The organism is Ureibacillus sp. FSL W8-0352, assembly GCF_038004345.1.
GTDB lineage: Bacteria > Bacillota > Bacilli > Bacillales_A > Planococcaceae > Ureibacillus > Ureibacillus thermosphaericus.
Genome location: NZ_JBBOQT010000001.1, coordinates 288,357 through 346,027, shown reverse-complemented (window position 1 = coordinate 346,027; position 57,671 = coordinate 288,357). Strand labels below are relative to the sequence as shown.

The following is a 57,671-nucleotide window of genomic DNA, read 5'->3' as shown; positions in this document are numbered from 1 at the left end:
CCAATGGTAGAATTGATTTATCTTTTATTAATATTATAATATGTAAAAAGAGCAGTCATCATATTCATGACGACTGCTCTATGTAATTTTAAAGAAGCTATTATTTTACAGCTTCTTTAAGTGCTTTTCCTGGTTTAAATGCTGGCACTTTGCTTGCAGCAATTTCAATTTCTTCCCCAGTTTGAGGGTTACGACCTTTACGTGCAGCACGTTCACGAACTTCGAAGTTTCCAAAACCGATTAATTGCACTTTGTCACCCTTTGCAAGAGTGTTTTGAATTGTATCAAATACTGCATCTACTGCTTTAGAAGCATCTTTCTTAGAAAGACCTGCAGCTTCAGCAACAGAGTTTACTAATTCTGTTTTGTTCACACTGTTCACCTCCTCTCAAAGGGTTAAAAAAGCTAAATCATGTAAAAAGAGTAACATATAGAAATAAGCGGTGCAACTGTATTTATTCATGTTTGTCCAAGAAAAATTGAGTTTTTGGCACTTTGGATAATGAAAAGGACTTTTCGTCTATATGACAAAAAGTCCTTCTAATAAAATTCCATTATTTTTATTATCTCACTTTTTTTAAATAATAAACGTAATGAGTCCTTTTTCTCCTTCATTCACCATTCTTTCAATTGTTTGACGCATTCTTTTCTTTGCACTTGGCGGCACAGCATTCATTTTGAATCGAATTCCTTCCGTCAACACTTCATGCAGTGGCGTTCCAAACAATTGTGTTTGCCATAACGCTTCTCGATCATGTTTATATGCATACTGCAAGTCTTTCAATAACTGTTGGCTGTGGAACTCTGACCCAATTAATGGCGAGAACTCAGATTCCATATCGACACGTATGATATGGTAAGATGGAGCTTTCGCCTTCATGCGAACACCGTAGAAATTATTTTGTTTAATTATTTCTGGCTCACTTGGCTCAAACTCTTCCATCGTCGGAAGCGTTACACCATAGCCATTGATTGTCGCTTCTTCAATCGCATCTCGGAAGCGTTTTTGTGCTTTTTTCGCTTCTTGTGCCTCTTTAATGAAGAGCAGCCAATCTTTTTTCGTGTCTATCGGCGCATCTAAAAATTCATTGCAAACCGCCTTATAAATTTCCGGTTTTAATGTGATACGCACCGTTGCCACACCAAGTCCTGCATCAACTCTTTCAATCTCGCAGCTTTCAATAAAATCAATTTCTCTTAAATCTTCTACTGCATTATGGACATCGCGAATTTTCGTTACAGAATTCAGCACATTTCCAACTGCTTCTGAAAGCGTTGCATTGACGTGGTGAGTCGGTTCTAATACATCAAGCCAATCAGGTTTTTCCACTTCAATATCTTCCACAGGGAATTCATACAGAGCTTCTTCTAAAATAAACTCCATATCATTTAACGTCATTTGATCAATAGCTATTGCAATGACAGGAACGTTATAACGGGAGAGCAATTCATTACGCAACTTTTGCGTATTTTGATTGTTTGGATATTGGCTGTTTAAAATGATGACGAATGGCTTACCGATTTCCTGCAATTGTTCAACAATTTGTTCTTCCGCCACTTGTGCAGCTTCTCGTGAAATCCCATTAACAGTGCCGTCTGTCGTTACAACTACACCGATGTTTGCATGGTCGCGGATCACCTTATCTGTTCCGATTCGAGCTGCTTCTTGGAATGGAATAGCTTCAGTGTTCCATGGTGTGTGCACATACTTTGGTCCATTTTCATCTTCATACCCTTTTACCCCATCAATGACATAACCAACACAATCAGCAAAACGAATCCGGAAAGGTATTTCACTTTCCCCAATACAAATTTCTGTACCATGAGCAGGAACAAATTTTGGTTCTGCAGTCATAATGACTGGGCCAGGTGAACTTTGTGGTAGCTCGTCCAGTGCTCTTTTCCGTTCTTCTTCATCCACGATGTTTGGTAGGACGATTGACTCCATCATTTTTTTCACAAAAGTGGACTTACCAACCCTCACAGGCCCTACAACCCCAATATATACATCACCATTTGTTCTTTCTGCTATTTGTTGAAAGATTTGTTCGCCTATTGTAGTTCCTCCTTTACGTACTTCAATCTATGAATTATATACTTAAAATATGAAAAACCTTGCACGAAAAGTCGTACAAGGCTTAAATTCTTTTATTTTTTTATTGGATCAAACATAAATACCGGTTCATTATTCTCGTTCACAGTATATGGCAGTGAATAGGCCGGTACTACTGGATAAGCTTCCACAAGCAACATACGAATATCTTCTCCTGGCTCAGGTTTCAAATGATTTTCTCTTATAAACTGAGCTAAATCGATGGAGTAGTCTACATAGGCTTGTCCTTCTGTTGAAGCAACTAATGGTAAATGATTATTCGAATATGGACTTGGCACAGTTAGTTCTTTAGCAAAGCCTAATTTCTTAAAATCTATTGAATATACATAATCCGCAATCCTGTCTTTATAAGGCATGTATTTTGTTGAGAGAAGACGAATATTTAAATCTCGAATCGTTTCTGCTGAACGTAAGTCTACTAATTTTACAGTTGGATTGTTTTCCGGGTCCCAAATAATATATTGGAATATGCCACCTTTTTCGTAGGAATTCCCTGGGATATTCGCTAAATATTTTGGAACCAATTTCGAGAAATCGATGGGATATTTAATAAATATATCTGTATCCATATCTTTATTTTTTATCGGCAGCACACCTGTTTCCGCTCGATATTGATCGATGGCATTTTGCACAGCAATCAGTTGAGCTTCATCAGGTATTTGATTCTCAACACGTTCTTCCTGTGGAAACAAACATCCAGATAGTAAAAGGGATGTCGAGAGTAATAGTATGAAAAAAATGAATTTCCGTTTCTGTTTCATGATTTTCACCCCTTTGTTTATGATGGCCACGTAAAGATTACTAAAACCATTAATAATGTGCCAAATATAAAAATAATAAATGCAATCAGTCTAATGAAAAAGGATAATATAGCATTATTCACCCATTTGCGAGCTGCTGTTATCATAAGAATTGATAAAATCATTGCAGCTATCGAGTAAAAGGAAACCCACATGACATCCATCGGGTGCATGTTCGCTAATGGACCACGTGCAGCACCAAGTACGAATTTATCTATATCCATTAATAATGGATGACTCATTGCAATTCCTCCTTTCAAGAAGCGGTATGTATACATATTTGCCTATATTAGGGCACAAAACACACTTCCGCACATGCGTTCGTTTTCATTGCACATGAACGGGTATTATTTGTAGTTCCCGATACTCAACTCGACTTTGAATTTTTTCATACCCGCTCATTGATGCAACGAAAATGCTTGTCCTTTTATTGTAAATAATCGATTTCTCTTTTCTTTAAGCGATTCATTAACTCATCAACAGCATCTTTCGGTTCTTTTTCATTAAATAATACTTCAAACAATGCAGTTGTAATTGGCATCGGAACATCGTATTTTTTGGCAAGCTGGTAAGCAGCTTTTGTCGTGCGAACTCCTTCAACGACCATACCCATGCTCTCTAATACTTCAGCCAGCTTCATGCCCTTTCCAAGCATGTTCCCCGCTTTCCAGTTACGCGAATGAACGCTCGTACAAGTAACGATCAAATCGCCCATACCAGTTAATCCTGCAAAGGTGAAGGGATTGCCTCCCATTCGCACACCTAAACGAGCAATTTCCGCAAGTCCTCGGGTAATTAATGCTGCCTTTGCATTGTCCCCATAGTTTAGGCCATCGGAAATCCCTGCTGCTAAGGCAATTACATTTTTCAATGCACCGCCTAGTTCAACGCCGATTACATCGGTATTTGTATAGACACGGAAATACTGGTTCATAAATAAATCTTGTATTTTTTCAGCGGAACGGAGATTTGTACAAGCAGCAGTAATCGTTGTTGGATGATGCAACACCACTTCCTCCGCATGGCTAGGACCTGATAATACGACGATATCTTCAATCACATGCGGGGATAGAGACTCCTCTAAAATTTCTGAGATGCGTTTTAAAGAATCTGGTTCTATCCCTTTTGATACGTGCACAATTAATACTTTTCTATTTAAATAATTCATAATGTTTTCTGCTACTTCACGAATCGCTTTTGTCGGAACCGCAAAAATGATGATATCTCCATGTTCTGCCGCTTCTTTCAAATCACTTGTTGCCCTTAAATTTTCAGGTAGTTGTATATTCGGAACATATTTTTCATTCGTATGTTGTTCATTTATTTCTTTCGCTTGCTCATGTCGGTGGCTCCAAATTAATGTATCGTGTCCATTTTCAGCCAACACCATTGCTAAGGCAGTTCCCCATGAACCTGCTCCTAACACTGTTACCTTTTTCATTTTTATTTATCCCTCACTCTTTTACTCACGTGCCCGTGGTATGATACGTATCGGCGTTCCCTCAAAATCAAAGGTTTCACGAATGCGGTTTTCCAAAAATCGAAGATAAGAGAAATGCATGAGTTCTGGATCGTTTACGAAAGTGATAAATGTAGGTGGCTTAACCGATACTTGTGTCGTGTAATAAATGCGTAAACGTTTTCCTTTATCTGTAGGGGCTGGGTTTCTTGCAATCGCATCTTCAATTACATCATTTAATAAAGAAGATTGAATGCGCATTGCATGGTTCTCACTTACCCGCTTTACTAATGGTAAAATTTGACTCAACCTTTGTTTCGTTTTAGCAGAAACAAACACAATCGGAGCATAATCCAAAAATAAAAATTGATTGCGAATCGTTTGGGTAAATTCATTCATTGTTCGTTCATTTTTTTCAATGGCATCCCATTTGTTCACGACAATGATGATACCTTTACCCGCTTCATGAGCATACCCTGCAATTTTTTTATCCTGCTCTTGTATTCCCTCTTCTGCATTTAATACGACAAGCACCACATCTGAACGTTCAATCGCTCTTAATGCTCTTAATACGGAATATTTTTCTGTGCTTTCATATATTTTTCCTTTTTTCCGCATTCCAGCTGTATCGATAATGACATAATCTTGTCCGTCATACGTATAAGGAGAGTCGATTGCATCTCGAGTAGTTCCAGCGATATCACTAACGATTACCCGCTCTTCTCCGAGAATTGCATTTACTAATGAAGATTTTCCTACATTTGGTCTACCAATTAATGAAAACTTAATGACATCGTCTGAATATTCATCTTCATATTCTTTAGGGAAATATTTTGCACATTCATCCAATAAATCCCCAATCCCTAATCCATGCGAACCGGAAATTGGAATCGGCTCCCCAAAGCCTAAAGAATAAAAATCATATATTAATTCACGCATGTCTGGGTTATCAATTTTATTGACTGCCAGTACAACTGGTTTTTTTGTTTTATAAAGCATTTTTGCGATTTGCTCATCTTGAAGAGTTACTCCTTCTCGACCGTTCGTCATAAAAATAATCACATCGGCCTCTTCCATGGCAATTTGTGCTTGGGCACGAATTTGTTCTAAAAATGGTTCATCTCCAAGATCAATTCCACCGGTATCAATAATATTAAATTCATGGTTTAACCAATCTGCCGAACTGTAGATGCGATCTCGGGTCACCCCAGGTATATCTTCCACAATGGAAATGCGTTCACCAACAATTCGGTTGAAAATTGTTGATTTTCCTACATTCGGACGACCTACGATGGCGATTACTGGTTTTGTCATCTGTCCTTCATCCTTCCAAATTCTTATCCTTTGTATTATACACGATATCCAATTATATATCATTTTTTGACATAAATGGACATAAAAAAAGCGTACTCCTTAAAGCACGCAATTTTTATTCAAAATAAAATTTATTGATCTGTAAATTTTTTCAATTGTTCCCCTATTACATCACTAATGGAGAATCCTGTTGTCTCTTCTGGTAATTGATAATCAAATTCTTCTTGATGCTTTGGGTTTTCTTCAAGTTCTTTCATGCTTAGTGATAAGCGCTTTTCTTGCTCATTAACATCAAGCACTTTCACTTGAACCTCTTGACCTTCTTTCAACACTTCGTGAGGGGTATTGATATGTTTATGAGAAATTTGTGAAATATGAACTAACCCTTCAACACCTGGGAACACTTCAACAAAGGCACCGAAGGACACTAAACGCTTCACCGTACCAGTCAATACTTGACCTTTTGAAACACGTTCTGCAATGTTTGCCCATGGACCAGGTAATGTCTCTTTTATAGATAAGGAAATTCTTTCATTTCCTGGATCAACTGATAAAACTTTTACTTTCACTTCTTGCCCTTCTTGAAGAACTGTGTTAATATCATCTACATGTTCGTGGGCTACTTGTGAAATGTGCACAAGCCCGTCAACGCCACCTATATCAACGAAGGCACCAAATGGAGCTAATCGTTGAACTTTGCCATTTAATACGTCTCCTGGCTTTAGGTTCTCTAGCAATTCTTTCTTTTTATTTGCTTTTTCTTCTTCTACAACTGCACGGTGAGATAAAATTAATCTTCCTTTTTCTTTATCTAACTCTGTAATTTTAAATGTTAGTGTTTTACCTTTGTAATCTTCAAAGTCTTCCACGAAATAATCTTCTACTAAAGATGCTGGTACAAATCCTCGTACTCCTAAATCAACTACTAAACCGCCTTTTACAACATCTTTTACTTCTGCTTCAAAAACTTCTCCCTTTTTGTATAGCTCTTCTAATTTATCCCAAGCTTTTAAAGCATCTACTTTACGTTTCGATAATACAAGGTTTTCTTCTTCTACTTTCGTGATCATTAATTCTAGCTCATCGCCAACAGACACCACATCGGATGCTTTTTCAATGTGCAAGCTAGAAAGTTCACTAATTGGTACAATCCCATCAAATGGTGCACCTTCTATTGTAACGGTTACTGCTTTGTCTTCAACTTTTGCAGCAGTCCCTTTTACAATGTCTCCTTCACGAAATTCTTGGCCAACTCCTAAGTTCATTTCCTCGGACATATGTAACCCTCCTTCGCATCTTACAATATCTATTTTATTAGAAATTGCATTTAAACACAAAATTTTTTCCTTATAGTTTAAATATTTCCTTTATTATGAATAAAATACGCGAAAAGAAACGATTATTATTCCATCTTTTCTTTCGCTAAATGTAAAATTTTTTCTGCAACTTCTTCAATCGATAAGTGAGTAGTGTCTAAATAAATGGCATCTTCTGCTTGAACTAATGGCGATATTTTACGTTCCATATCTTGCTGATCGCGAAGCGCTATTTCCTCTTTTAGCTGTTCATAGTCAGAAGGAATGCCTCGTTTTTTATTATCAAGCAATCTTCGTTTTGCTCGTTCTTCAACGGAGGCAGACATAAAAATTTTTAATTCTGCTTCTTTTAATACATGAGTTCCTATATCTCGTCCATCCATGACAACTGCGCCGTCTTTTGCCAACTGTTTTTGTTTAGCAACGAGGATTTCACGAACCTTTGCAAGAGATGCAACTCGCGAAACGTTCGCTGTTACTTCATTGGAACGAATTTTTTTTGTCACATCCTCTCCATCTACGAAAACAAGTTGTCCATTTGGAGATGGCTTTAAGTCGATATTTGTCTTTAGCAGCATTTCTTCTAGTTTTTTTTCATCATTTAATTGTATGTTTTCTTTTAACGCTTTATACGTAACAGCTCGATACATCGCTCCAGTATCAATGTAAGTGAATCCTAATTGTTCTGCCACGATTTTTGCAATTGTACTTTTTCCTGCACCAGCAGGCCCATCGATGGCTATTTGTATGTTTTTTCCCATGACAATCCCTACTTTCCTTCAACATTGTAACATAAACAAAGTTTTTTACTTTTACTATTTTCATAGTTTATGTAAATAAAAACAACTAGTTTGTATTACATATTGTTGTCGAATCCTTATTTTTTATCCATAAAAAAGCCTCCAATAATCGTTTATTGGAGGTCCTTTGTCTCCTTACGCAGCATCACTTGGCGTTCAAAACAGAATCGAAGGATGAATTGTTTATCTAGTTCGTCCGTATCGATAAATCGAAGAGATGCAAGCATTTGGCCATTCTTTTCAAATATTCGAATCACTTCTGCATCCGTTTGAATGTATTGAATTTCTCCAGATTTATAAGGCAATACAATCGTTAGTTTGACCTTATCTCCCACTGAAAATGGTGGGGATATAGGCAACTTGATAGCGGCTCCGCCAGCGCTAATATCTTCCGTTACGAATTGATAAAATTGATTTAAATGCTCCACTGCAACATCTACAGGTGTTTTTACTCGAACAAATTCCCGCCTTTGGATTTTGATGAATTCATCATCTGGAGGACAAGAAAGCATTATCATAGGAATTCGATCCATTTTACGACCGACAACTTCCGTTTGAAATGCATAGTTGATATCGTCATCATTTCGAAAAATTGCACGAAACTGGGAACCGTCAACTAGATAAACTGTCCTATCCGTTTTCGTATCTACGGGATAAGTAATAAAAATGATATTGTCTTTCTTTTCCACTACTTTACATTTAAATCTTTCAACTTTTTCCGATGTCGTTGGTTCCAATGTGAGAACTGTCCCAATCTTAATATCCATACTTATTCGCCTCGCACAATAATTGTAATTTTATTATTGCACGAATTAAGGCGAATTTCTAGAGCATTTTGATAATTATGGTAATTGTTCCACTTTTATGACATCATGATTTTCCGTATCCACAACAACTCGATATGTTTGATTGATATTGTCTGAAAAACGAGCAATTACTTCATAACATAATCTTAGTTCATATGCTTCATTTTCTGTGTAGATAAAGCGCTCTTCTTCCACTACTGTATTTGGTCGGAAGAATTGTTTCCAATCGATTGGCACCACTGGCTGGTTTTCATTAATGTTTTCTCTTTGTACATATTCCATTGCATTTAGCCCTAATAACTCACCGCTATCTTTAGAAACTTTCATTTGTACTCCATCAGGATACACAAACGCATTATGTTTGCCAGCCACTCGAGCAAGATGAATATGCCAAGCTTCATGGTTTTCTCGCATTTCAACTAACGCTAAATCATCATATCCAGCTCGGTCTATAAATTGTTGTACTAACTCCTTCACTTTTTCTTGTGTAATATTTTTGTCTGGCTGTACCGGACGTTCAGATAAGAAGGAAATTAAATGTCCACCTTTTACAGTAATGTCCGCATATCCGACCCGACTGCCTTTAACAAATTGAATGTGATAAAACGGATAAGGTGCATCATCTTTACTTTTCGATACAGTATACGTAGCGTCTTTAATTCCAGGTACTAATTTTTCTAATACTTGAATTGCTTCGTCCTTCGTAATTTCACGATCTCTTATATGTTTTAAGTCTCTTTTCTTTAGCCAATCAGATTCACTCGTTGTTAATGGGAAATCCTTCTCCGTGTAAGTTTTTAAGTTTGATGAGAGGTTTTTAAATGGTGATTCTTCAAGCTCTTTTTTTGCAACTTGTTGCCATTTATCAAAGTTCCCATCATTCTCATAAAATTGAGCCGTTGCAACAGCCCATTCATCTGTTAGTTGCTCTAAATTTTTGTTTACAACTTTCATTTTGGATTGCCAAGTTTCATAATCCCCTTCTGTCGAAGCTCTTTTCGCTTCATCTCCTATCTTCCCAATATATCGCAGCCATTGATTCGCTACATCAGGATTCAATGGTAAGTTACTGATAGATGAACGCAATTCATTGCTTGTTCGCCAAATGTTATCAAGTTCATTTTGCAGCGCCTTCTCATCCTGGAACAATAAGGATTGTGCTACAGACCGCTGCAAGTAGGTCAATTTTTCACTGGCATTGGATAATGAGTTTGTATATTGGGCATGCATGGCTTGTTGCAACTGTTTATTGTCGGCTCTAACATCAAAAGCATATAGTCCTAATGCAATAACAGCAATGGAAAGTAAGTATACCGCACTTTTCATAATGTCGCTCCTTTAATAGCAAAAGATATGTTGACCAATTTGTTTAATTTGAGGTCTTGACCAAATCCATTTGCTTGTAGCTGTATTAGGATTGAAATAATAAAGAGCATTTTCAGATGGATCCCATCCGCTCATTGCATCAAGTACTGCCTGTTTTGCTCTTTCATTTGGCGTTAACCAAATTTGTCCGTCAGCTACTGCTGTAAATGCACCTGGTTGGAAAATGATCTCTGAGATGGTATTCGGGAAATCTGGAGATTCAAGTCGATTTAGAATTACTGCTGCCACTGCAACTTGCCCTTCGTACGGTTCTCCTCTTGCCTCACCATAAACTGCATTCGCCATTAGTTGTAAATCTTGTTCTGTAAATTTCGGAGGTAGTTGATAACTTGTACTTCCTGATGATCCTTTGTTGCCTTTTACTTGTTGGTTCAGAGGAATTCCACCATAATAAGTAAAATCTCTACCTGCATTGATTTGAGCATGAACCCATTCACGATCAAAATCACTGTTGTTAACAAGTACTCTTTTTGTTTGTGCTCCTGCAATGCCGTCCACTTTCAAGCCATAACTTTCTTGGAAGTTTCGTAAAGCCCAATAAGTACCATAGCCAAATTTCCCATCAATTTTTCCATGATAGAATCCTAAGTATTGCAATCTTGCTTGTAACTCAATCACATCATCACCGAAGGCTCCCCGTTCTAAAACTTGGTTAGAAAAAGCGAATGATTCTTCAGGCTTCATGACAGTAAATGTACCGATTGTGGTCATTAATATGAGCATTGAGATCAGAAGTTTTCTTACCATATATTTCACTCCTTTTTCATAGCATGTTAAATTTAGCATCATTTATGCACATTCGAATGAAAAAATGGTCGAATCAACAATCGAAACGACCATTCAGGAGTTATTATGTACAGTGAATGAAATTTTATTGTTATTTTCAAATAAAATAAAAAATGACCTAAAAAGCAATCTCATTCCTTTTAGGTCATGCTAAATTTTATTTTGTTCTATTAAATGCTTAATTAAATGCTCGTGAGCTAACTTCACTTTCCTTAACGCAAACCACCATAAAAATAACATAAATGGTGCGATTAAATAAACCCAATAATCTTCAAACATCAAAATAGAGTTATAGGCAAAATGCAATAGAAGCGGCGCTCCAATAGAAAGAACTAAGTATTCCATTGAACGATTATTCTTTGTGAATTTACTTTTCCCAAAATAATAGCCCATCACCACACCAAATAATGCGTGACTTGATACAGGTAGTAACGCACGCATAAATGCCGTATCTATTCCAAATGTCAACAAATAAAGGAGATTTTCCATTGTGGCAAACCCAAGCGAAGCAGCTGCTCCATACAAAATTCCATCATATGGATCGTCAAATTCAACATGGCGATAAATAAATGCAAAAATAATGAACCATTTAAAAAATTCTTCCATAGTACTTGAGAAAACAACATTGAGGAGAAATGGATTTGTAATTAATTCTTCTTCCTGCAAGACATATTGAATGAACATAATAGGGAAAGTAATTAATAGTCCAAAAATAAATGTTCGAAAAAGTGTTTTTCGAGGTTCAGTCGCCATTTGATTTCGCAAATAAAAGTAGCTAAATAATGCTAATCCTGGAGCAATCGCTGCAGAGAGTAAAATAAACAATATCGACGCTCCCTTCCTTATACATAATATTTTATAGTATTACCTACCTTTTTTAAAGTTTAGGACCATAAAATTTCTAACAATAAATAAAGCGACGATTATCCGTCGCGAAAACCTCACGAAATTAAAAATTTTTTCTAAAACCCCTTTATTATGCTGCAACACTAAATTGTACTGTAGATCGTTGCATTCCCAATACGAATCTCTTTCTTTTTCAAAGTGCACATCATCATATCCTATATATTACCTCATATCAGAAATTTTTCTATAATGTAAAATTTGTTAAATCCATATCGAAGTAAACTTGATAAAGTGCGACTTATCGAAATATGCATTGTAATTATTGCATATAAAAGTATTCAATCCATTTTTCATAAAAAAGCACTACCCATTCATTTAATGCGGGGGTAATGCTTAAAATGACACTTTTTAATAAACATAGAATGTCTTGCCCGTATGAGCACCTAGAATACTCTTTTTATAGGCAAGAGCAACTCTTTTTACGGGAACTGGCTCAAATCCTTCAAACATAGACCCGTAATCTTCAAATGATTCTTCAAGAATTGTTGGGCTAACGCTATTAATTCGAATTCCTCTTGGCATATCAATAGCTGCGGCTTTGACAAATGCATGTACGCCACCATTTGCCATGGCTGCAGAAGCTCCAGTTTTGATCGGATCATCCATTAGAACTCCAGTTATTAAAGTAATTGAACCATTGTCCTTAATATAAGGTAAACCTAGTAATACTAAATTGATTTGTCCTAAAAGTTTACTTTGTACTGCAATTTGATTTAGTTCAGGCGTCAATGTTTCAAGTGACGTATAGTGGACTCCTCCCGCTGCACTCACTAAAGCATCGATTTCTCCTACTTCTTTAAACATCTGTTTTATACTTTCAACTGATGTAATATCGACTTTTATGTCAGCTTTACTGCGACTTGCACATATAATTTCTGCTCTATCTTTCATTTCTTCAACTACTGCTTTTCCAATTGTACCAGTAGCTCCTACAACTAAAATTCTCAAACCAATTCCTCCTCTATCCAAAAAACCGTTTATGAAAAAACATTACTTGATTTCATGCTATTAATATAAAATCTGTTTTATGAAAATGTAAAGCTTGTGCGTAAAGACTCGTTTACTTTAGAAATGTTTTTTGAAATGTCCATTTAAGTGAAGGCGGCTTGTCCCGTCATTCCTCTTCCGTAGCAAAGCAAGACTTTCTATAGGAAAAGCGTAACAACCCACAGAAGTGAAGAACGAGCTCCTGCGAGGCTAAGAATCCCCCCGCAGAAAGCCCGCAGAAACGAAAATCGATAAAACAATTTGAAGGCGATAGTTGATTAACCCCTTACTTTTTCGCATTTTTTTCTTGAATTGCTTTTGCAATAAAGGCTCCATGGAATTTACCGTTTTCGATGAAAATTTCATTGGCATTGTTGCCGGCAGCGAGAACTCCAGCTATGAACAAGTTTTCAATATTTGATTCCATCGTTTCAGGATGATATGTAGGTCGACCTGTTTCCTCATCAATCGTTACACCCATTTTTCGAATAAAAGAGTGATCTGGATGATATCCAGTCATTGCAAAAACAAAATCGTTTTTAATTACTTCTTCTTTCCCATGAATATTTAAAACAACTTCATGTTCACGAATTTCTTTAACGGTCGTTTTAAAGTGCATGACCACTTCACCATTTCGGATAAGCGATTGAAATTCTGGTAATATCCAAGGTTTAATGCTAGGAGAGAAGTCGCTGCCTCGGTAAGCAACCGTAACACGTGCTCCTGCCTTATGCAATTCTAAAGTTGCATCAACCGCAGAGTTTTTCCCACCAACAACTAACACATCTGTATCAAAGAATGGATGGGCTTCTTTAAAATAGTGGAATACTTTTGGTAAGTCTTCTCCAGGGACATTCATATAATTTGGATGATCGTAATAACCTGTCGCCAAAATAACGTAAGGTGTTTCATATTGTGCTTTATCTGATGTTACAGTAAATAATCCATCTTGTCTTTTTTCCACAGAAAGTACTTTCTCAAATCGGTTCACATGAATATTTTTTAATTTCACGACTTCACGATAATAGACAAGAGCTTGATTTCTGCTTGGTTTTCGTTGTTCAACAATAAACGGAACATCGCCAATGGCTAATTTCTCACTTGTTGAAAAGAATGTTTGATGGGTTGGGTAATGATAAAGCGCATTTACGATGTTCCCCTTCTCAATCACGATGGGTTTAAGCCCAATATTTTGTAGTTCAATTGCTGCCGATAAACCACAAGGGCCTCCTCCAACTATAATTGCATCTACTTTTTGCATTGAAATACATCTCCTTAATTCGACAAACTACTTCTTATTATAACGCGAATTGTCAATCCTTTGTTTAAAGTTCACTATGGAAGTTTATATCAATAATGTGGCATTCCGGTTTGGCACCAAAACGTAAGGGTACCATCGATGTTCCATAACCATTACTAATGAGTGTGTACTTGCCATCTTTAGCGCTAAACGAGCCAACAGGATAAATACCAAAAGGCCCTAATCGAATTTGGCCTCCGTGGAAATGTCCGCCCAACCATAGATCAGCATGATAATCTTTTAATTTTGAAAATAGATTTGGATTATGAGAAACGAAAATAACGATATCCTCAGGATGACATTTACTAAATGCTTTTTCAGGTTGAGCTTTGCGTGATGATAGATCATCGACCGCACTCAACCAACATCGATTTATCGTATTCGGGAGTAACACTGCATCGTTTTCTACGATTTGTACACCCGTTTCTTGAAAGATTTCTCTTAATCGCTCCTCTCCCACTTCCCGATCATTATTTCCCCAAACGAAATAAACAGGACCTAATGTTTTTAGAAGATGAAGATTGCGGTAAATGGTCGATATTTTTGTTCTCCTATCTGCTAAATCTCCTCCAATAATAACAGCATTGATTGGAGCGTTTATGTCTTGAATCAATTTGTCGCTAATTAATCGGGTATGAATATCAGAAATGAAAAATATCGTGTATTTTTCCTTTTTACCTTTTAATGATATTTCATGATGAATGACGTTATTTTCAAAAGCTTCCTTTACCATAAAGGAAAGAATTGAACCGAAGATGAGGACCGTTGCGAAAACAATCATGTAAGTTGTACCCCTCCTGATAAAACAAAAAGACGTGGTGAATATACCATCGTCTTTTCAATCCACTAGCCTACAGTAATGTATAATATTTTACTGGATTTTATTCAACTGATAAAATATTTTCTTTTATTCCGGAATTATGAGCGACTGTCCTGGACTAATGATATCGGATGATAAATTATTTGCCGCTTTAATTTTTTCAACACCACTCATAGGATCACTATAGTATTGTTTTGCAATACGGAATAAATTTTCATTTGCACTAACAGTATGTACTTTTACACTTTCTTTTTGCTTCTCATGATGTTGAGGTGGACTATTTTCTTTTTTCATTGAAGAATCGTCCTTTTCTGTTTGTTTATGTGAAGAATCGGTTTTTGATATTTGTTTAGCTTCCGAATCCTTTTTTCCCTCTTTTTCCGATGTTTCAGATGAAGATTCTTTTCCTTTGTTTACATCCGCTTTGTCTTTTTCGTCTTTATTGCTAGCTGCTACCGCATTATTTCTTTGGACTTCAATCAGATTTTCATCTTTATCAACAGCAACTTCTTCATTATCTCCTGGATTCCAAAAGCCCCAAACATATATTAAAATCGCTAATGGAATACCGATCAGAATAACGGTTAAAGTGGTGAGTAATGGAGTTTCTTTTGTTTTTTTCTTTTTACGACGACGTTCTGAACGACTTAGTCTCGTTTTTGAATCTTTTATCTCAATCGATTGGCGGTGTTCTTCAATCTTTTTTCGATAATCATTTTTACTCATAATGCACCTCCATTTGCAATCATATCTAATTATGACGAAAATGAGGGAAAAAGTAAATGAGAGGAAATTTTTATTTTCAAAGATTTTTGTCGCAATTATGATTATTTTACTACAATCAGTCAGTTCCTAATAAAATTTGTCGCAATCTCCTCTGCCAAGTGGTCGAATTTCTTTTTGTTTCTTTTGTTGTTCTTGGAAGGAGAAAATGCTGGTATTCTAAACCACAATGTTCACAGCAATCTTCTGGTTTACTATTTAATGTTTGGCCAAAGTAATGGACAAGTTGTTCTCGAATACATTGATCACTTTTTACAATGTTCAACATTTCTTCCACAGAACGATATTTGTCACTCATCATTTGTCGAAAAATAGATTTGACTTCATCCATCGAATAATGCTCCATCCAATAGTGCAATACGCGAAAAGATGTTTCAGAGATCAGTCCATCATGCATCATTTCTTTCGGATTAACTTGTCTTCTTACATATTCATCGTACAACTCAATTTGATTTTCATTCGGCAAATCTTCCCCTGCAATATAATGAGCTACATCTTCATCCCCTTCACAATACAACAAAATAGCGATTGCGTCTTTGCCGTCGCGACCAGCTCTTCCTACTTCCTGCATATAATCTGCGATGTTTGAAGGAATTGAATCATGAATAATTTGACGTACATTTTCTTTATGTACGCCCATGCCAAAAGCGTTCGTAGCAACAATCCATTCCAAAGAGCCGTCTAAAAACTGCTGTTGAATAAATTGTCGGTCTACCGCATCTTTTCCCCCGTGATAGGAAGAAACAGAAAGCCCGTGATTCAATAATTGTGTTGTGATATCATCCGTTCTTTTTCTCGATCGCGTATAAATAATGCCTGGCCCTTCTGTATGAAAAACATGTTCAAAGAGCCATTCCATTTTTTCTTCCTTTGTGTGAAATATTTTTTTCCCGTAACGAATGTTTGGACGGTCAACGGAATGAATGTATTCATAAGGGTCATCCATCTTTAAAACATGCCGTATATCTTCTAGCACTTTTTCTGTTGCAGTTGCAGTTAATGCTAAAATCGGTGGTCGTTTATCTTTGATTAGGTCTCCAATTTTCAAATAATCCGGTCGAAAATCAAATCCCCACTGGGAAATGCAGTGGGCTTCATCAACCACAATTAACGCCAATTCTATCTGATTCAGTCTGCTTTTAACCTGTTCCTGCATCAACATTTCCGGTGAACTAAAAATAAATCGGTATTGAGGTAAATATTGTAAAACTCGTTGTTTTTGTTCACGATTCAATAAAGAATTCAATGCTACTACCCGTTTTTCACCAAATTGTTTCATTCGGTCAACTTGGTCTTGCATGAGGGATAGTAATGGAGAAATAATTAATATCGGTTTTTTAAATATGTATGCTGGAAGCTGGTAACATAAGGATTTCCCCATTCCAGTGGGAAGTAAAGCGATTGTATCTCTTCCATTCATTAATTGTTCAATGACTTCTTTTTGTCCTGGTCGAAATGAAGTGTATCCAAAATGGTTTTGTAACAGCTGTTCTAATTGCAAAATTTTTCACCTCTCGCCAGTGCAAGACGCAATTGAAAATAAGATAAATGCGGTAGCACTTCATGAAGAATTTTCAACTTTTTCGTATTGTAATCTTCTGTCGCTGTAAGTACGAGTTGTATATCTTCTTTTTTTATAAATTGTTCAATAGGAAACGTTGAATCATTGATTGCTAATTCAACTAAGTGGTCTTCAATTGTACTTTGTTTTAACTTCCGAATTTTGCAGATTTGTTCAATCGAATATCCTTTTTTAAAGAGCATCGCAGTATGATAAGCAGAACCCGTCAGCGGTATTTCTACGCGAATCTTATCAGCGATTTGAGATAGGTATGGGTATTGTTTCGTGTTCAATAGTATTTCATTCAACCATTGATGAAGACAAGCTACAAATATGATTTGAACATCTATTTCGGCCATTTGATATTCCATGCTAATTTGTTCCCAAGTAAATCCAGTTTCTTGATAGCCCGCTAATCGTTTTACAACAATTTCTTTTGCTTGTGTATTGATTTGTGCCCTTTCAAGACTTTGTAGAATTTCATCATATAAGCTATGGTTTAGAAGTCCCGATTTGTAATCATTGATTAAAAGGAAATGTCGCACCCAACGCTGAATTTCTTCATCTTTTTGAATAGGAGAAAATGCCATGACATTTTCTCTTGCATGCGATAAACTTTGTACTGTTAGTGAGAGTCTTGAAAAAAAGATCTGTTCGTTTCCTCTATATTGCCAACCATTCAAAGGAAGTGGCTCATAATGCTGAAGAAGTTCGTTTGCTTGTTTCGTTAATTGAAAACTATTTTCTGATATAACGATAAATTGATGTTCAACAAGTTTTTGAATCTCTTTATCATAAATTTGCCTTGTTAATGTTGGTAAAATACCAAAATATGAATGCAAGCGAAATATACCAACATCTTGAATCGTTTGGCCAGAGCGCTTCCCTTTCAGCAAATGATAAGGAGAAGAAATTGTGCGCTCATTTTCTACGGTTTTTAATATATCTAAGACTAAATACTGAAATAGCAAATCAGAACCTCCAATTTTACAGTCTTAATGTTGAAAAGTGTAATAAACAGTTTTAGAATAATAAAGAAGCTTTAACTTGGAAGCGCAATAGAAAAAAGGAGAGATTACTAAATGGCAAAATACACAATTGTAGATAAAGATACATGTATCGCTTGTGGTGCTTGTGGCGCAGCTGCCCCTGACATTTATGATTACGATGATGAAGGAATTGCCTTCGTTATTTTAGATGATAACACGGGTACCGCTGAAGTACCAGAAGATTTACTGGAAGATATGCAAGATGCCTTTGAAGGTTGCCCTACAGATTCTATTAAAGTGGCAGATGAACCTTTCGATGGCGACCCATTGAAATTTGAATAGAATATAAGAGTAGGTGCACCGATAATGGATGCACCTGATTTTTATTTCCCTTAGAATTTTACAATAATTTTTCCCCTACTACGCCTTTTGCTCCCGCATCTTCTTAAATAAATAAGAAGCTAACAACATGAAGCACCCTAGGCCAAAAATGGTATAATATGAAACCTCAAATGAAGGTCCAAATGGTTGAATCGCAAACCTTACATAAAAGCTCATCGCAAATAAAACAATAGTGATGAATCCAAATAAAATTGTCATTTTTTGTTTTGTTTTTGGTTCTTGAAAAGCTTCTTTTTTCAATAGATTCACTATTAAATAAATCAACATCAATAAACTACCGACTAGCAGAAGAGTTGAGATAACAAGATTTCCAGAATAAATTATTTGATTCTCTTTATTTAGTAAAGGAAATATTCCACGAACAATCAAATACCACCCGAATAACGTAAAAAGGATTTCAAAAGCGAATTCTAATTGGCGCTTCCAAGATTCTTTTGGTAAAGAGGCAATTATTTCATCCGCTAAATCTTTTGGATTTTTCCCGAAAACTTCAGATGCTGTTTTTCCTTCCTTCTGTGCTTCTAATAGATGTTCTAGCATTTCAAGTAAAACTTCCTCTGTAGCTCGCTCATTTCTCGATAAATTTGCGCGAATGTAAACAAGGAGATTTTCATAATATTGCTGATTTTCTCGTGTAAGCTGTTTTCTTTTTTCGTTATTTTGTCGTATTAACTCTTTCACTGAAACTTTCATTTATTATCACTCCCCAACAATTTTTCGATGGAAGAAGATAGGATTTTCCATTCTTCTCGAATATTATCAAGTACTTCTTTTCCTTTCACCGTAATAGAATAATATTTTCGATTTGGGCCTGAAACAGACGCCCTCATTTCCCCCACAATATATCCATTTTTTTGAAGCCGTAATAGCACTGGATAAATTGTACCTTCACTAATATCTAAGCCAACTTGTTCTAGCTTTTTTGATAATTCGTATCCATAGACCTCATCTTTTTCAATAATTGCTAATATACATCCATCGAGCACTCCCTTTAACAATTGACTCCGAATAGACAAAGACTTCACCACCTCAATTGTTGGAATGATAAGCACCTATCTTGTAAAACAAAGTAGCTATACATAACTATATTGTATTACAAAATAGCAGTCAATAGTTTATATTGATTTTTATTAGAAATGCTGTTACACTTCTAGTAGTTGGTACTAATAACTGATGTTAAAGGGGTCAAGTACATGGATGTATTAAAATTAAAAGATAAAAATATCGTTGTGATGGGCGTTGCCAATGAAAGAAGCATCGCTTGGGGAGCAGCAAAGAAACTATTAGAAGTTGGAGCAAACGTGATTTTCACGTATCGAAAAGATCGTTCAAAAGCAAAACTAGAAAAAATTTTAGAAGACTATCAAGACCACAAAACAGTAATTATTCAATGTGACGTGAACAGCGACGAATCGATTCAAAATGCATTCAAACAAATTGGTGAACAATTCGGTGTCATCCACGGTATCGTACATTCTGTAGCCTTTGCTCATGCAGAAGATTTAAAAAATCGCTTTGTTGAAACTTCTCGAGAGGGCTATGCCTTTGCCCAAGATACAAGCGCATACTCATTAATTGCTGTTGCTAATGCAGCGCGTCCTTATATGACAGAAGGCGGCTCTATCGTTACAATGTCTTACTTGGGTGCGGAACGAGTTCTTGAAGGATATAATGTCATGGGTGTTGCGAAAGCAGCGCTTGAAGCAAGCGTTCGTTATTTAGCTGCGGATCTTGGCAAAGAAGGTATTCGCGTTAATGCCATTTCCGCTGGTGCAATTCGTACATTGGCTGCTAAAGGTGTTCCAAGCTTTAACGAAGCCCTTCACCGTTATGAAGAAGTATCTCCATTGAAACGCAATACAAATAAAGAAGAGGTTGGAGATATGACAGTCGTAATGCTTAGCGAATTATCCCGCGGCGTTACAGGAGAAACGATTTACGTTGACTCAGGTTATCATATTATGGGATAATCTTTCACTAGCTGTAGTACAAATCAATTGTTGGTTTGTGCTACTTTTTTTATTTTCTCACAATAAAAGGCCATTCTCTAAACGAATGACCTACTTACAACTATTTAAAAATTTTTCCCCAGAAAGGAGGCTTAAAATCGTAATCCACTCTTTTACTTACATAACCATAAAATTCTTTTAAACTATGCTTTTCTTTCGAATCCTTTTGCAATATCGATTTCCTCGTTAATTCAGCTATTCCCTGTTCAATTAAATGAACCAACCCCGCTCCGAACAATAATCAACACATTGCCATCAGCAAAATGACTCCGTATGGACTCCCCTGATTTCAACTGGATAATCATCATTTACGCCTTTTTTGTATGAATACTGTCTAGTCTTGTTTATGTTTTTTAGTAAGTATTCATGTATTTATCTGAAATTTTTCTAATAATATGTCTTTTGTGACAGGGCCGACAATTTTTTCGGTTATTTTACCTTCTTCATCTATAATGAAACTTGTAGGAATCGTAATGATTTTATATTCCGTCGAAACCGCACCGGTATCATCAAATAATATAGGAAACTTTATTTGATATTTGTCAGCAAATTTTTTCACGTCATCCATTGATAATTCTTGATCGGTAATGTTGATGGCCAATATTTCGATATTGTTCTGTTTTGCAAATTGTTCATAGAACTCATTTAAATGAGGCATTTCTTCTTTGCAAGGGGGGCACCAACTTGTCCAAAAGTTGATGAGAACTTTTTTCCCTTTCAAATCAGACAATTTAATTGTTTCATTTTGCATTGTTTTTAGTTGAAAATCGCTTGCCTCAACATCCACCACTTGATAAGCAGTTTCAATCATGTCATATTCAAATTCATGAATGTCAACATCGTGTGGATCCTCTAAGCCTAAATTTTCATAAAGAAAATCGATAAACTCGTCTTCTGTAAAAGACTCCTCTAGGCCTTTTTCATTCTTTATAAATTTCGAATAAATCGTCCAAGTGAATGCACAGAGAATAAGCAAGAGAAAGAAAATGGATACTTTCGATTTTTCCATAACACCTTCCTTATAACGGTTGTCATTTTTACTATATGTATGCTGCTGTTTCAAAATCCAAACAGTCTTGCCAGGCACACAATTATAATCACAACCGGAACAACAAACGTCATCAATGTTCTATAAACGTGATAATAACCTTCCCCCATTTGGCTTCCTTGCAATAATTCCTTTTTTGCTAATTGTTTATCCATCACATATACAATAAATATTGCAATTAATATATTTCCTAAAGGTAAAAGCACGTTGGAAACAAGATAATCCGTGGCATCAAAAATACTTTTATTAAAAATTGACACATTGCTTAATACGTTGAAAGATAATGCAGATGGAATCGAAACAATAAAAACGATGATTCCTAAAATGACAGTTAATTTCGTGCGGCGAATATGTAATTTCTCAATTAACGCAGCAACGATAATCTCATACATGCTAAAAGATGAAGTGAGCGTTGCAAATAAAAATAATATCAAAAACATCGCCAAAAATACTTCACCGAAAGCCATTTGACTAAAAGCAGCAGGTAAAACCATAAACAATAATCCCGGTCCTTCAGTTGGCTCCATTCCAAATGTAAAGACAACTGGGAAAATTGCTAGTCCAGCAAGAAATGAAACCAAAATGGTTAACACAACAACCCATGTTGCTGATTGAGGTATGCTAACTTCCTTTTTTAAATAGGAACTATAAGTTACAAGGCACGAAAATCCTACCGCCAGTGCAAAAAAGGACTGTCCAAGAGCAAACAATAACGATTCCCCAGTAATATTTGAAAAATCTGGCCATAGGAAAAATTTTACCCCTTCCACTGCTCCATCTAAAGTTAAGCCGCGTACTACTAAAATAATAAATAGAATGAATAATAACGGCATCATAACTTTATTGGCTTTTTCAATTCCGTTTTGCACTCCTAATGCAATGACTAATACATTTGCTAAAGTAAATAGTGCAAGACCTAACAACGTAATCCATGGCGTCCCTATAACATAATAAAAAAAATCTCCTGGATTGGCATTCGGCTCAATGACTCCTCCAACCAATGAAACGCCACTGTATATAAATATCCATCCACCTACAACACTGTAAAAGGATAGCATAATAAAGCAACCGATAACTCCTAACTTCCCAATCCAAGACCAGCGAAGATTATGGGGGGCTAATAATTTATATGCTGTTACTGCTTCTTTTTGAGTGCTACGACCAATAATATATTCCGATAATAGCATTGGCAATCCTATGAGAAGGGTGAAAATAACAACGATTAAGAAAAAAGCTCCCCCTCCGCTTTGACCTGTCACATAAGGCATTTTCCAAATAGCGCCGAGTCCAATGGCTGCCCCTGCCGAAGCTAATATAAATCCAATTTTACTCGTCCATTGCCCTTTATTTTGATCCATTGTAAAAATTCCTTCCTTTATGACTTTAAACTAATAAACATGATGATTACATCATATCAATTTTTTAAAACAATATAAACTTTCTATAATATTGATCGAACGGAAATATAATGTAAGCAATCATACAATTCCTTCAAAAGTGTATTCGTAATTTACTCAAAATAAAAGAGGTTTGCACAAAACAGCAAACCCCTAATGATCTATGTTCTATTATTGTTTTTGCAATAAATATTGTGCTCTTTGATTTTCAATCCAATTTCTCATCGTTCTAAATAACATCAATACTAACACCATCAACAAAATACCTTTGATAATATTAAATGGCAAAATTCCTAGAACGATAGTTTCTTTTACATCAAATGTACCCATTCCTAAGAAATATGTGTACATTGGCAGGAAAGCAACATAGTTTAATACGCTCATGCCAATTGACATCGTAAATGTTCCAGCTATCAGTCCAAAGATTAACCCTTTTACTGAATTAGTTCTTTTATATACATAGTAAACTGGCATGATAAACAAGATCCCTGTTGCGAAGTTTGCCATATGTCCCACTGGCACCCCAGTAGAAGCACCCATAAATAGCCAATTCAAGATATTTTTAATGAATTCAACTAAAATTCCTGCAACAGGTCCCATCGTAATTGCCGCAATCAATGCAGGAACATCACTAAAATCAATCTCTAAAAATACCGGAAAATACGGTAATGGAAAATTTAAAAACATTAAAATAAATGAAATACTCGATAGCATTGCGATTGTTACAAAAGAACGCAATTTCATTTTGTTCATTAGCACTCTCTCCTCTTTGCTGATTCAACTCGCAAGAAGAAAGGCACATAGTCGACTTCGTTAAAAATTAAAATCCCTTATGCCAAACTAGCATAAGGGAGAAAACGGGTACACGAAAAGCTACACATGACAAAAAGAGAATAGGAAAATAGCGCGTTGGATTAATACAAAAATTTCCAACACAATAATTGCCACGTGTCTAGGTTACATAACGAAAAACGACCGTACCTTCATCTTCTCCCATCCAGACTATACTGTCGGCTTTGGAATCTCACCAAATCCTGCTCAAAAAGAGCTCGCGGGCTTAAGAACAACCGTTCTAATACCGCCGGTCGGGAATCTCACCCTGCCCCGAAGATGAATCATTATTTTATTATTAATTTAGTAATATTATAGGAGTATTCCGAGTATTTGTAAAGGAATTAATATGAAGTATTAAAACAATCATTCTTTATTATTATATAATCATCAGCTCTTAGTCCAAGCCCAAGCAAACGATCCTCATCTTCTCCTCTTGCCGTTGAAAAAATAACAGGTATATTCGAATATTGGCGAATGGTCGATAAGATAGAATCCATCGCCATCTGGCAACATCACATCTAAAATTGCTAGATCAGGCTTAATCAATTGAATCATTTGCTTTGCTTCTTCACAGTTTGTTGCTTGATAAATACGCTGAAACTGCAAAATGGGAGTTAATGATATTAACAATTTCTTCATTAAACTGTGTTTTTTTGCCAATTTTATCGGCCATTTGCGTTTCTCGTATATGTGATATGGAACATAAAGGGGATACGTGGAAACTGTTACTTACCCTTTCGATGAATCAAAAACAGATGTATTTCGCAAAATTCTTTTGTTCTTCAATCATTTTATTGTAAGAATTTGTTAATTTTTATTCATTTGGGCATTTGGTATGTATAAAATGTACCTTACGAATTACTATTCATTTTTTTATTGGGTACATCATTGACTTGTTTTACCATCATTGCATTGCAGCAATGGGCATCGATGACATTAAAAAATCAAGCTTTTTCCTTAACACTTGGAATGATTGGAGCATTTCTTGGTTTAACGAGCAACTTTATCTCATCTAAATTCCAAACATTCATTATTTGGAGCTATTACATGCTCTTGAGTCCTATAAAGCAATTGTACCTCGATGAACAAGTGCACTTTACCATTCAAAATACCAATACTTTGATACCCTTATTTGCTATATTAATCGTCTATGGATAAATGCGATAAAAATCGAGTAGGAGGGAGTGATTAGCTCCCGTCCTCTCACACCACCGTACGTACGGTTCCGTATACGGCGGTTCAATTAAGATAATTGACGCAAGTTTTCATAACTTCCGTGAATAGCTGTTCTCTTTATGCCAGTGGTCACTCCACCCTCCAAGAGGACTCCCACGGGATTCACCGCTTCCTTCCTCAAGTGAGGTACTATGTTTTCTGTGTTCATCATGACTCACTGAATGCCAAGGGCTATTCTCTCTTAATTGTTCGGTCCTTCTTAGTAGTTCTAAACCAACTAATACTATGACCTCTGCTGACTTCTGACGGTTCAGCTACTTATCACTAAGTAGGTTATGAAGCGAACTTCACCTATCCGCCAGACCTCCCCGGGTAAGTACATGCACTTTCACACCATCTATCCGCCTCATTTACTCGATATGACCTTCGACAGAAAGAGCTTTGTTTTGTTTCGCAAACTCACTCAATCATACCTAGCCTTATATGAGGTTCGTGTTCCTCGGACCGGTGTTTTGCCTCCAGCTTCCTTCAGATTCCGCGTCACCACGGACACCCTTGCTCTTGGCTAACCTCTACTTCTGTCTTCGGGGTTCGGGACTTACACCCTATAGTTCATGTACATGCCGGGCGCACGAAAAAATGCGAAAAGCAATATCCTTGTCTTTTCACATACTTTCTCACATATCAAATATAAAAAGGTTGGATAAAATCTAAAAAATGATTTTCGAACCGGGGACGCTTTGCCTCGAAAGCGTAGCGACAGAGGCACTCACCCCGGCATTCCAATCAATTTTTAAATATATAAAAATATATGATCCCGGCATTTCTAATACTTCTTCTCAATCAATTTCAAAATACCCAAATGAAAACTTTATCTATTTTCTAATACAGTATATGGCAACTCATTCGGTCCAACTGGAATTGGCAACGGTTTTGTAAAATCGAATCCTTCCCATTCTGTTTGTACAATGTTTTCAAATTGTACCGATTTATTAAATCCAGCTGCTGTTAACAACATCGCTTCAATCATTTGCATCGCTTCCACTTGATTATACTCAAATAAATCTAAGCGATTTTTAAATGTAATTATTACTACATCATGATTGACAGATACGGAATAATCAGCATTGGGTAAAATCACTGATTTGTAAATATCATTTGTACTTACCTTTAACGCTTCCATTGCTTCTTCTACTGTTGAATAAGTTTCTCTAAAATTTGGTGCTAAAAACTCCGATCCATCATTTTGCACATATTTAAAGTAACTATGTTGCTTTGATTTTTCAGTTAATAGGGTATATTCTTCCCCAATATCTTCTAAAATTACCGGTTCGCTGTTTTCATCAACAATTTCCATTTCACTGTAATCAGAGAAGGTATCTGTTAAAGTAGCATAATAAGTTGCCGCATCTTCATCATATGGATGATTATTCGGTAATTTATGAATAACCTTTCCTTCACTTTCTGTTATTTCACCCACATATGGATGATATTCATTAAACCCTAGTAACTTTTCATTTAACTGCGGAGCATATTCATTGTATAACTCCACCTGTGTTGGATTGTCTTTCCCAAAATCTTCTACAATTTTTTCATTTGGGATTAAGATTGTTACTGGAATGCTTTCTGCTTCATCGCTTGCAAGACCAATCTTGAAAAGAGTGTTTCCTTCCAATTGTTCAGGATATACAGCAGTTTTAATATCAGCGTCCGATGTTGACATAGGTGCAAAGTTTTCCTTTTCTTCCATGTCATTTGGAAGAGCAAAAGTTTCCATTTCCTGTTGATCTCCACTGGAATCATCTTGTTCACTATTTAATATTGCTTGTTCCTCCATTGAATTGTTCGTCAAAGATGGTATGAGAACAGCTGCAAATAACGCAGCACAAGCAGCAATCAACCATGGCATAATTTTCGTTTTCTTTTTAATAATTGGTGAATTTTTCGGAGGCTCTTCATCAAATACTCCATCTCTTTTTAATCGTTCAAATACTTCTTCTTTTGAACGGACATCATGAATTTTTGGAACATTTTTTAATAGCTCTTCAATTCGATCCTCATCCCAATGTTCATGATTCATTTTGACTCGCCTCCTTGTTTCGTGATAGTAATTCTCGCAATTGTTTAATTGCTCGGTGTTGTGTTGTTTTGACTTTACCTTCTGTCCAATTTAAAATTGCTGCAGTTTCAGCAATCGATAATTCCTGAAAATAGCGCATAATTATCACCATTTGTTGATCACCTGTACATTTTTCCAGCGCCTCTAGTATTTGCCTCGTCTCATCATTTAATTCTATGAAAGATTCTGGTGATTTTGTTGGTGATACTAGTTGTTCTGTTTCCCAATCAAAGGCGGTAAAAGAATGGGCTGAGCGAACTGCATTTTTTCGAAAATAATCAATTGCTACATTTTTTGCGATAGCAAAAAGCCAAGTTTTTTCAGAACTTTTCCCTTGAAAACGTTCGTATGATTTTAAAACACGAACGTATACTTCATGAGACAAATCTTCCGCAACCGATCGATCTTTTACTAAATAGATTAAAAATTGGAATACATCTTGATGATATTGATCATACAGTCGATGGAATATGGATTCTTTCAAATCCATGCCACCTCCATCCTTATTAATTTTGTCGTTTCAAATCGTAAAATGTTTCATTTGGAGAACTACTTTACTTTTAAATGTTCTCCAACATTTATATAAAAAAAGAATTCGCTTCTACTCCAGGTAAAAGAGTACCATACTTATGCAGAATGGCAAGTCCTATCTTTCCAAATTTCTGCAACTCATTTACCTAGAATATCCACGAATTCTGATCCATAAACTATTTTAGTTTAAAGGCAAATAGAAAGTAAAAGTTGTTCCTTCTCCAACTTCACTATCAACTCGTATATTACCATTATGGGCTTCAACGATATTTTTAGCGATAGCTAGTCCTAAGCCAGTGCCAACTTTCCTCGTGCGTGTTCTCGCCTTATCCGCCTTATAAAAACGTTCAAACACAAATGGTAAATCTTCTTTCGGAATTCCTTCTCCTGTATCAGATACTTGCACTTTCAAATAAGATAATTCTTGTTCCAATGACACCGTTACACTGCCGTCTTCTGGTGTATGACGTATCGCATTATCAATTAAATTTGTTAACACTTGTTCAATTCGGTCTTCATCGATATTTATCAATACATCATCTGACATTTCCGTATGGAACATTAATTGAATATGATTTTCTTTCGCCACTTGACTAAACTTTTGCGTAATTCGTTCAAAGACAGAATTGATTGGTACAGACTCTTTTACAAGCGTCGTATGTCCAGATTCCATTCGAGCTAAATCCAATAAATCCGCTACTAGGCGACCCATTCGTTGAGACTCATCATAAATAATTTTAATCATCTCATTCTTGTCTTCCTCTGACTCAACAACACCATCAATAATTGCTTCTGAATATCCTTGCAACATGGCAATTGGCGTTCTTAATTCATGAGAAACATTAGCAATAAAGTCTGAACGTAATTTATCCAATTTAATTTGTTCAGTCATATCACGTATGACTGCAATCGCGCCACGGATTGCTTGTCCACTGCTTTTTAATGGACTGATGGTGATGCGGTAGTACGAACCGTCTATTTCCAAATCTTCTTCCAACTTATCTTCAAAAGTTAGAACATGATCTAACATGGCATAAATTTCTTCTGGTAAGAATAATTCTTTATCGACCCCATTTCGAATAAACCAACGTTGTAATAATCGATCAGCTGGAGGATTGCTCAGCAATATCGTTTTATCACGATTAAACGTAATTACCGCATCTGTCATTGAAGTGAGAATGTTAGACAACTGTTCTTTTTCTTGATTAATGACTTCGAGATGATGTTTTAACTGACGCCCCATTTGATTGAAAGCTACAGCTAATTGACCAATTTCATCGCTTTGATTTGTTGGCAATTGCTCATCAAACTTACCTTTTGCAATATCAAATGCATAGGCACGCATTTTTCGGAGAGGTAACGTAATTTTGGAAGATAAGAAAAAGGCAAAAAATGTTGTTAATACAAAGGCGATAAATGCTGAGAGAAAGACAATTTTCGTCGTTTGATTCGTCGTTTCGTGAAGAGCAGAAGGGTTTTGATAAATAAATAGAACTCCTTGCACTTCATGCTCAATCGATAATGGATAGCCTAAAACAAAATAGGATTCCATTTTATCTTCATCCGCTTGAGAAGATAAAATCATTTGTCTTATAAGCGGTTCATTCGTATCAAAGACTCGTTGAAATTCCTTAGAATTTAACAAAGCATTTCGAATTTTTTCTTGATTTATTCCAGTTTGATAACTGGATATAACAGTTTGATTATTTAGTGCAATAAATCCATTTGTATCTCCATTTAATAAGTCTTCCAACAACTCATCGGTGATTTGATCGATATCAGTATGTGCAACAATGTTCGAGATGGTCGTTGCTGTTTGCTTAAGCGAACTTTCCGCTTGTTTCATATGGAAATCATCTAAGAATTCAAGCATGGCAACTGTGAAAATAAATAACACAAACGAAACGAGAAGCAATATGGTTGCCCATAGCTTCCCGACAATACTATTCCATATTCTAGTCATTGATTACCTCGAATTTGTAACCAACGCCCCAAACGGTTACAATCATTTTAGCTGCTTTGTCTGATACGCGGTTTAACTTTTCACGTAAGCGCTTTATATGCGTATCGACTGTGCGCAAATCACCAAAGAAATCATAGTGCCATACTTCTTTTAACAATTGTTCGCGATCAAATACCTTATCTGGTGATTTAGCTAAGAAGTAAAGTAGCTCATATTCTTTCGGTGTTAAGTTTACTTCTTGTCCATCACATGTTACTCGGTGTGCATCATTATCGATAGTTAAATGAGGGAACACAACGATATCTCGAGATGTAGTAGTACTAGAAACTTGATTTAATGCACTTGAGCGGCGTAAAATCGCTTTCACTCGCAACACCACTTCTCGTGGACTAAATGGTTTTACGATATAGTCGTCCGCACCTAATTCAAAACCTTGCACACGGTTTGCTTCTTCGCCTTTTGCTGTCAGTAAAATAATGGGAGTAGATTTCTTCTCTCTCAACTCTTCACAAACTTGTAATCCGTCTTTCTCCGGCATCATGATATCTAAAATGACGCAATGATAATCATTATCTAGTGCCTTTTTTAACGCTACTGCACCGTTCTCAGCTTCATCTACCTCGTAACCTTCCCGTTCTAAGTACATCTTTAGCAGGCGACGAATGCGATCTTCATCATCTACAACTAAAATGGACACTTTTTCAGACACGATGTCTAACCCCTCTCTTTGCAATCTCTACCTATATTTATTGTACAATTTTATGAATAAAAATTAAAGACTATTAAGAAAGCTCTCCATAGTTTTGAGGAGAGCTTTCACATTTTATTAATATTTATACGTTTATTATAGTATATAGATATTATGCATATGAATGGAGTCCTGCAATCACTAAGTTTACAAAGACGAGGTTAAAGATGATGATTGCAAATCCGATTAATGCGAGCCAAGCAGACTTTCTTCCTTCCCATCCTTTAGATAAACGTAAATGAAGATAAGCTGCATAGAATAACCAAGTGATGAGAGCCCATACTTCTTTAGGATCCCAGCCCCAGTAACGGCCCCAAGCTTCTTGTGCCCAAATCATGGCAAAGACGAGAGCACCTAATGTGAAGACAGGGAATCCGATTAATACAGAACGATATCCAATTTCGTCAACTAACTGGGAGTTTACTTTTTTCACTAAAGGATGAAGCAACTCACAAATCGGTCTTCTCACAATGAAGCGATATAACAAGTATAAAATCGTTCCAACCAAGAATGACCATACAACAGTCGTTAATTTCTTCGCATTAATAATCGCAGGCATTTCGACTAACGGCTTCATAACGCCTTCCGTTTTTAATTCAGATTCATTCATTCCGAATAATGCCGGCATATTATAAACGATTTCAGATTCCATACCATTATTATTAACATAAGTAAACTGTGCTTCATATCCCATGCCGCGGAATGTAATCGTTACAAGTACAAAGCCGATTACAACAACGCAGAAATATAAAATGGCTTCAAGCCAAAAACGTTCCCTTGAGCTTGTTTTTGGATCTACTTCCTTTAGTAAATAAACAAGACCAGCCACTGCGCTAATAGCAAGAATCGACTGTCCAATTGCCGCTGTTACAACGTGAATAGTTAGCCAATTACTTTGAAGCGATGGCACAAGTGGCGTTACTTCCGTTGGGAACATTGTTGCATAAGAAATAAATAGTACTGCTATCGGTAATGCCACTAAACCAAGAACCGTAACACGATACATAAAGTAGATTAATATAAATGCTCCAACGAGGAACATTCCAAAGGCTGTAGTAAATTCAAACATGTTACTTACAGGAGCATGTCCCGCATAGATCCAACGGGTAATAAAATAGCCCAGCTGGGAAATAAAACCAATAATTGCAATCACAATTCCTATTTTTCCCCATTTTTCGGCTCTACTGGCAGCACCATCATTTCTTTTAATGGAACCCGCTATGAAAACCGTACCTATAATATATGCAAAGAATGCTGTAAAAAGTAAATTACCACTAATATCAATTAAACTCATTCGGCACCGTCACCTTCCTTATCCTTCTCATCTTTTTCTTCTAGTTGGTCAATATATTGTGGTAAATGCGCATATTCTGTCACAACATCTAAATCTTTTTTCATGCTAAACCAGTTTTTGTTTGTATGGGCAGCAAGCATAATTTTGCCATCTTCTAATTGTTGTACCCACAGGCGACGATGATTCCAATAAGAACCAATTGCTAATCCAAATAAGAAAATAACTCCACCAATAATCAAGATAGGAATCGTTACATCTTTTCGAATTGTTAATCCTGATACATTTCTTGTTTCTACACCTTTAAAGGTCATTTTATATTCATTTTCCCCCGCTTCAATAGGAGAAGCACCAATTGAAACGAAACTGATTTCCCCTTCAGGTTTGTCAGGGGTAATCATTTTAAATACAAAAGCAGGGTTATTTGGGTATTGGGATGCTGTTTGTGGAACGCCATCTTTCATTCCAGAAAAGTCAGGATAATATTTCATGATTTCAACTTTTGTATTTTCACCTAAAACATACTCTTTTTCTGGATTCGTTAAATCAATTTTTACTGAACCTAGAGACTCTCCTGATTCTTTATTGGTTAAATCAAATGTCATTGTTTTTAGTTCATTTAACTGATAATCCATTTGATAAATAGCATAACCATCATATTTTAATGGGTAGTTAACACGAATGGAATACTCTTTAACGAGTTCCATATTTTCCGTATCCCCTAACACTGCACCTTCAGCCTGTTTATATAACTTTACATCCGTCTGATAGTTTTTCGCAATGGCAGCAACACCTTGTTCAATTTGTGCTCTCGTTGGATCATTGTCATAAGTTTCTAAAATAAATTGTTTATTTTCTAGGAAATATCCATCCATTCCAGGAATCGCACGAACTTCTCCTTCGCGAATCCACATCGATTCATCTACGTGGAATCCCGGTAGGAATCGTAACATTACTCCTAACAAGAAGATAATAAGCCCAAGGTGATTTATGTATGGACCAGAGCGGGCAAAGCGATTTTTTTCTGCCAATAAAGCGTTTCCATCTCGACGAACTTTATAACGTAAACTTTTCATTTTTTCTTCAATTAAATCAAGGGTTTTTGAAGAATCGCCTTCTGTTACTGGCCCATGAGCAACAATTCGCTGCCTTTTCATAAAGCTTTCATGGCGCTTTACACGTTGATTTTTTAACGATTTATATAGAGGAAGACCTCTGTCAAGACTTGCTACGATAATGGAGATTCCTAATAGCCCTACTAGAATCTGATACCACCACGAACTATACAAATCAGATAAACCTAAATTGTAATATAGTTCACCAAAAACGCCATAGTTTTGTTTATAATAAAGCGCTTTCTCTTCTTGTGTAGCCACTTGAACGTAAAATTCTTGAGGAAAAATCGTACCAAGAGCTGATGCAATTAGTGTAATAATAATTAACGAAACGCCCACTTTAACACTCGAAAAGAAATTCCAGATTTTATCAATAATGGATTTGTTGTAGGTTTTAGAACGAATGGCTGTACCATCGTATCGCATATCAAGAACTTTTTGAGCTTTCGCTTCTTCAGATAATGGTCTACCACATTTTTCACAAATTTTTGTACCAAATGGGTTTTCATGACCACAAACACATGAGATTTTTTCCATAATTTTAAATACTCCTATTCTGGCTTAATTGACTCCATAAGAGATTGAATTTGTTCTTCTGACAATTCACCAGGAGGAACTCTTTTCACTTTTCCTTCCGGAGTAATTAAATAAGTTGCAGGTAATTTCCCAACATTATAAGCTTGCATCACGCTTTTTGTTTTATCAATGACTACTGGAAAAGTAAGATTATACTGCTCAACAAAATTTTCTACTTCAAAATTGGACTGAGCTATATTTACTGCTAAAATGTGTACACCTTGATCCTTAAATTGTTGATATTGTCGTTCCATCGCAGGCATTTCTTTTTTACACGGTTCACACCATGTTCCCCAGAAATTTAAAAATACCCCTTGACCTCTGTAATCAGATAGACGATGTGTGTTCCCTTCTAAATCTACTAATTCGAAATCAGGAGCTGTATCTCCATCAGCTAAAACCTCTACTGTATCTTTTGTCGCAGTATTGTATATTGTATAAATAATTGCACAAGCCAATACTCCAAGTATGATTCCTCTAATAATCGAACGTTTCTTTTTCTTTTCCATTCAGCAACCTCCTTGAAGAGAACATTCCAATCTCTTTCATTATAGCAAATATTTAAAGGCCAAATTTGAAATGTTTATGAAGGTTATCACTATGAACATAGTATCAACCAATTTTCCCTGTTTCTGCCAAAACGCGCAACTGCTTCACTTCATGGGCAGTAAGTTCCCGAAATTCTCCTGCATTTAATCCTTTTAAGTCAAGAAAAGCAAATCTTTCACGTTTTAATTTGACAACAGGCGTTCCAATTGCGTCAAACATGCGTCGTACTTGTCTATTTCTCCCTTCATGGATGGTAATTTCACAAATTGCTTTATTTGCTTTTCGATCAACTTTTTTGATGTTCACCTTTGCAGGAGCAGTCATACCGTCCTCAAGCATAATACCTCTCCGCAATTTTTTGATATCTTCAAAACTCGGAATCCCTTTTAACCTTGCAATATATGTCTTTTCAATTTTGTATTTCGGATGGGTCATTAAGTTAGCAAATTCGCCATCATTCGTTAGTAATATTAAGCCCGATGTATCAAAATCTAGTCGACCTACAGGGAAAATTCGCTCTTCCACGTGATCGTGAAAAAAGTCTAATACTGTTTTTCGTCCTCTGTCATCGGATACCGTTGATACGACACCTCTTGGCTTATAGAATAAGTAGTAAACTTTTTCTTCCCTTTCTACTTTTATACCATTCACTTCTACAACATCGCTTCTTGAAACCTTTGTCCCGAGTTTTGTAACGACCTCACCGTTAACTTTCACTTTTCCTTCTAATATCAATTGCTCCGCTTTTCTTCTGGAAGCAAAACCTGCTTGAGCAATTACTTTCTGAAGCCTTTCCATTTGATGACTCACCTCTAAATACATATAACTATAATTCATTAGCTTCTTTACTGATGAAAATTATGTCATATTTTGTCTCAATATTAAAGAAAAACAACTCAGTTTATACAAGTGAAAAGCTGCCCGAAAAATAAGAGCGTTTCGGACAGCTTTTATATGTTATTGTTTTAACTTTACCTTTGTTGAATAAATACTTTCATTATTTAAAAACACATGCCAAATGCCGAATTTAACATCTTGATTTCGTGATAGGTGCAACACATTTTGCAATTGATCTTCTTCTTCTTCCGAGATCAGTAATTTAATTGGTTCCTTCAGCTGAACTGTAATATTATCATTCGCTTTATACTTTCCTTTTTTTACAATCGTTTTCACATCATACTCTTCAAACACCTGATTTGCAAGTTGTTTATGTACTTGCCAATCGTTGGCTTCGTTTAATGTTACGACGATAATGCGTTCATTCTCCTTTTCAAAATACGTTGCAAGAGTTCTTCCCGCTACTTTTGTGTATCCAGTTTTTCCTGCTACAGCGCCAACATTCTCTCGGAGTAAGCGATGTTTATTTAACCACGTCGTTCCATTTTTCGTATTACTTTTATATTGAATCGTTGATGCAATTTTTAAAAAATCTTCATTTTCCAAAGCAATTCTTAACATTTGGGCAGTATCATAGGCACTGGATAAATGCAAATCATGATGCAAGCCTGAAGGATTAGTAAAATATGTTTGATTTAAGCGATAATATAGTGCTTTTTCATTCATTAAATCGACAAATCCTTCAACAGATCCGCCTGCATGTTCCGCTAAAGCGTGCGCTGCATCGTTCCCTGATCGAAGCATAAGGCCATACAACAATGTTTCTACAGTGACCACTTCGCCTGGTTCTAAATAAATTGATGACCCTTCACTCATTGTAGCCTCTCGAGAAATAACAACTTCATCATCTAAATTGCTATTTTCAATAGCAATAAGTGCAGTCCAAATTTTTGTAAGGCTTGCTATGGGCATTCTTGCATGCTCATTATTTCCAATTAATGTTCTTCCAGTATCTGCGTCAATGACAACATAAGATGCTTTTACAACATGATGGAGCGAGAAATAACACATCAATGAAAAAGCGAAAGTCATGATAAATTTAGCTAATTTCACTTAGCCACTCCTTTATTCATTTTCATTATGAAATACTTCTTGGAACTTTGTCATAAAGAGATCTGTTTGTTCATTTTCAACATCTTCATCACCTTCAGGTAATGGAGGAAGCTCTGATAAATTGGATAGTCCAAAATAATTTAAAAACTCTTTTGTTGTTCCGTAAAGAATAGCTCGTCCTGTACCTTCTGCTCGTCCGACTTCCCGAATAAGACCTCGTGATGCGAGAGTCTGGATAGGACGTTCACTTTTCACACCGCGCAAGTCTTCAATTTCTGCCCTCGTAATAGGTTGTTTGTATGCAATGATTGCAAGAACTTCTAAGGAGGCTGTTGAAAGTACTTGACTATTCGGATTTTCAACTAATTTTTTGATTGTATTTGCTAATTCTGGTTTTGTTGTTAATAAATATGTATCAGACAATTGTTTTATTGTAAGACCAGATGCAACATTATTTTCATAAAGGGTTTTTAACTCACTTAATCCAGCTTCGATATCCACTTCATCTACATCTAATAATTCCGCCAGTTGTTTAACCGTCAGTCCTTCATCTCCTACAACGAATAGTAATGCCTCCATCCTAGCCATCAAGATTTTCGAGTTCACCTAATCGTTCCTCCTTCTGCAAAATCACGGTCAAATCTTCAAAGTTTCTTTCTTGTTCGACGAAAACAACTTGACGTTTCATCAATTCTAACAGCGATAAAAAGGTGACAATGATTGTGGATTTATCTTCATAAGGGAAGAGATCTGAAAAGCTGGATTTACCACCCCGTTTTTTCAGCACATCTACAACTCTTAACATTTGTTCTTTAACTGGAATATCTTGTTTTTTTACAGTCGTTTTTAATGGCTTTCTTAATTGTTTTCTTCGAAGCATTTTTTGAAATGCGTACAGCAAATCATAAATATTGACGTCTGCATTAAACAATGCAAGTTGCTCATCCGGCATAAATGGAGACAGGTCACTTGGCGGTTTTGTAAAGTTCTCTGGTCGATTTTCTTCCATCTTTTTCAATTCAATTGCTGCTTCTTTATACTTTTTATATTCAATTAACTTTAGGACTAATTCTTCCCTTGGATCGGGTTCTTCCACCTCAAATTCTGTCTCTTCCATCTCCCCTTCATGAATCGGGAGTAACATCCGGCTTTTAATGGCAAGGAGTGTTGCAGCCATCACTAAATATTCACTGGCTTCATCCAACTCCAGCACCTTCATTGCTTGAACATGCTCCATATATTGAGCGGTTAATTCTGCCATCGGGATATCATATATATCAATTTCCAAACGTTGAATTAAATGCAATAATAAATCAAGTGGTCCTTGAAAAGCATCTAGTTTTACTTCATACATATGTCACACACCTTGCGTTTCATATTAAAAAATGAGTATAGAGAAAAGAGGTTCATATTCACTATGCATCCCTTATTTCATCCGCTATTTATCGATTTTTGCGCATATTTCAATGGTAATCAAGATTATTTTGAATGTCACGAAGTTTTAGAGGAATATTGGAAGACAATTGCACCTGGAAAAAAAGAACATCCTCTCGTTGGGTATATACAATTAGCGACCGGCTTATATCATTGGCGAAGAGGAAATCTTCCCGGCGCTCATCGCATAATGAGAAAAGCCTACAAAAAATTTTTATCCAATCAAGGACATCCATTTTTTGATTATATCGATTTTCAGCAATTATGTAACGATTGTTTAAAAAGTATTGATGCCATAGAAAACAATCAATCATACAAAGCTTTTCAAATCAAATTAATGAATCGTGATTTAATAGAAAAAGTCAATGGCAAGATTTCATCACTTCCACCGTTGTCCCATGAATTTCTTCTTCATAAGCATATGCTGCGCGATCGTTCAGATATTCTAACAATGCGTGAAGAAAAAAGAAATGGCAGACGTTAATTTTCGTCTGCCTCTTGTAAGCTATGTAAGCATTTCTTAACAAAGGATTCTGTTTCTTCACAAGCTTTGATTTCTGTATATTCACCACATGTTTTTAATTCTTTTAACATTTGCTTGGCAATTCCCTCACCTCTATAGGAAGGAACAACCGTAATGTGCTGAATCGTCGCTACAGAATCTTCCTCTAATACGCCTACAATTCCTACATACTCATCATCTTTTTTCCATAAATATAATTGCCAATTGTCTTCTTGTTCATAAGACTGCATTGTTTCCATTAATTTTTTGACGTCCTTTTCTTGGGGCATAAACGAAAGTAAACCCATCGCAATTTTTTCGAGTGATTTTTTATAACGTACTAACATGTATCATTCCCTCGTTTTCTTATCGCATACAAACATTCTTTACTATCGTACACGATTTCAAATTAAGAATCAAATTTCACCCAGAAATTACCAGTTTATCAATTCATTTACTGAAGTTTAGGAATTAGTACAAAAATGTAAAACAATGCCCATACTAAACAAAAAACGACAAAAAATCCTAACAATGTCCATTTTGAAAATTTCACAATTTATTCACCTTGTTTAAATGATATTCTTGATCGTTTACAATAATATCTTCATAGCTCTCTCTTCTAATTGCTAGTTGATGTGCACCCTTTTCCACAAAGACAACTGCTGGTCTCGGCACACGATTATAATTAGAAGCCATTGCATAGCCGTAAGCACCTGTACAGAAAATTGCGAGTATATCACCAGGTTCTGCTTGTTGGAGAGGAGCATCCTCAATTAGTTTATCACCAGATTCGCATAGTTTTCCAGCCACAGTATAAGTGTAATCTTTTGGAAGATTTGCTTTATTAGCAATGACAGCTTCATATTTTGCATTGTATAATGCTGGACGAATATTGTCGCTCATTCCACCGTCAACTGCAATATATTCACGGATATTTGGTACGACTTTGTGAGAACCAATAGTGTATAATGTAGTTCCTGCATCTCCAACTAGGGAACGTCCTGGTTCAATCCAAATTTCAGGCATTGCTAAACGACGTTTTGAAGCTTCCTCTTTTACGGTTTTAACCATCTCTTCAACATACACATGGGGTTCAAGAGGACGATCTTCTTCTGTGTAGCGGATGCCAAAGCCACCACCTAAATTTAGCACTTTACATAGGAAGCCAAATGCATCGTTCCATTCGCTAATTTTTTCAATTAATTTCCCTGCAGCTAAACTAAAGCCGTCCGTTTCAAAAATTTGAGAACCAATATGACAATGTAAACCTAGTAAATTTAAATATTCATGATTCGCAACTAGCTTGAATGCTTCATCGGCTTGACCGTTATATAAATCAAAACCAAATTTAGAATCGGCTTGTCCAGTTGTAATGAAATCGTGAGTATGTGCTTCCACACCAGGAGTGACACGCAATAAAATATTCATCGATTGTTTTCGAGATTCTGAAATTTCTTTTAATAGTTCAATTTCATAGAAATTATCTACAACGATACAACCAATTTTTGCATCAAAGGCGAGGATTAATTCATCATAAGATTTATTGTTTCCATGGAAATGAATGCGTTCAGCGGGAAAGTTTGCCTTTATAGCAGTATATAATTCTCCACCAGACACAACATCTAGCGATAAATTTTCTTCGTTAACAAATTGATAGATTGCAATACATGAAAATGCTTTCGATGCATATGCAACTTGTGCTTCAACACCATGTTTAATAAATGTGTCTCTAAATGCGCGAGCACGATTTCTTATTAATTCTAGGTCATAAACGATTAGTGGAGTTCCATATTCTTTAGCTAGCTCAACTGTATCAACACCACCGATATGTAAATGGCCATTTTCTCCGATTGTTTGAGTTCCGTATAAGTGCATAGATTCCCCTCCGTATACAAATAAGCTGTCCATGTCAAAAATTTCAACTTTTTCCTCTAAGGGTCGACAAAACGAAGCATTCCATTTCAACTTTATGAATTCCATCTACCAGTCAGCAGATAAAATGGTAGGAAAGCCCAATTTCGCCAACTTTCCCTGAATTAAATCATCTATACAATATAGATTGAATATTTTGACACTGGACAGCCTTAAATTTTTAGTTTTATGTTTGAACTTTAACATAGGCGCACATCTTTCGCAACTGAATTTAAACACGTTTCCGCTGCTTTGCTCCAACAATATATGGCCTGAGGGCATCGTCTGCCATCGGGAATCGAATGAATACCCTTAAGAAGGCTTTGGGGAAAAATGGTACTAGTGGCCACATGTAAGGAATTTGCATCGGCCGTAGTGCACAAAAATACGAAAAGATGAAGAAGAAGCCGATGAAAAATCCACTAGGTCCAAATAAGGCTGTTAAACCTAATACAATAAAACGGAAATATTTTATGGAAACACTTAATTCGAAGGTTGGAATGGAAAAAGTGAATATTGCGACAACTGCTGCATAAAGTACAACTTCAGGTGAAAATAAACCTACATCAATGGCAATTTGTCCAATGATTACACCCGCTACTAACCCCATTGCAGTGGATAGTGGCGTTGGTGTATGGATTGCCGCAATTCTCAAATATTCCAAACCTAAGTCGGCAATGATGATTTGCAATAATAATGGAATATTCGATTCTTCTTTTGAACCGATAAAATCAAGTGCTTCCGGTAAATATTGCTCATGGGTGGCCAGCAAATACCAAATCGGCATAAATGTTAAACTTAAAAGAATTGCAGTATAACGTAAAAATCTAATGGTTGAACCAACAAAGGGTGATTGTCGATACTCCTCGGCGTGCTGCATTAAGTGGAAAATCGTAATCGGCAGCAAAATAACCGACGGAGACGTATCAACGACAATGGCAATATGGCCTTCAAGCAAATGGGCGGCAACAATATCCGGTCTTTCCGAATACCGAACAAACGGAACTGGGTGAAACCTTTGTTTAAAAATCCACTCCTCTAATGTTTTGTCTGCCATCGTCAATCCATCGTGGTTAATTTCTTCTAAACGTTGCTTCAACCACTTTAAATGTTTGTCATTGACAATATCTTTAATATAGGCAATTGCAACATCAGTTCTTCCGTTTGTTGTGATTTTATATAGTTCAAAACGCAGCTCTGGGCTTCGAATTCTCCTGCGAATGAGCGCCGTATTTAGCATAATATTTTCAGCAAACCCATCTCGGGAACCTCGAATAACTTTTTCATTATCCGGTTCATCCGGTTGACGACCTGGATAACTTCTTAGCTCTGTTAAGTAGGCGTAGCCTTGTTGTGTCACAAACCCAACTTGACCACTTAAAACGCCGAGCAGAAATTCTTCTTTATCTTTCGGCTCAGCTTTTCCATAAAAGTTGAACATATTGTCAAAATAGATGTCGTCATTTTTAACCGAATGAGTAGATTGTTTTTCTTCACTATCAAAATAAAGCGGTGTTAATTGCACAGTGAGCGTCATTCCATCAACAAGACCGCTGATATATACGCATAGTACAGGCAAATCTTTGACATGAACTTCTTTAATACAGACATCGAAAGATTCATCTTTACCAAATTTTGAATATAAGAACTCTTTCGCCTCATCTAATGATGCAAAAATTTTGTTCGTCATTTATTCACCGTCTTTTTTGTTTTACTTGATGTATTTGATGAAGTATCCATCCATTGTTTTAATTGGGCTAAGATTTTCTTTTCTAGCCTTGATACTTGAACTTGAGATATGCCAAGCCTTTCAGCAATATCCGTTTGCGTTAAATCTAAATAATAACGTAAGTAAATGATTGCTTGTTCTCGCTTATCAAGCTTTTTCAATACTTCTTTTAATGAAATATATTGAAACGGTAATTCAGATTTTTCATCCTTCATTTGATCCATTAACGTAATGGAGTCTCCCTCTGACTCAAACAACTGTTCATGAAGAGACGCCGGATCTCTCATTGCATCAGTTGCCACTAAAATTTCATCTTGTGACACACCAAGCATTTCCGCTAATTCTGAGACTGAAGGCGGCTTCTCATTGGTCTTTAAGTATTCATCGGTGACTTGACGTATTTTAAAATTTAACTCTCGGATGGAACGGCTAACCTTCACCATTCCATCATCTCTCAAAAAGCGCTGAATTTCTCCGATAATCATTGGAACAGCATAAGTTGAAAACTTTACATCATATGATAAATCAAACTTATCCACCGATTTCATTAATCCAATACAACCAATTTGAAATAGATCTTCAAGCTCTACTCCTCGAGAAGCAAAGCGTTGAACAATCGACCATACGAGCCGCGTATTTCCTTCAATCATCTGTTTTCGTGCTTCCATATCGCCGGCCTGAGCAAGCTTAATGAGCTCCCGCATCTCTTCTTGCGTTAACAAAACATTGGACGGCTGTTCGATTGTCCTCATCCCCCTTACTTCTTCCAAATACCTTTAATATTGGCATCCAATTCAAAAATTATTCTTTTAAACTCAAAGGTGTTGAATTTCACTCATGTTGTTAAGATATTTGCGTCATTTTCATCGAGTGAAATTTTTTGGAAAAAGTAACGACCGTACCAACACCAGGTTCAGATTCCACTTGAAGATGATCTGCAAAACTTTCCATGATTGTAAAGCCCATTCCAGACCGTTCCATATCTGCCTTTGTCGTAAACAAAGGCTCCATAGCTTTTTTAATATCTGGAATCCCCTTTCCTTGATCTTTCACAGCTACTGAAACGACATCTCCTTCGCGAACTGCATGGACAGTGACAATCCCTTTGCCATCCTCGTCATATCCATGAATGATTGCATTGGATACAGCTTCTGAAACAATCGTTTTGAATTCAGATAGTTCATCAATTGTTGGATCTAATTGAGCCACAAAACTTGTTACTGCAATTCTCGCTAAGCTCTCATTTTCACTTAAAGCTACAAATGAAAGTGTCATTTCATTATCCATTCACAATCCCCCTTGCATATAAGATCGCCTCTTCTTCTTTACCCTCCATCACATACTTGCTTAACCCCGAAAATTGAAATATTTTTTTCATCGTATTTGAAGGGTTTAAAATGATGGTTTGTCCATTGACCGCACTTAACTCTCTCATGCGGCCTAAGATGAGGCCAATCCCTGAACTGTCCATAAAATTTAATCTCTCTAAATTCCAAATGATAGTGTGCAGATTTCCTTTTAAAATCGTTTGAGAAATGTGAGTACGAATTTTTTCGGTTTCATGATGATCCAATTCGCCATATAGTCGAATGATGGCAATATCTCTTTCCATATTTATTTCAAAATTCATCCGTTACATCGCCTCCTCCCTTCGCAATTCCACATAGCACGTCAAAATCCCTTTCGGTTGACAATAGTAGAAGAAATTCGCCGAAACTAGTAAAAATACGACAAAATCTTTTAATAATATGTTTTACTCGTTTCTTATGTTTTCTTCATCCACCACCTATACAAACGAATCAATTTGACGAGCTTGCGAAATAACGAAGTACGCTAGTAGAAGTCGATAAACGGATTGCAAGCTCATCTGGAAAGGCGTCATCTATTCATAAATCTATTAATTCACAGCATGCAATTGTCATTAAAGCAAATAATGCTTCAATCCTACAATTCAGTTATCCAACCCGCCTTCCCTTATTCCACTTGACCTATGCTTTTTTGCACTGGAATTTGGCGTCATCATGAAACGTCAAGTTAAGAAGAGATTACCTAATCAGCTTTAGTATGGAAAAAAAGGAAGAATTTTAAACATAATAAGGACAGATTTGATCCAAAATATGGTCATATCTGTCCTTTCAATCATTTTAACTAATTTTTGTTGTTGATAATTCTTCGCATTCACGGAAAGCGTAATGTTTACATCCAATACAACTGTTTCGGTTAACGCATCCTAATGCGCAATTAATGGCATCTCCAGTATGTTCGAAAAAATTATGTTCACCTATTTCATTTGTTAAACCACTTTTATTTAATAATGTTTTCAAACTTGGTTGTACGCCTGTTACAAGCAGTCGTCCACCTTGTGATTTAAAATTGCGAACAATATTTCTCAAATATGCCTCACCAGTTGCATCAATAAATGGCACTTTCCCCATTCGAAGTACAAGAATTTGCGGTTTATAGTGAAGGGACTTTAAAATTCGTTCTTCAAAGGTTTGGGCTGCACCGAAAAACAGTGGACCTTCAATCGTATAAATACTAATTTGAGGACAATCCCGAGATTCACTTACGACATGGGATTGAACTTTTCCGTTATTTTTATGGTCGGGCAATACTTTCGACACTATCAACATGTCGCTCATTCGTTTCACAAATAACAAGATGGCCAACAACAATCCTACAAACACTGCGATTGTTAAACTTGTAAAAACAGTCAGTAAAAACGTAATAATTAATACAAGTGAATCCCCTGATTTTAGTTTTAATACATGAGCAAAATGTTTACGCTCACTCATATTCCATGCAACAACCATTAACACAGGAGCTAAACTTGCTAACGGAATATGCACAGCTAAAGGCGCAAATAACAATAATGTGATGAGAACAAATAGTCCGTGAATAACACCAGACATAGGCGATGTAGCTCCGAACTTAATATTCGTTGCTGTGCGGGCAATTGCACCAGTTGCAGGAATACCACCAAATAGTGGCGTTACCATATTCGCTATACCTTGTCCAATTAATTCACGGTTTGAATTGTGTTTACTATTTGTCATGCCATCAGCAACTACTGCAGATAACAATGACTCGATTGCACCTAACATGGCGATGACAAAAGCTGGCCCCAACAAAGACACCAATCGTTCAAGGGAAATTTCCGGTAATTTTAATTGTGGCAATGTGTTAGGAATAGCTCCGTAAGTAGAACCAATGGTAGCCACTTGTCCATTAAAGAAAATAGCAGCAACAACTGACGAAATAACAATGCCCATTAATGGCCCCGGCACTTTTGGCAACACTTTAGGAGTAATGAGGATGATAGCCAAACATAATATGGCAATAAAAATACTATAGACATTCATTGTATTCAAATGAGAGGCGATTTCCCACATGTTATCAATGAAACGCTCATGCTGCTCCAAACCTTGCAATCCTAGAAAATTAGCAATTTGTCCAGTAAAAATGATTACTGCAATCCCAGCAGTAAAACCGATTGTAACAGGTCTAGGAATATATTGAATAAGCACTCCTAGTCGCAATACACCCATTAATACGAGCATAATTCCCGCCATCAGACCGGCAAGCAGCAAATCTTCATAGCCATATACAAGTACAACGCCTAATAAAATAGGAACAAAAGCACCTGTTGGTCCACCAATTTGATATTTCGATCCCCCAAATAGTGAAATAAGAATCCCCGCAATGATTGCCGTATAAATTCCATACTCTGGCTTCACACCAGAGGCAATCGCAAAAGACATCGCTAAAGGAATAGCGACTATTCCAACAATTGTCCCTGAAACTAAATCTTTTTTAAAAGAATTTAACGAATACCCTTCAAATCTCCCCCGCCAAATTTTACCCACTCTTATCCCTTCTTTAATTTTCTCTTTTATTGCTTTATTAAGTTAATAATATACATTTTTCATATTTTTGTCATATTTTTTATGAAAAATTTAGAACTTTTTAGTCTCTTAAATTAAGTCTATCGAACCCTTTTGCTCATAACCATCATAAATTGCAAGAAAACGAAAAAGAGCGAATTGGAAAACTCACCATTCACTCTTTTTAAATCGTTTAATAATAGTAGATCTATTCATTTTGCGTGTATTACCACATGCAAAAGTTTCATTCTGCAACAATCCCTTTAATCAAAGAAGGAGCTTCTACTTTTTGATTCGATATGAAGATGTTCGAATATATTCTTTCTTTAATCTCATTGATATTTTCTCGGTTTGAATGGATCGTTGCTAGTGGTTCACCTTTTTCAACATAGTCTCCAACCTTTTTATTTAACACGATTCCAACAGATAAATCAATTTCGGAATCTTTTGTTGCCCTTCCAGCCCCTAAAAGCATAGCGGCTACACCGATTTCGTTGGCAATTATTTTTTCTACATGACCTGACTCAGTTGCTGGAATCTCAACTTGAAATTTTGCCTGTGGTAATAAAGTTGGGTCATCCACAATTGATGGATTTCCACCTTGAGAAGCAATAAATGCTTTAAACACTTCCAATGCTTTTCCGTTTGCTAATACATTTTCCATCTTCGTCCTAGCCTCTTCAAGGGTTTGTGCTTTGCCACTAAGATAAACCATTTGTGAGCCAAGGGTTAAACAAAGCTCTTTTACATCTTCCGGGCCATTCCCTTTTAGCACTTCAATTGCTTCTTTTACTTCAAGGGCATTTCCGACAGCATAGCCGAGCGGTTGACTCATATCGGATAAAATAGCAATCGTTCTTCTTCCTAATTGATTGCCGATTTTCACCATTGCATGGGCTAACTTTTCTGCCTCTTCGACCGTTTTCATAAATGCCCCTTCACCGACTTTTACATCTAAAACAATGGCATCAGCACCACTCGCAATTTTTTTGGACATAATGGAACTCGCAATGAGAGGAATGCTAGGTACGGTACCTGTCACATCTCTTAAAGCATAGATTTTTTTATCCGCGGGCGTTAAATTTCCGCTTTGGCTAACAACTGCCATTTTGATGTTATTGACTTGTTGAATAAACTCGCCGCTAGATAGTTCCACTTGAAAACCAGGAATAGATTCAAGTTTATCAATCGTTCCACCAGTATGTCCTAACCCGCGTCCACTCATTTTCGCAACTGGAACTCCACAAGCAGCCACCATAGGAGATAAACAAATAGTCACTTTATCTCCAACACCACCTGTAGAATGTTTATCACACTTAACTCCTTGTATGGCAGATAAATCAATGGTATCCCCCGATTCTACCATCGCCATTGTTAAATCTGTTCGTTCTCTTTCTGTCATATCTTGAAAATAAATGGCCATCAGTAAACTTGCAGCTTGATAATCTGGGATTGAACCTTCTGTATATCCTTTGACAAAAAATTGAATTTCTTCTGTTGAAAGCTCCTTCCCATCTCTCTTTTTCTCAATAATATCCACCATTCTCATTTGACTCACCCCGTTAAATTAAATTAGACAAAAAGCTCGTACCATTCGCCGGTGCGGGAACATTAAAGTTTTCAGCAATTGTTGCTGCAATGTCCGCAAAAGTTTTTCTCAAACCTAAATCTCCTGTTTCTTTGAATCTTTTCGAATATACGAGCAATGGTACATATTCACGAGTATGGTCTGTTCCTTTAAAGGTTGGATCATTTCCGTGATCTGCCGTAATGATGAGTAAATCGTCTTCTTTTAACAACTCGAGCACTTCTGGTAATCGCTGATCGAATTCCTCCAACGCTTTTCCATAACCAATTGGGTCTCGCCGATGTCCATACAACGCATCGAAATCTACTAAATTTAAAAAACTTAATCCGTGGAAATCTCGTTTCAACACTTCTACTAATTTATCCATTCCGTCCATATTATCTTTCGTGCGAATGGCTTCCGTTACTCCTTCACCGTTATAGATATCCGAAATTTTCCCAAGGGCAATCACTTCAAAACCTTGATCTTTAAGTTCATTCATCGTCGTTCTTCCAAACGGCTTGATTGCATAATCATGTCGATTCGCAGTGCGAGTAAAGTTTCCAGGTGTTCCTACAAAAGGTCGAGCAATCACACGCCCAACTAGATACTCCGGCTCTAGAGTTAGATTTCGTGCAATTTCACAAATTTTATAAAGTTCTTCTAATGGGACAATGTCTTCATGGGCAGCAATTTGAAGAACTGGATCAGCGGATGTATAGACAATAATTGCTCCCGTCTCCATATGCTCCTGTCCTAGTTCTTCAATAATGGCGGTTCCGCTTGCAGGTTTATTCCCAATTACTTTACGCCCCGTTTTCTCTTCTAGCTGCTTAATTAAGTCATCCGGGAAACCATTTGGATATACTTTAAAAGGTTGATCTACTCGTAACCCCATAATCTCCCAATGACCGGTCATCGTATCTTTTCCTGCTGAAGCTTCTTGCATCATTCCGTAATAGGCTTTCGGTCTAGAAACCTTTTTTATACCTTTTATTTCTCGGATATTTCCTAAACCTAACGCCTCCATATTGGGCATGCGTAACCCATTCATTTCTTCTGCTATATGACCTAACGTATCGCTTCCAACATCGTCGAATTTCTCTGCATCTGGTGCCTCCCCAATTCCTACTGAATCCAATACGATTAAATGAATTCTTTTAAATGGTTTCATTTTTTTCCTCCTTATCATTAACAATCTACGCACGAGGATGGAATTGCTTATATACTTCTGAAAGTCTTATTTTACTAATATGTGTATAAATTTGTGTTGTAGAAATGTCCGCATGTCCTAACATTTCTTGTACCGAGCGGAGATCCGCTCCGTTTTCAATTAAATGTGTAGCAAAGCTATGCCGCAAAGTATGGGGAGTCATTTCCTTTTTGATATTTGCAGCTAAAGCATGCTGTTTCAGTAGTTTCCAACATCCTTGCCGCGTTAAACGTTTTCCTCTACGGTTAATGAAGAACGCATCTGTTTTTGGATAATTCCCTTGCAACAGATGGCGAGCTTGTTGCAAATATGTTTCACATGCATAAAGTGCGCTCTTTCCTAGAGGAACAATTCGCTCTTTTCCACCTTTTCCATAAATGCGCACAAATCCCATCGATAAATGCACATCTTCTAAATTAAGTTCAATACATTCACTAATCCGCATACCCGTACCATAGAGCAATTCAATCATAGCCACATCACGGATGCCTTGGGGTTTGGAACGATCAGGTGCATGTATTAATGCTTCGATTTCTGCAATGGATAACACTTTCGGCAATGTCTTTTCAATTTGAGGCATTTCCAAATGTACTGTAGGATCATGATCAGTGATTTTTTCCCTTAATAAAAATTGATGGAATGAACGGATTGATGAAATGTGGCGGGCAATCGTTCGAGAAGATTTGCCATTATCCCTTAAATGCTCCAAATAGACTAGAATTCTAGTACGATCAACATCATTTAACCGCTCTAATTTTTGCCCTTTATGTAAATGTTCAATATAATCTTCTAAATCCCTTCTATAAGATGCTAACGTATTTTCAGAATATTGCCGTTCAACTCTTAGAAAATGGAGATAATCTAGGACGGCTTCTTGCGCTTCTTTCATTTTTTCTCACCTGTCCCTTCCCTTTATATAAAATGATAGAGATTTTTATGAAAGCATACAAGATTTAACATTTTTTTATTAGGAATCAGATGCAAGAAATCCTAAATAATTGATATTCTCTATAATCATCATTCTGCATTTTATTACGAAAAATCGTGCAAACTTTACAATTCTGCAAGTATTTCAACGGATTTCGAAAGCATTTGAATTTCTAACGATTATTCGACAAAAAATCCCTAAATAGGGATCACCTATTTAGGGATTACTCATCTTCATGATCATGTTTTTCTTGGCAACGATGACAAATTCCATGGAATGTGAGACGATGGTCTTTAATGATAAAATTCCATCGCTTTTCTACTACCATTTCTACTTCTTCTAATAAGTCTTCTTGAATTTCATCTACTGAACCACACTCAATACATACTAGGTGATGATGGAAATGTTTTGCACCTTCTTGTCGAAGATCATATCTGGAAACGCCATCTCCAAAATTAATTTTATCGACAATTTTTAGTTCTGTTAATAATTCTAGAGTGCGGTACACGGTAGCTAGACCAATTTCAGGCGCTTTTTCTTTTACTAATAGATATACATCTTCTGCGCTTAAATGATCCTCTTCATGTTCTAATAGTACTGCAACTGTCGCTTCACGCTGTGGCGTCAGTTTATAGCCAGCACTATGTAATTGCTTTTTTATACGATCAATACGGCTTTCCATATGACGCCCTCCTAAACACATTCCATTATAACAAAAGTCTAAAATTAATTACAAGATTAGGGGACTAATTAATGATAGATGAAATAACGAACATTTCCCCAACGCACATCACTGTAAAAGCAACCACTAATGTAATAAATAAATGTTTATTAAAAACAAACTTTCGATTCGGCCCTACTTTTCTAGTTCCAAATACAGAACATAGCGCTAATAGTAAGATACAATAAATTAGTTGAAATGGAAACCACCAAACACTATAGACAAGAATCGATTCTTGTTGAGTTAACAAAAATACCGAACCGAAACCAAAAAATGTGGCCTTTACAGCTACTACTAGTCTAGCAAAAAAATGGAGATATGGGTGAGTTGTAAAAAATAATACAAGTAATCCCCATGCAACAATTGGTAATATCGTTTGCCACATAGTGACATCTGATAGTTCTAACACACGCGGATCCACTAACTTAATAAGATTCATAGACTTGTCCAAAGAAAAAGCTTGGAAACAAATAACCCCACTGACAAAACCTATTGCTAGTAAAAATCCATATTGAATAACTTGTACGGAACGAAACATAAGCATTCTCCTTTCGTTGTTACAGCTTATGCTCGTCCACGGGGTTTATTAGTACGAATTTTAGTAAATTCTATCAAAATTTCGCTCTTCATAATTTTACATTTCGTTTAATTTTACCCAAAGCACGCTAAATGCTGTTTTCGCATCATAGATTTGCTGGTTTTTCACCATTTCTTCCGCTTCTTCTAACGTTACTTCTATGATGGATACAAATTCATCTTCATCCAATTCTCGTTTTTCTTCTATTTTATATAAATCTTTTGCCACAAAAAGATGGATGATTTCATTTGCAAATCCAGGGGATGTTGCGAACGATTGAATATATGTCAATTCTCTTGCACCATAACCTGTTTCCTCTTCCAATTCTCTTCGTGCACAGACGGCTGGATCTTCTCCTGGTTCCAACTTCCCTGCTGGAATTTCAATTATTGAACGTTCCAACGCTTTTCGATATTGTTCTACTAAAACAATCTTTCCTTCATTGGTAATTGGAATAATCGCAACTGCTCCAGGATGATGAATAATTTCCCGTTTGGAAGGTTTCCCATTTGGCAAAATCACATCATCCACTGTTAACGTCACAACTTTTCCTTTATAAATCTCTGTCGAATGAACGGTTTTTTCTTCAAATTTTTTCATACCAATTCCTCGCTTATCCTTCATACTGAATTCATTGTACCATTAGTTTTTTAAATGAAAAGGGATTTTAACGCTAAAGCATTTGGAGGGGCTTGGAGATGCGGGAATGAGGGGATTACAAGGCGCGAATCACGAATACTTTTATACTGCTAGCAATCAAAAACATCATGTCCGATAATCGCCACTTTGGGGAATATAATAGCCACCTTTGAAGGTATAATCGCCAATTACGAAAAGATAATCGCCAGGGCAAAAAAATCGGCCTTTCATGATGTCCGATAATCGCCACTTTGGGGAATATAATCGCCACTTTTGATGGTATAATCGCCAATTACGAAAAGATAATCGCCGGGACAAAAAAATGACCCTTTCATGATATCCGATAATCGCCACTTTGGGGAATATAATCGCCACCTTTGAAGGTATAATCGCCAGGGCAAAAAACTGCCACTTCATAATGTCTGAAATACGAATGGAAAAGCAGCGAAAGCCTTATACATGAGGGTTTCAACAACACGGTTAGAACGAGGAAATCTAGCCGGGAAATGAATGATATATCTTTATAAACTTAAACTGACCGCATCGGACATAAAAGCATAAGAAAACGGAAGGAATGGATTTCACCATCCTTCACTATTTCTTCAAGAGTTTGAGCTATAATCCATTCTTTCAGGAGAAGAAATTCAACTCAGTGAATAATGTTAAACCTATGACAAACCTAATTATCAAGCCTTTGTAAAATTTCACTCCAACTGTGAAGGAATTTACAGTCCATTCAACAAGCTTTTAATCTACATCCCTCTAACAAAGATAGCCATGCTTCAAAACTTAAACATTTGCAGAATAATCGGTGCGCCTTTTGGGGGTAGGTCTTGGGTTTTCAACTTAATCATGCCGCGTTGGACTTCGTAATTTTCTTTGGGTTGCAGCACGCCATTAATAAATAAATTCATATAGGAAACTGTACTTGGATCCATGATTTTCTGATTTTTTCCTTTCGTTATGCCATCTTGATCTCTATAGATTCTTGATTTGCCATTGGAATTCGTATAAAACTCAAAAACTTCAATCTTTTTTGGAAGGCGAAAAGAAAACTCTGTTGGTGGTAAATGAGGGATTGTTAAAAATGGCTTAGGTAAATTATTTGTCATTATTCCGCTCCACCCAATTAGTTACTAATTGTTTTTTCTTATAATATGCCCAAGTAAACAAAAAATTTCGCCATACAATAAAACGAAAATTCTTCAAGGAGGCAAAACCATGGCATTGGAAATATTGAAGCTTACAATTAATGCTTCGACAACTGTAGCAACTGTTCCAGATGTAAAAAAATTTTTTTATTTAGTCAATTCTACTGTAACAGGTGTGGATACTTTAACAATTTACGCAAAGGATTTCATGGACGATACCGGAACAGTAGGAGTTACACTTCCAGAATTATCGGCTAATAATTGTTATTTAACTGTTTATGTAAATGGTGTGCAAGTAATGCAGGACTTATTGACATATAATCCAGGTGAAGATGAAAATGGATTGCTTACAATCGCAGTTCCTGAAGAATCAGAAATTATTCAAAATTCACCGGTCGTTCTTGTTGTAACAAACTTCGATCCAACAGCACAAACGACTAAAGAAATTGAATTAAAATTATCCAAATACTTACAAGGGGCTGTCCAGAAAGTCGAACACTTTCGGAAACAGCCTTACTTCTTATAGGAATATTCTCTTAAACACTTTCCCTGCGGTGGTCACAAAACGCGCCTCCTTGTCGCAATTTAACTGTGGTGAAGCACTAGCTAAAGCCGCAATGGGGAACGCCCCCTTGCTGGTTAACACAATATCCAAGTGAAGACTTTCAAGAACTTCTTCCGTTAGCTCGAAAAGGATCCACACGACAAAAGTTTATCTACTGCGTTCGATTTCATCCACCTAAGCCAATAAAAAAGGTACTCTTTTGATGAAGAGCACCAAAATAAATGTTAATCTATGAAATAATCTGTTCTGCATTTTTATTAATTTCATCGATCATGCTAATAATTTTTTTAGCATCCGCTTTATTGTCTTTAAATACTTCAACAATACTTCCAACGGTTCTGAATGGTTCTTGCTGTAATACCTTTTTATCAAGAATACCATTCTTTACTACATAATCGATAATAAGCTCCACAAATTTAGCTTGTTGAAGATTGAGCCGTTGTTCAGAAAGAAATTCTGAGAAGGCTTCGTTTGCTGCTTTTCGGTCTAATCCAACGATGTTTCGGACAAGTTTTGTAATCGGCGTATCCCCGAAATCTTTTTCGTAATCATATTCAATCGCTTCGACCAAGAAACCAGCAGATCCCATTGCCGGGTCAATAATTTTATCTTCAGGGGCGGGCTTCATTAACTCTACCATCATTTTAATAATGTGGCGTGGTGTACGAAATTATCCGTTTGTACCTGACGTTGATAGCTTTGATAACAAATATTCATATATATCCCCTGCTGTATCTCGATCAGAGGTTGGCAGATTATCCAAGCTATCCACGACTTTGGCCAAAGTGCTTGGTTTTTGGATTTGAAACATGGCATCTTTCATGTATTTTGAAAAGGCAGTATCTTCATTCCCGTGCAAATTTTTTATAAACGGAAACACTTCTTGCGAAACGATGCGATACATTTCTTCTGGACTGCCCAATTGTTTAAACTGATGCCAACGAAGATATTGCTTATCTTTCGGGAAGAGGCTCTCATGTTCCAAACCTAAAAATTCCGCTTCCTGCTCCTTCGTTATTTCGATTTCATCTAAACTTTTTATAAACAACAAATAGGTTAATTGTTCAATCGCCGTTAACGGGTTCGTTAATCCTTCTGTCCATAGAGTTGTCCAAATTTGGTCAACTTTATTTTTTATTTCTCCTGTAATCATGATGATCCTCCTAAATAAGCCTTAAGTTTGGATGAAAAATGGTATATATTTTATCAATACTTAAGTAAAAGTGTTGTCGGATCTCCCTCGTTTACCAATCCATCAACAGACAGAAAAATTTAAATCTCTATTTGCCATGGTCTAAAACAATTCGTGAAAAATGTGCAACGGCAAAATAGCCCTCAATCCCGAAAAACATTGGGATTGAAGGGCTATTCGTCGTATATACTAGAAGGGGAGAGTTTTTTATTTATCTCTCATATTTCGGGTTTACCGTCAAAATGCATCATTTACACTAATTTTATTTATAAATTGCTTCTAATCCCTTAATTGTCTTGTTCGAATCGACATCATCATGCGGAATTAATAAGTAAACCCATTCCTTTCCTCCATTTTCGAGGGCGTGCTTGGAAGCGTGTTGGCACCATGTGATGGCAGCTTGCGCTTTCAGAGCAACTTCTTGGTCTTCTTCGATTTTATTAGTTGCTTTTATTTCGCATAAATACATTTTTTCATCTGTTTCAACAATGAAATCCGGGATGTATGCTTGTGTTTGATTATAGTAAATTTTGATATGATTTTGCGTTGGTTTCAGCCATTTTAAAACGGACGGATCGCTTTCACAAATGACCGCAAATTTTCGTTCAGCGTCAGATTCAAATTTTTGTGTTCGGTACAGGCATTTCTTAAAGCCACCAAAACACATGCTGCGAATCGCCGCTTTATTTGCTACTGGCTGTCGAAAATCACGTACTTCCTCATTGGCGTCCACGGCTACGTTGCTGCTTTTTAATGTATCAAAACCAACTCGAACGATGACCTCATAATTTGTTGGCTCTTCATAATAATGTTCTTTCATCTGCGCATAAATCAACTGTGCGAAACGTTTTTGATTGTAAACAACTACATTTTTTACTTCATCTTCTGTTTTTAAATAACTGCGAAGATAAGAAATCAACTGGCCTGACAGCTTATACAACAACTCAGCATGATCTTCATAAGAAACAGCCGGATAATCCATTAGGTGAAAGACAAGATAATCTTCTAAACGCTCTTCTGTTGTATTTACATCTTTTTTAATTTGTAACACTTCTCTTTGATGAGTACGCAAATGCTCAATCAAAATATTTTCAGCAACTGGTTGCAGTTTCGGAATCAAGCTGTAATCTAAATCAAAATCTTGATAGCCCCATGAAATTTCTTCGGTCGGTTGCAAAATAATTCGCGGAATTTCAATAGACAAATCAGGAAGTAACTCGACTGCTTTTGCAACCATTTCTTCAACCATTTTTTGAGGCTCTTCTTCAAATAAAGACAACTGAGATACCGTATAAGTTTCACGAACTTCTTTAATAATTTGTTGTTGAACGGCAGGATCTTTTAGTTGTTTAGAACTATATAACGTTTGTTGCTTGGCAATGACTCTTACAACGGATTCCGCAATATTTTTCTTGATTTCTAGTTTCTTTTCCTCTTCGGGAGTGGTGGATTCCTTCATTCCCACTAACTCATCGATTAGTGATGTTTCTACGTTCGACTCCATTATGATTAATTTCTTTTCTGTCTGTGCCACATCACGGCCAATGACAACCCCGCGACGAATAATGGAATTCGGATTATTCGCCTCATCAATAATTTCTTGGAATTTATCATGCGCAATAATCGTTAAACGATCGACTGCCGGCACCCCTGTGCGTTTTCCGTATGGAAGACGGAGACCGCGACCAATGGACTGTTCCACTAACGTCTTTGAGTTTGCGGCACGGAGTGGAATAATTGTATACAAATTCGTTACGTCCCATCCCTCTTTTAACATGTTCACATGAATGACAATTTCAACTTTTGAATTTGGATCTTCAAGAGCAAGTAATTCTTTAATTGTTTCATCTTTTTCTTCGCCACGCTGATTGGAATGAACAGTAATGACTTTTCCTTTATAACGCCCCTCAAAAAAGTCATCGCTTTCAATAATATTCATAAGTTCTTCGGCGTGATTCGTATCTTGGGCAACGACAAGAATAAAAGGTTTCACTAATTTTACATTATTTTCCCGCGCGTATAATTCTAATTCTACTTTTGTTTCTTCATGTACTCGAATACCATCTTCTAATTTCAAACGCTCTAATTCACGTTCATTAAACTTCGCAGGATTAAAGTTTTCTCTTGTAGCGACAGCCGGTTCTTTCACATAGCCATCCTCCATTGCTTTATACAAAGGATAGCTATAAATCACATTCTTAAATGGGATCGTTTTATTTCCGCTTTCCACTTGCGGTGTAGCCGTTAATTCTAAACCGAGAATCGGGTTTAATTCGTTAATTGCTTTGACCCCAGCTGATGCGCGGTAACGATGCGATTCATCCATTAATAAAACAAGGTCTGGAAGGGATTTTAAATAATCGAAGTAACTCTCCCCTAAATACTCACTTAACCGCTTAATTTTTGGTGATTTTCCGCCTCTTACTTCACTATTAATCTTAGAAATATTAAATATATTAATATTCACAATCTCTGGATCATCTAAAAAAAGCGCCTGTTGAAAATAGTTATCCCCGGTAATAATGTTTGGCTGTTTATTAGCAAACTCGGAAAGCCCCTTAAATACATATTTCGGTGTATTTGGCGTAAAATCCTGAATTAATTTTTCATAAATTGTTAAGTTAGGGGCTAAAACAAAAAAATTACGAATTCCTTTTGCAATATGTAAGTAAGCAATAAACGCTCCCATTAAACGTGTTTTTCCGACACCGGTTGCCAACGCAAAACAGAGCGAAGGAAACTCTCGTTCAAAATCAGTCACTGACGGGAATAACCCATTAACAGCCTCTAGCTTTTCTTTCAAAGATTCGGGATCATTATGTTTATTTAAGCCGAAGTGTTCAATCACTTCAGCAAGAATTTCAAGTGATTCTTTTTGTGGTTTTCGAAGACTAAGCCGGGATGAAATAGCACTCACAATACGATTCATAACCTCTTCCCCCTAAAATAGCTCTAATTGTTCCGCTTCTCTTTCTTTCATTGGTAATTCATTAATTTTTAAACTGTAATCGTCGCGACCAAATTCACATTTGTTTAAAATGGCTTGCGGAATTTTCTTAATCGTCACTTGCGGGAAATCATCGATATTAACATTAAATGCTTTGCAGCAAATTAACAATGTTTCATTTTCTTTCATTTGTTCAACGATTCCCTCAACCATTTGCTGCGTAACAAGCTGTGTTGTTGTATAAATAAAATCGTTTTCCGTCGATTGACCTTGCTTCCAAAACACTTCCGGGTCTGGATTGTACGTAAATCCTTCATGTTTGCACATCGCTTCCGCCAGCATTTCCGCATTGTATTCCGGATTGATAATCCAATTACCAAATTTATCTTTCTTCAACAGGCTTGGCGCCAGTTTGTAATAGCGGAAGCCGCCCCCACCTTGCCAATTCACCGCTTTACTAATTCCGCTTTGATCCGTTCCATCAATAACCCGTTTCATTCGGGGAATAATATGCGTATGGCAATGCTCACCAAGTTCTATCATAATCCAGCGGCGCCCCATTTTATGCGCCACCGCCCCGGTCGTACCTGAACCGGCAAAAGAATCAAGAACCCAGTCGCCTTCATTTGTGGCTAATTGAATAATTCTTTGTATTAAACGCTCCGGTTTTGGAGTCGCAAATACTTCCTTACTATTAAATTTTTTCACTTCTCTTTTAGCTTCTTGATTATCTCCTACCTCATCTCTAAGCCATAATGTCATTGCTGTGACCCCATCTTTTACCTCTGAGAGGAATCGTTTAATACGTGGAACATTATTACCATCCTTACCAAACCAAATTCGATTATCTTTACGATATTCTTCAAACCTTTCCTTG

The 57,671-nt window shown here is 36.4% G+C and carries 59 protein-coding genes, 2 pseudogenes and 1 riboswitch (1 of these 62 only partly in view); of the genes and pseudogenes, 6 read left to right on the top strand and 55 right to left on the bottom strand.

The features are described 5' to 3' along the window. Window positions 1-100: 100 nt before the first annotated feature. The 18 genes from NST98_RS01750 to NST98_RS01665 all read right to left on the bottom strand — a co-directional run bounded on the left by NST98_RS01750 (window position 101) and on the right by NST98_RS01665 (window position 18,108). Complete coding sequence (locus NST98_RS01750; protein ID WP_016836952.1) at window positions 101-373, bottom strand: HU family DNA-binding protein; 273 nt, start codon at window positions 371-373, stop codon at window positions 101-103. 204 nt (window positions 374-577) lie between these two features. Continuing rightward, complete coding sequence (gene spoIVA, locus NST98_RS01745) at window positions 578-2,056, bottom strand: stage IV sporulation protein A (protein WP_026018953.1); 1,479 nt, start codon at window positions 2,054-2,056, stop codon at window positions 578-580. Between the two features lie 92 nt (window positions 2,057-2,148). Further along, entirely contained in the window at window positions 2,149-2,874 is a 726-nt protein-coding gene (locus tag NST98_RS01740) for a hypothetical protein (RefSeq protein ID WP_016836950.1), read from the bottom strand. Window positions 2,875-2,891: 17 nt separating this feature from the next. Continuing rightward, window positions 2,892-3,155: a DUF2768 domain-containing protein gene (locus NST98_RS01735; RefSeq protein ID WP_016836949.1), complete on the bottom strand. Its 264-nt coding sequence runs from the start codon at window positions 3,153-3,155 to the stop codon at window positions 2,892-2,894. A 185-nt stretch (window positions 3,156-3,340) separates the two neighbouring features. After that, the gene (locus tag NST98_RS01730; RefSeq protein WP_016836948.1) at window positions 3,341-4,354 is read right to left on the bottom strand and encodes an NAD(P)H-dependent glycerol-3-phosphate dehydrogenase; all 1,014 of its coding nucleotides are present in this window, start codon (window positions 4,352-4,354) and stop codon (window positions 3,341-3,343) included. Window positions 4,355-4,375: 21 nt separating this feature from the next. Beyond that, the gene (der, locus tag NST98_RS01725; protein WP_340714246.1) at window positions 4,376-5,686 is read right to left on the bottom strand and encodes a ribosome biogenesis GTPase Der; all 1,311 of its coding nucleotides are present in this window, start codon (window positions 5,684-5,686) and stop codon (window positions 4,376-4,378) included. A 131-nt stretch (window positions 5,687-5,817) separates the two neighbouring features. Next, complete coding sequence (gene rpsA / locus NST98_RS01720; protein ID WP_340714245.1) at window positions 5,818-6,963, bottom strand: 30S ribosomal protein S1; 1,146 nt, start codon at window positions 6,961-6,963, stop codon at window positions 5,818-5,820. Window positions 6,964-7,088: 125 nt separating this feature from the next. Continuing rightward, window positions 7,089-7,763: a (d)CMP kinase gene (cmk, locus tag NST98_RS01715; RefSeq protein ID WP_340714244.1), complete on the bottom strand. Its 675-nt coding sequence runs from the start codon at window positions 7,761-7,763 to the stop codon at window positions 7,089-7,091. 152 nt (window positions 7,764-7,915) lie between these two features. Next, window positions 7,916-8,569 carry a flagellar brake protein gene (locus NST98_RS01710; protein WP_340714243.1) on the bottom strand — a complete coding sequence of 218 codons (654 nt, stop codon included), beginning with the start codon at window positions 8,567-8,569 and terminating at the stop codon, window positions 7,916-7,918. 75 nt (window positions 8,570-8,644) lie between these two features. Continuing rightward, window positions 8,645-9,934: a PepSY1/2 domain-containing protein gene (locus tag NST98_RS01705; RefSeq protein ID WP_340714242.1), complete on the bottom strand. Its 1,290-nt coding sequence runs from the start codon at window positions 9,932-9,934 to the stop codon at window positions 8,645-8,647. A gap of 12 nt (window positions 9,935-9,946) precedes the next feature. Continuing rightward, window positions 9,947-10,717: a spore cortex-lytic enzyme gene (gene sleB, locus NST98_RS01700; protein WP_050988823.1), complete on the bottom strand. Its 771-nt coding sequence runs from the start codon at window positions 10,715-10,717 to the stop codon at window positions 9,947-9,949. A gap of 213 nt (window positions 10,718-10,930) precedes the next feature. Further along, entirely contained in the window at window positions 10,931-11,605 is a 675-nt protein-coding gene (prsW, locus tag NST98_RS01695; RefSeq protein WP_340714241.1) for a glutamic-type intramembrane protease PrsW, read from the bottom strand. 429 nt (window positions 11,606-12,034) lie between these two features. Next, window positions 12,035-12,634, bottom strand: coding sequence for a short chain dehydrogenase (locus tag NST98_RS01690; RefSeq protein ID WP_016836940.1), 600 nt, complete (start codon window positions 12,632-12,634; stop codon window positions 12,035-12,037). A gap of 325 nt (window positions 12,635-12,959) precedes the next feature. Continuing rightward, complete coding sequence (locus NST98_RS01685) at window positions 12,960-13,934, bottom strand: YpdA family putative bacillithiol disulfide reductase (protein WP_340714240.1); 975 nt, start codon at window positions 13,932-13,934, stop codon at window positions 12,960-12,962. 64 nt (window positions 13,935-13,998) lie between these two features. After that, window positions 13,999-14,754: a metallophosphoesterase gene (locus NST98_RS01680; protein WP_340714239.1), complete on the bottom strand. Its 756-nt coding sequence runs from the start codon at window positions 14,752-14,754 to the stop codon at window positions 13,999-14,001. 126 nt (window positions 14,755-14,880) lie between these two features. Beyond that, a complete protein-coding gene (locus NST98_RS01675; protein WP_340435931.1) occupies window positions 14,881-15,519 on the bottom strand; it encodes a LysM peptidoglycan-binding domain-containing protein in 639 nt (212 codons plus the stop codon). Between the two features lie 115 nt (window positions 15,520-15,634). Beyond that, entirely contained in the window at window positions 15,635-17,077 is a 1,443-nt protein-coding gene (locus NST98_RS01670) for a RecQ family ATP-dependent DNA helicase (RefSeq protein WP_340714238.1), read from the bottom strand. After that, window positions 17,068-18,108: a helix-turn-helix domain-containing protein gene (locus NST98_RS01665; RefSeq protein ID WP_096550787.1), complete on the bottom strand. Its 1,041-nt coding sequence runs from the start codon at window positions 18,106-18,108 to the stop codon at window positions 17,068-17,070. Before NST98_RS01665 ends, NST98_RS01670 begins: the two co-directional genes overlap by 10 nt. A gap of 111 nt (window positions 18,109-18,219) precedes the next feature. Here NST98_RS01665 and NST98_RS01660 point away from each other — a divergent pair, with 111 nt between their 5' ends. Further along, on the top strand, window positions 18,220-18,468 hold the full coding sequence (locus NST98_RS01660) for a ferredoxin (RefSeq protein ID WP_016836934.1): 249 nt from the start codon (window positions 18,220-18,222) through the stop codon (window positions 18,466-18,468). A 78-nt stretch (window positions 18,469-18,546) separates the two neighbouring features. Here the strand turns inward: NST98_RS01660 and NST98_RS01655 are convergent, their stop codons facing one another. Further along, window positions 18,547-19,221: a DUF1129 family protein gene (locus tag NST98_RS01655; protein WP_340710033.1), complete on the bottom strand. Its 675-nt coding sequence runs from the start codon at window positions 19,219-19,221 to the stop codon at window positions 18,547-18,549. Next, the gene (locus tag NST98_RS01650; RefSeq protein ID WP_096550785.1) at window positions 19,218-19,544 is read right to left on the bottom strand and encodes a PadR family transcriptional regulator; all 327 of its coding nucleotides are present in this window, start codon (window positions 19,542-19,544) and stop codon (window positions 19,218-19,220) included. Before NST98_RS01650 ends, NST98_RS01655 begins: the two co-directional genes overlap by 4 nt. 177 nt (window positions 19,545-19,721) lie before the next feature. Here NST98_RS01650 and fabI point away from each other — a divergent pair, with 177 nt between their 5' ends. Beyond that, complete coding sequence (gene fabI / locus NST98_RS01645) at window positions 19,722-20,498, top strand: enoyl-ACP reductase FabI (RefSeq protein WP_340714237.1); 777 nt, start codon at window positions 19,722-19,724, stop codon at window positions 20,496-20,498. 100 nt (window positions 20,499-20,598) lie between these two features. Here fabI and NST98_RS01640 read toward each other — a convergent pair whose 3' ends face one another. From NST98_RS01640 to NST98_RS01620, 5 genes and pseudogenes are all read right to left on the bottom strand, one after another. Further along, on the bottom strand, window positions 20,599-20,760 hold the full coding sequence (locus NST98_RS01640) for a hypothetical protein (RefSeq protein ID WP_340714236.1): 162 nt from the start codon (window positions 20,758-20,760) through the stop codon (window positions 20,599-20,601). 141 nt (window positions 20,761-20,901) lie between these two features. After that, a complete protein-coding gene (locus NST98_RS01635; protein ID WP_340436773.1) occupies window positions 20,902-21,546 on the bottom strand; it encodes a TlpA disulfide reductase family protein in 645 nt (214 codons plus the stop codon). 50 nt (window positions 21,547-21,596) lie between these two features. Then, on the bottom strand, window positions 21,597-22,943 hold the full coding sequence (locus NST98_RS01630; protein ID WP_340714235.1) for a sodium-dependent transporter: 1,347 nt from the start codon (window positions 22,941-22,943) through the stop codon (window positions 21,597-21,599). Between the two features lie 210 nt (window positions 22,944-23,153). Continuing rightward, window positions 23,154-23,735 carry an ECF transporter S component gene (locus NST98_RS01625; RefSeq protein ID WP_340714234.1) on the bottom strand — a complete coding sequence of 194 codons (582 nt, stop codon included), beginning with the start codon at window positions 23,733-23,735 and terminating at the stop codon, window positions 23,154-23,156. 228 nt (window positions 23,736-23,963) lie between these two features. Next, window positions 23,964-24,098: riboswitch (FMN riboswitch) on the bottom strand. Window positions 24,099-24,190: 92 nt separating this feature from the next. Next, window positions 24,191-24,416, bottom strand: a pseudogene (locus NST98_RS01620) (response regulator); the annotation flags it as partial. Here NST98_RS01620 and NST98_RS17250 point away from each other — a divergent pair. Then, a complete protein-coding gene (locus NST98_RS17250) occupies window positions 24,377-24,616 on the top strand; it encodes an ABC transporter permease (RefSeq protein ID WP_445684017.1) in 240 nt (79 codons plus the stop codon). The pseudogene NST98_RS01620 and the gene NST98_RS17250 overlap by 40 nt on opposite strands. A 76-nt stretch (window positions 24,617-24,692) precedes the next feature. Next, a complete protein-coding gene (locus tag NST98_RS01615; RefSeq protein WP_340714233.1) occupies window positions 24,693-24,974 on the top strand; it encodes a hypothetical protein in 282 nt (93 codons plus the stop codon). Between the two features lie 85 nt (window positions 24,975-25,059). Here the strand turns inward: NST98_RS01615 and NST98_RS01610 are convergent, their stop codons facing one another. The 12 genes from NST98_RS01610 to NST98_RS01555 all read right to left on the bottom strand — a co-directional run bounded on the left by NST98_RS01610 (window position 25,060) and on the right by NST98_RS01555 (window position 37,188). Further along, complete coding sequence (locus tag NST98_RS01610; protein WP_340714232.1) at window positions 25,060-25,203, bottom strand: hypothetical protein; 144 nt, start codon at window positions 25,201-25,203, stop codon at window positions 25,060-25,062. 660 nt (window positions 25,204-25,863) lie between these two features. Then, window positions 25,864-27,072, bottom strand: a complete 1,209-nt coding sequence (locus tag NST98_RS01605; protein WP_340714231.1) for a hypothetical protein — start codon at window positions 27,070-27,072, stop codon at window positions 25,864-25,866. Next, window positions 27,062-27,595, bottom strand: a complete 534-nt coding sequence (locus NST98_RS01600) for an RNA polymerase sigma factor SigX (protein ID WP_026018951.1) — start codon at window positions 27,593-27,595, stop codon at window positions 27,062-27,064. The genes NST98_RS01605 and NST98_RS01600 overlap by 11 nt, the downstream gene beginning before the upstream one ends. 228 nt (window positions 27,596-27,823) lie before the next feature. Continuing rightward, the gene (locus tag NST98_RS01595; protein WP_340714230.1) at window positions 27,824-29,605 is read right to left on the bottom strand and encodes an ATP-binding protein; all 1,782 of its coding nucleotides are present in this window, start codon (window positions 29,603-29,605) and stop codon (window positions 27,824-27,826) included. Beyond that, a complete protein-coding gene (locus NST98_RS01590; protein ID WP_340433638.1) occupies window positions 29,598-30,314 on the bottom strand; it encodes a response regulator transcription factor in 717 nt (238 codons plus the stop codon). Before NST98_RS01590 ends, NST98_RS01595 begins: the two co-directional genes overlap by 8 nt. A gap of 151 nt (window positions 30,315-30,465) precedes the next feature. Then, complete coding sequence (ccsB, locus tag NST98_RS01585) at window positions 30,466-31,647, bottom strand: c-type cytochrome biogenesis protein CcsB (RefSeq protein WP_340714229.1); 1,182 nt, start codon at window positions 31,645-31,647, stop codon at window positions 30,466-30,468. Next, on the bottom strand, window positions 31,644-33,296 hold the full coding sequence (gene resB / locus NST98_RS01580; RefSeq protein WP_340714228.1) for a cytochrome c biogenesis protein ResB: 1,653 nt from the start codon (window positions 33,294-33,296) through the stop codon (window positions 31,644-31,646). The genes ccsB and resB overlap by 4 nt, the downstream gene beginning before the upstream one ends. Window positions 33,297-33,310: 14 nt before the next feature. Further along, a complete protein-coding gene (resA, locus tag NST98_RS01575) occupies window positions 33,311-33,844 on the bottom strand; it encodes a thiol-disulfide oxidoreductase ResA (RefSeq protein ID WP_016836916.1) in 534 nt (177 codons plus the stop codon). A gap of 103 nt (window positions 33,845-33,947) precedes the next feature. After that, window positions 33,948-34,682 (bottom strand): pseudouridine synthase, encoded by a 735-nt coding sequence (locus tag NST98_RS01570; RefSeq protein WP_340714227.1) that lies wholly within the window; start codon window positions 34,680-34,682, stop codon window positions 33,948-33,950. A gap of 159 nt (window positions 34,683-34,841) precedes the next feature. Beyond that, window positions 34,842-35,834 carry a D-alanyl-D-alanine carboxypeptidase family protein gene (locus tag NST98_RS01565; RefSeq protein WP_340714226.1) on the bottom strand — a complete coding sequence of 331 codons (993 nt, stop codon included), beginning with the start codon at window positions 35,832-35,834 and terminating at the stop codon, window positions 34,842-34,844. 12 nt (window positions 35,835-35,846) lie between these two features. Beyond that, window positions 35,847-36,422: an SMC-Scp complex subunit ScpB gene (gene scpB, locus NST98_RS01560; RefSeq protein ID WP_340715643.1), complete on the bottom strand. Its 576-nt coding sequence runs from the start codon at window positions 36,420-36,422 to the stop codon at window positions 35,847-35,849. Then, on the bottom strand, window positions 36,415-37,188 hold the full coding sequence (locus NST98_RS01555) for a segregation/condensation protein A (RefSeq protein WP_340433626.1): 774 nt from the start codon (window positions 37,186-37,188) through the stop codon (window positions 36,415-36,417). The genes scpB and NST98_RS01555 overlap by 8 nt, the downstream gene beginning before the upstream one ends. Window positions 37,189-37,251: 63 nt before the next feature. On the opposite strand from NST98_RS01555, the gene NST98_RS01550 reads away from it, so the two are divergent. After that, entirely contained in the window at window positions 37,252-37,752 is a 501-nt protein-coding gene (locus tag NST98_RS01550) for a DUF309 domain-containing protein (RefSeq protein WP_340714225.1), read from the top strand. Here NST98_RS01550 and NST98_RS01545 read toward each other — a convergent pair. The 14 genes from NST98_RS01545 to NST98_RS01480 form a co-directional block, all read right to left on the bottom strand. After that, window positions 37,749-38,117 carry a GNAT family N-acetyltransferase gene (locus NST98_RS01545; protein WP_340714224.1) on the bottom strand — a complete coding sequence of 123 codons (369 nt, stop codon included), beginning with the start codon at window positions 38,115-38,117 and terminating at the stop codon, window positions 37,749-37,751. The genes NST98_RS01550 and NST98_RS01545 overlap by 4 nt on opposite strands. A 202-nt stretch (window positions 38,118-38,319) precedes the next feature. Next, the gene (gene lysA, locus NST98_RS01540) at window positions 38,320-39,645 is read right to left on the bottom strand and encodes a diaminopimelate decarboxylase (protein ID WP_340714223.1); all 1,326 of its coding nucleotides are present in this window, start codon (window positions 39,643-39,645) and stop codon (window positions 38,320-38,322) included. A 268-nt stretch (window positions 39,646-39,913) separates the two neighbouring features. Continuing rightward, window positions 39,914-41,371, bottom strand: coding sequence for a spore germination protein (locus NST98_RS01535; RefSeq protein WP_340714222.1), 1,458 nt, complete (start codon window positions 41,369-41,371; stop codon window positions 39,914-39,916). Continuing rightward, on the bottom strand, window positions 41,368-42,162 hold the full coding sequence (locus NST98_RS01530) for a SigF/SigG family RNA polymerase sporulation sigma factor (protein WP_096550769.1): 795 nt from the start codon (window positions 42,160-42,162) through the stop codon (window positions 41,368-41,370). Before NST98_RS01530 ends, NST98_RS01535 begins: the two co-directional genes overlap by 4 nt. Window positions 42,163-42,253: 91 nt before the next feature. After that, entirely contained in the window at window positions 42,254-42,697 is a 444-nt protein-coding gene (gene spoIIAB / locus NST98_RS01525; protein WP_016836906.1) for an anti-sigma F factor, read from the bottom strand. After that, a complete protein-coding gene (gene spoIIAA / locus NST98_RS01520; RefSeq protein ID WP_016836905.1) occupies window positions 42,690-43,040 on the bottom strand; it encodes an anti-sigma F factor antagonist in 351 nt (116 codons plus the stop codon). Before spoIIAA ends, spoIIAB begins: the two co-directional genes overlap by 8 nt. A gap of 514 nt (window positions 43,041-43,554) precedes the next feature. Next, window positions 43,555-45,276, bottom strand: a complete 1,722-nt coding sequence (locus NST98_RS01515; RefSeq protein WP_340433610.1) for a SulP family inorganic anion transporter — start codon at window positions 45,274-45,276, stop codon at window positions 43,555-43,557. A gap of 262 nt (window positions 45,277-45,538) precedes the next feature. After that, entirely contained in the window at window positions 45,539-46,843 is a 1,305-nt protein-coding gene (locus NST98_RS01510) for a pyrimidine-nucleoside phosphorylase (protein ID WP_340714221.1), read from the bottom strand. A 13-nt stretch (window positions 46,844-46,856) separates the two neighbouring features. Beyond that, window positions 46,857-48,035, bottom strand: coding sequence for a phosphopentomutase (gene deoB, locus NST98_RS01505; RefSeq protein WP_340714220.1), 1,179 nt, complete (start codon window positions 48,033-48,035; stop codon window positions 46,857-46,859). A 25-nt stretch (window positions 48,036-48,060) separates the two neighbouring features. Next, window positions 48,061-48,963 carry a site-specific tyrosine recombinase XerD gene (gene xerD, locus NST98_RS01500; protein WP_340714219.1) on the bottom strand — a complete coding sequence of 301 codons (903 nt, stop codon included), beginning with the start codon at window positions 48,961-48,963 and terminating at the stop codon, window positions 48,061-48,063. 262 nt (window positions 48,964-49,225) lie between these two features. Beyond that, complete coding sequence (gene fur / locus NST98_RS01495; RefSeq protein WP_016836900.1) at window positions 49,226-49,684, bottom strand: ferric iron uptake transcriptional regulator; 459 nt, start codon at window positions 49,682-49,684, stop codon at window positions 49,226-49,228. Between the two features lie 64 nt (window positions 49,685-49,748). Further along, the gene (locus NST98_RS01490; protein ID WP_340714218.1) at window positions 49,749-50,261 is read right to left on the bottom strand and encodes a hypothetical protein; all 513 of its coding nucleotides are present in this window, start codon (window positions 50,259-50,261) and stop codon (window positions 49,749-49,751) included. Window positions 50,262-50,357: 96 nt separating this feature from the next. After that, a complete protein-coding gene (locus NST98_RS01485) occupies window positions 50,358-50,900 on the bottom strand; it encodes an NUDIX hydrolase (RefSeq protein ID WP_340715642.1) in 543 nt (180 codons plus the stop codon). 821 nt (window positions 50,901-51,721) lie between these two features. Then, window positions 51,722-52,051 carry a DUF4183 domain-containing protein gene (locus NST98_RS01480; protein ID WP_340714217.1) on the bottom strand — a complete coding sequence of 110 codons (330 nt, stop codon included), beginning with the start codon at window positions 52,049-52,051 and terminating at the stop codon, window positions 51,722-51,724. Window positions 52,052-52,160: 109 nt separating this feature from the next. Between NST98_RS01480 and NST98_RS01475 the strand changes: the two genes are divergently transcribed. After that, window positions 52,161-52,616: a DUF4183 domain-containing protein gene (locus NST98_RS01475; RefSeq protein WP_340714216.1), complete on the top strand. Its 456-nt coding sequence runs from the start codon at window positions 52,161-52,163 to the stop codon at window positions 52,614-52,616. Between the two features lie 268 nt (window positions 52,617-52,884). Here the strand turns inward: NST98_RS01475 and NST98_RS01470 are convergent. The 4 genes and pseudogenes from NST98_RS01470 to NST98_RS01455 form a co-directional block, all read right to left on the bottom strand. Continuing rightward, window positions 52,885-53,313, bottom strand: a pseudogene (locus tag NST98_RS01470) (type I restriction-modification enzyme R subunit C-terminal domain-containing protein); the annotation flags it as partial. 12 nt (window positions 53,314-53,325) lie between these two features. After that, window positions 53,326-53,808, bottom strand: a complete 483-nt coding sequence (locus tag NST98_RS01465) for a type I restriction-modification system subunit M N-terminal domain-containing protein (RefSeq protein WP_340714215.1) — start codon at window positions 53,806-53,808, stop codon at window positions 53,326-53,328. A gap of 301 nt (window positions 53,809-54,109) precedes the next feature. Further along, window positions 54,110-56,776 carry a DEAD/DEAH box helicase gene (locus NST98_RS01460; protein WP_340714214.1) on the bottom strand — a complete coding sequence of 889 codons (2,667 nt, stop codon included), beginning with the start codon at window positions 56,774-56,776 and terminating at the stop codon, window positions 54,110-54,112. 12 nt (window positions 56,777-56,788) lie between these two features. Beyond that, window positions 56,789-57,671, bottom strand: partial view of a site-specific DNA-methyltransferase gene (locus NST98_RS01455; RefSeq protein ID WP_340714213.1) — the 3' portion only. The gene runs 722 nt beyond the window's last position; the window shows 883 of its 1,605 coding nt (coding positions 723-1,605); its start codon lies beyond the right edge, outside the window; it ends in the stop codon at window positions 56,789-56,791.

What these genes read in the sequence shown, in the direction of transcription:
- NST98_RS01555 (WP_340433626.1), bottom strand. Translation starts at nt 37,188, where the DNA reads ATGTATGAAGTAAAACTAGATGCTTTTCAAGGACCACTTGATTTATTA.
- NST98_RS01710 (WP_340714243.1), bottom strand. Translation starts at nt 8,569, where the DNA reads ATGGATATTAAGATTGGGACAGTTCTCACATTGGAACCAACGACATCG.
- NST98_RS01605 (WP_340714231.1), bottom strand. Translation starts at nt 27,072, where the DNA reads ATGAATCATGAACATTGGGATGAGGATCGAATTGAAGAGCTATTAAAA.
- NST98_RS01675 (WP_340435931.1), bottom strand. Translation starts at nt 15,519, where the DNA reads ATGAGTAAAAATGATTATCGAAAAAAGATTGAAGAACACCGCCAATCG.
- NST98_RS01460 (WP_340714214.1), bottom strand. Translation starts at nt 56,776, where the DNA reads ATGAATCGTATTGTGAGTGCTATTTCATCCCGGCTTAGTCTTCGAAAA.
- NST98_RS01480 (WP_340714217.1), bottom strand. Translation starts at nt 52,051, where the DNA reads ATGACAAATAATTTACCTAAGCCATTTTTAACAATCCCTCATTTACCA.
- NST98_RS01625 (WP_340714234.1), bottom strand. Translation starts at nt 23,735, where the DNA reads ATGAACAAAATGAAATTGCGTTCTTTTGTAACAATCGCAATGCTATCG.
- fabI (WP_340714237.1), top strand. Translation starts at nt 19,722, where the DNA reads ATGGATGTATTAAAATTAAAAGATAAAAATATCGTTGTGATGGGCGTT.
- der (WP_340714246.1), bottom strand. Translation starts at nt 5,686, where the DNA reads ATGACAAAACCAGTAATCGCCATCGTAGGTCGTCCGAATGTAGGAAAA.
- xerD (WP_340714219.1), bottom strand. Translation starts at nt 48,963, where the DNA reads ATGAAAGAAGCGCAAGAAGCCGTCCTAGATTATCTCCATTTTCTAAGA.
- NST98_RS01570 (WP_340714227.1), bottom strand. Translation starts at nt 34,682, where the DNA reads ATGGAAAGGCTTCAGAAAGTAATTGCTCAAGCAGGTTTTGCTTCCAGA.
- deoB (WP_340714220.1), bottom strand. Translation starts at nt 48,035, where the DNA reads ATGAAACCATTTAAAAGAATTCATTTAATCGTATTGGATTCAGTAGGA.
- NST98_RS01740 (WP_016836950.1), bottom strand. Translation starts at nt 2,874, where the DNA reads ATGAAACAGAAACGGAAATTCATTTTTTTCATACTATTACTCTCGACA.
- scpB (WP_340715643.1), bottom strand. Translation starts at nt 36,422, where the DNA reads ATGGCTAGGATGGAGGCATTACTATTCGTTGTAGGAGATGAAGGACTG.
- NST98_RS01705 (WP_340714242.1), bottom strand. Translation starts at nt 9,934, where the DNA reads ATGAAAAGTGCGGTATACTTACTTTCCATTGCTGTTATTGCATTAGGA.
- NST98_RS01530 (WP_096550769.1), bottom strand. Translation starts at nt 42,162, where the DNA reads ATGAGGACAATCGAACAGCCGTCCAATGTTTTGTTAACGCAAGAAGAG.
- cmk (WP_340714244.1), bottom strand. Translation starts at nt 7,763, where the DNA reads ATGGGAAAAAACATACAAATAGCCATCGATGGGCCTGCTGGTGCAGGA.
- NST98_RS01735 (WP_016836949.1), bottom strand. Translation starts at nt 3,155, where the DNA reads ATGAGTCATCCATTATTAATGGATATAGATAAATTCGTACTTGGTGCT.
- NST98_RS01595 (WP_340714230.1), bottom strand. Translation starts at nt 29,605, where the DNA reads ATGACTAGAATATGGAATAGTATTGTCGGGAAGCTATGGGCAACCATA.
- NST98_RS01680 (WP_340714239.1), bottom strand. Translation starts at nt 14,754, where the DNA reads ATGATTGTTTTCGCAACGGTCCTCATCTTCGGTTCAATTCTTTCCTTT.
- NST98_RS01630 (WP_340714235.1), bottom strand. Translation starts at nt 22,943, where the DNA reads ATGGATCAAAATAAAGGGCAATGGACGAGTAAAATTGGATTTATATTA.
- NST98_RS01635 (WP_340436773.1), bottom strand. Translation starts at nt 21,546, where the DNA reads ATGGAAAAATCGAAAGTATCCATTTTCTTTCTCTTGCTTATTCTCTGT.
- NST98_RS01535 (WP_340714222.1), bottom strand. Translation starts at nt 41,371, where the DNA reads ATGACGAACAAAATTTTTGCATCATTAGATGAGGCGAAAGAGTTCTTA.
- NST98_RS01485 (WP_340715642.1), bottom strand. Translation starts at nt 50,900, where the DNA reads ATGAAAAAATTTGAAGAAAAAACCGTTCATTCGACAGAGATTTATAAA.
- NST98_RS01730 (WP_016836948.1), bottom strand. Translation starts at nt 4,354, where the DNA reads ATGAAAAAGGTAACAGTGTTAGGAGCAGGTTCATGGGGAACTGCCTTA.
- spoIIAA (WP_016836905.1), bottom strand. Translation starts at nt 43,040, where the DNA reads ATGAATTTTGAAATAAATATGGAAAGAGATATTGCCATCATTCGACTA.
- NST98_RS01550 (WP_340714225.1), top strand. Translation starts at nt 37,252, where the DNA reads ATGCATCCCTTATTTCATCCGCTATTTATCGATTTTTGCGCATATTTC.
- NST98_RS01475 (WP_340714216.1), top strand. Translation starts at nt 52,161, where the DNA reads ATGGCATTGGAAATATTGAAGCTTACAATTAATGCTTCGACAACTGTA.
- resB (WP_340714228.1), bottom strand. Translation starts at nt 33,296, where the DNA reads ATGGAAAAAATCTCATGTGTTTGTGGTCATGAAAACCCATTTGGTACA.
- ccsB (WP_340714229.1), bottom strand. Translation starts at nt 31,647, where the DNA reads ATGAGTTTAATTGATATTAGTGGTAATTTACTTTTTACAGCATTCTTT.
- lysA (WP_340714223.1), bottom strand. Translation starts at nt 39,645, where the DNA reads ATGCACTTATACGGAACTCAAACAATCGGAGAAAATGGCCATTTACAT.
- NST98_RS01545 (WP_340714224.1), bottom strand. Translation starts at nt 38,117, where the DNA reads ATGTTAGTACGTTATAAAAAATCACTCGAAAAAATTGCGATGGGTTTA.
- NST98_RS01510 (WP_340714221.1), bottom strand. Translation starts at nt 46,843, where the DNA reads ATGAGAATGGTGGATATTATTGAGAAAAAGAGAGATGGGAAGGAGCTT.
- NST98_RS01685 (WP_340714240.1), bottom strand. Translation starts at nt 13,934, where the DNA reads ATGCAAAAAGTAGATGCAATTATAGTTGGAGGAGGCCCTTGTGGTTTA.
- NST98_RS01655 (WP_340710033.1), bottom strand. Translation starts at nt 19,221, where the DNA reads ATGAAAGTTTCAGTGAAAGAGTTAATACGACAAAATAACGAAAAAAGA.
- NST98_RS01465 (WP_340714215.1), bottom strand. Translation starts at nt 53,808, where the DNA reads ATGATTACAGGAGAAATAAAAAATAAAGTTGACCAAATTTGGACAACT.
- spoIIAB (WP_016836906.1), bottom strand. Translation starts at nt 42,697, where the DNA reads ATGGATAATGAAATGACACTTTCATTTGTAGCTTTAAGTGAAAATGAG.
- NST98_RS01610 (WP_340714232.1), bottom strand. Translation starts at nt 25,203, where the DNA reads ATGATGAACACAGAAAACATAGTACCTCACTTGAGGAAGGAAGCGGTG.
- sleB (WP_050988823.1), bottom strand. Translation starts at nt 10,717, where the DNA reads ATGCTCATATTAATGACCACAATCGGTACATTTACTGTCATGAAGCCT.
- resA (WP_016836916.1), bottom strand. Translation starts at nt 33,844, where the DNA reads ATGGAAAAGAAAAAGAAACGTTCGATTATTAGAGGAATCATACTTGGA.
- fur (WP_016836900.1), bottom strand. Translation starts at nt 49,684, where the DNA reads ATGGAAAGCCGTATTGATCGTATAAAAAAGCAATTACATAGTGCTGGC.
- NST98_RS01660 (WP_016836934.1), top strand. Translation starts at nt 18,220, where the DNA reads ATGGCAAAATACACAATTGTAGATAAAGATACATGTATCGCTTGTGGT.
- NST98_RS01490 (WP_340714218.1), bottom strand. Translation starts at nt 50,261, where the DNA reads ATGTTTCGTTCCGTACAAGTTATTCAATATGGATTTTTACTAGCAATA.
- rpsA (WP_340714245.1), bottom strand. Translation starts at nt 6,963, where the DNA reads ATGTCCGAGGAAATGAACTTAGGAGTTGGCCAAGAATTTCGTGAAGGA.